We start from the raw sequence: 57671 nt of genomic DNA, 5'->3' as shown, positions 1-57671 counted from the left end.
GGAGGTTCGTTTCCGCCGTTGATGTAGGAAAGTTTTCCGCTGACAGGGTCGAGGATGCCGATGAATACCGTGGCGAACATGTTGGATTCCTCATGAGTTTCCGCCACGTAATTATTGGTCAGCGAGATCACATGCTGCAGGCGTTCCGCCGGGCTGAGGGATTTTTGTTCCTGCCCCGGGGAGAATTGATCGGAAATGGATGCCGCGTGGATGAGACTGCGGAAGAGGGTCATGAACAATGCCGCGCCGATGCCCTTTCCGCACACGTCCGCTACGAGGAAGGTCAGCGTGCCATCGGGCAGGGTGAAGGCGTCGTAGAAATCGCCTGCCACTTCCTTGGCGGCTTCGAAATACGAGGCGATCTCCCAGCCCGGCACGTCGGGAAGCTGCGCGGGCAGGAATTCCTTTTGAATATCGCGCGCGATGTTCATTTCACGTTCGAGGCTTTTGAGGTAGAGGTCCTGCATGTCGCGCAGGTGTTTCTTTTCAAGGCTCGATTGAATGCGGGCTTTCAACAGCGTCGGCTCGAACGGCTTGGGCAGGTAATCTTCCGCGCCGAGTTGGATTCCCTTGACCACGCTTTGCAGGTCATTGTTGGCTGAGATGACGATGATGGGAATGTTCCGTATGGCGGGGTCGGCCTTCACTTTTTCGAGCACGGAGAAACCATCCATGATGGGCATCATGATATCCAGCAGAACCAGGTCTGGCGATTCGCTGACTATTTTTTCCAGCGCATCCTGTCCGTTGACGGCGGTGGCGGTGATGTAATTCAGGTCTTCGAGTTCCTGTTCGAGGTAGTCCACGTTGAAGGGTTCGTCGTCAACGATCAGAATTTTGGATTGACTGTTCATGATGCTCCAGGGCTTTGGATTATTTATTCACAACGCTTTTGATCTCTTCGACAAGTTTCTCGCCATCGAAGCCTTGCTTGCGCATGACGAAAGCGACGCTTTCCTTCAATCGGGTGGATTCGTCATCGGTCAATTCTTTGGCGCTGATGACGATGATGGGGATGTCTTGCGTTGCGGGGTTGGCGCGCAGCCGTTCGATGACGCCGAAGCCATCGAGACGCGGCATCATGATATCGAGCAGAAGCACATCGGGACGGATCTGGGAGATGGCTTCGAGCCCAGCCACGCCATCTTCGGCGGAGCGCAAGTCAAATTCAGAGGCGGGCAAAATTTGTTGCAGCATGTCTGCAATGTGCGGGTCATCGTCCACAACCAGCACGTGAATGTGGGAACGGTCCACCAGTTTGGTGACGCGGCTGAGGGTGTCGAGTACTTCGCGCGGATTCAGCGGTTTGAGCAGATAGGCGGCTGCACCCAAACGGAAGCCAAGCGCCTTCTTGTCCACGATGGTTAGGAGAATGACTGGAATGTTCGTGGTTCTCTCGTCCACTTTCAGGTCATGCAGCACCTGCCAGCCGTCTTTGTCGGGGATGAGGATATCGAGCAGGATGGCGTCGGGCATGATACGGCGGGCAAGTTGATGGCCTTCAGAGCCATTGCGCGCGCCGATGACTTCGAACTCATCACTGGTGAGCGATTCTTGCAGAAGATAAACCGCATCGGGGTCATCATCAATGACGAGGACGCGTTTTTTAGTGGAGATCTCTTTCCGTGTGGATTTTGATCCTTGTGCAGAATCAGGCTGCAGGTCCGATAGGGAGGCGTTCTTTTCCTCTCCATAATGGATCGGCAGGGTCAATGTGAATGTGGAGCCCTGGCCCGGCGCGCTGACCACCGTCAGGTCGCCGCCCAGCAGACGGGCGAGGCTGCGGCTGATGGAAAGGCCGAGACCTGTGCCGCCATATTGACGGGTTGTGCTGGTGTCTGCCTGTTGGAATTCCTCGAAGATTCGGCTGAGGGCTTCCTCGTTCATGCCGATGCCGCTGTCTTTTACATCCACCATGAATGTGGATTCGGCGTGGCGCACGCTGATGGCGATGCTGCCATCGTGCGTGAATTTGGCGGCATTGCTGAGCAGGTTGAGAATGATCTGCTTGATCTTATCCTGATCGGAGTAGACCAGCGGCAGTTCGATGTCGTTGTTTTTATTAAACAAGATGTGTGGTTTGACCAGCGGCTGGGCGGTGTTGTAGCATTGGTCCACCAGCGTATTGATGTTGAAATTGGCGGCTTGCACATCCATGCGGCCCGCTTCGATCTTGGCGATATCGAGCACGGTGTTGATGAGCCCCAGCAAATGCTCAGCGCTGGAAAGCACCTTGTCGAGATTCTCGGTTTGCTTTTCAGGCAATGCGCCTTCGGCTTTTCTGCGGACGATGCGTGTGAAGCCGATGATGGCGTTGAGCGGAGTGCGCAATTCGTGGCTCATGGTGGCGAGGAAGGCGCTCTTGGCCTGGTTGGCGTTTTCAGCGGCGGCGCGGGCTTCCTGTGCTTCGGCGAAAAGCTGTGAGTTCTGAATGGCGATGACCGCCTGGCGCGCGAGATTGTTGAGGAATTCCAATTCGGATTCTATGAATTCGAGTCCTTTGCCTGTGCGCCAGACCGACATGAGTCCTTTCAATTCATCGTTGGCGAGCAGGGGCACCACGAGCATGTTTTCATCGGGTGTGTTCTCGGTGCCCACAATGGTAACGGCACGCGGATCGTTGTTGGCGTCATTGATGATCTCGCCGACCTTGGATTTGGCGACACCGCCGAGAATGCCCTGCCCGAATTGAATCGTATCGTTGCGAAGTTCGTCGGAATTTTGTCCGATGGCCGCAATGGCGCGGAAGATCTCGCCGTTGCCTTCAGGGAGGAAGAGCGCGCTGAGTTCGCCGTGCAGCAATTCCATCGCGTTTTTGACGATACTCTCCAGCACGGTGGATACTTCAAGGGAGGATGAAATGTCGCGGCCCACTTCGGTGAGTGTGGCCATTTCACGCGCGCGCCTTTGGGTTTCAGCGTGTAATTGCGCGGTGTGGATCGCGGCGCCTGCATTCGCGGCGATGGTGTTCAACAGGCGCAGCGAATCTTCATTGAAGACGCCTTCCTGTTTTGTGTTTTGCACGCTGATCACGCCGATGGTATCCCGCCCGGACTTGATCGGCACGCCCAAATAAGAGCGGGCACGCCTGCCCAGACGGTTGATTCCCATCGCGGAGCTTTGTTCATCGAGGTTTCTATTGAAGAGCAGCGGCTGTCCGTTTTGGATGATACGGCTGGTCATGCCTTCGCCCAATTTGAGGGTCGGGAGGGTATCGCCATATTGATACGGGAATTGGATGGTGTTCGTTTGCGGATCGAGCAGCGCCAGATAGGCGATATCTGCATCGAAGATATCGCGGGTCTGACTCCCGATGAGCTGGATCAGGTTATCGAGTTCAGTTTCAGCCACGATAGCTTGAGTGACCTTGCTGATGGCGCTGAGCTCGGCATTGCGCTGTTGTGTGTCGTTGAGCAGGCGCTGGGTTTCATCAAAGAGGCGCACGTTCTCGATCGCGATCACAGCCTGATCGGCGAAGGTTTTGATCAGCTCGATCTGCTTTTCGGTAAACGGCTGGACCTCCTTGCGGCGAATGGCGATGGCTCCGAGCGGCTTGCCGTCACGCAATAGCGGAGTTGCGAGCGCCGTGCGGTATCCCCAGCGTTTTTGAAGAACGGCGCTGATCGGATAATCCGCCTCGTCTATTTCCGATGCGGCATCGTGAATGTGAATGATCTGCTGGTCGATGATCGAACGCCCGATCAATGAATCGCGATTGAGCGGCAGGAATTCGCCAGCTTCCAGCCCGGGGATCGGGCCGCGATGGGTCCATTCCTTGAGCGCATCGCCTTCAATGCGATAGATGTGAGCGTCGTCTGCGCCGCACACTTTGGCGACGTTGATGGCAATGATCTCCAATAGGGTGCGCAGATCAGGTTGGATGCCGCTCATGGCGCGGAGCACTTCACTGGTTGCGGTCTGTTGTTCGAGAGTCTCAGTGATCTCGCGGTTGCGGTTTTGCACTTCATTGAAGAGACGCGCGTTCTCAAGCGCCACGCCCATATTGGAGGAGAGCGTTTGCAGAAGGCGCACATTGTTTTCGTTGAAGGCATGTTTCTTGAAGCTTTGGACGTCGATCACGCCCATCACCTTCTCGCCGACCATGATGGGCACGCCGAGATAAGACTGCACATCGGCGGTGTCGTCCGGTGCTGTGACATAAGCCTCCGCACCCGCTTCGTTGATCTCCTGGGCGGTATTGAGCTGGAGCGGCTTTCTGGAGCGGATGACCCTTGCAGTCAGTCCGCCTTCCAGTTCCCAGGCAGGTTCCTCTTCGAAATAACGCTCGAAGTAACTGTAGGCGAGGTTGACCGTATTTGATTCAGGGTTATACATCAGAATATCGACAATTTCAGCGTTGAAGATCTCGCGTACCTTGTCGCCGACGTTGTAGGTGAGGGTCTTTGTATCGAGTGTGCTGGTAAGCGCTTCGCCAATGTCGTTGAGGATGGAGAGTTCTGCGGCGCGGTCTTCTGTGATCTGAAGCAGGCGCTGGGTTTCACTGAAGAGACGCGCACTTTCGAGCGATACACCCATGCTCGCCGCCACGGTTTGCAACAAGCGCACCTGCGCATCGCTAAATGCATATTCTTTTTCGTGGTCATGTACGATGATCGTGCCGATAACGCGGTCGTTGCCGATGATGGGCGCATTGACGCTGGATTTGCTGGCTGTTGTGCCTGGTAGTAGCTGAAGCCCCAGTGTTTCGCGTTCGGCAAGCGTATTGCGCACAAAGGGCTGGCGGGTTTTCATGATTCTTTCGAATGTGCCGCCTTTTTGAATCGGTCTGGGCGGAGTGTTCAAACGCCGCCCTTTCTCGTATTCATAGACGTAATGCATGAGCCCGGTTTGCGCATCGTACAGGCGAATGCCCAGGTCTTCGGCGCGCAGAGCTTCGCGCAGTTTGTCGCCGGTCTGCTCCACAATGGCTTGCGTATCTAATTCCGCTGCCAGCCCTTGTTGAATGCTGTTGATCACGGATAGTTCGGTGGCACGATCTTCGGTGATCTTTAAGAGGCGCTGGGTTTCATCAAAGAGGCGCGCGTTTTCAAGCGCCACGCTCATGGCATTAACCACGGTTTGCAGCAGACGTACATCTGAATTGCCGAATGCGTTTTCTTTTTCGTAATTACTGATGCTGACCATGCCCAGCGCTGCGCCGCCCACCACGATGGGCACAGCCATAAAAGACTTTTCCATTTGCGTGCCGGGCACCAGCGTCGAGCCAAACTCTGCCATGCGCTCTGCCAGGTTTTCGTTGATCACAATCGTCTGACGTGTTTCATAGACTTTCTTCGCAAACCCGCGCAGAGGGGAGGGGGGGATTTCCATTCGTTCGCCGTGTTCACGCAGATAGGGGAAGAAGACCTGGTTGGTTTCCGGCGAGAAGATGCGGATATCGATATCGAGGGTATTCATCACTTCGGCTAATTTATCGCCGACCAGATCGTAAATGGCTTGCATCTCCAGTTTGGAGGCGAGCCCTTCCTGCACGCTGTTGATGATGGCAAGCTCGGCGGCGCGGTCTTCGGTGATCTTGAGCAGGCGCTGGGTCTCATCGAAGAGACGGGCGTTTTCAAGCGCAGTTCCCAACGACGCGGCGATGGTGGTTAATAGACGGATTTCAGACTCACCATAGGCGTTCTCGCGTTCATGATCTTCAATGATAATTTGCCCAACGACCTGATCGCTTGTGATGATGGGAATATGTGTGCCTGATTTCGCCATATCTGTCCCAGGAGCAGATGTGACCCCAAAATCGATTTGTTCCTTGATCGTATTGAAAATAATAGGAATTTTCCTTTTCCTAAGTGTATCGAACAATCCGCCCTCTTTTGGGGTTGCCGATGGAACGTGAATCTTTTTACCATGCTCGTATTCGTACATGGGCACAATTACATTATTTGTGCGGTCATACCAGCGAATTCCGATATCGCCCGATTTGAGCACTTCCCGCAACTTATCGCCGACCAGATCCACAATGGCTTGGAAGTCCAACTCGGCGGCGAGTCCCTGCTGAATGGAGTTGATGATCTGCAATTCAGCGACGCGTTCCTGCTCGGCTTCAAAGAGACGCGCGTTCTGAATCGCGACGCCCATGTTGGCGGAGAGGGTTTGCAGGAGGCTCAGGTCATTTTCATTGAAGGCATGTTGTTTATAACTGGTGACCATTGCCACACCCAATACTTGGTCATTGACAATGATTGGCACGAGCATCGACGATTCTGCAACTAAGTCACTACTGCTTTGCTCCATTATTTCAGGAGCCATGTATGAACCATTTGCTCTTTGTTCCAATAACGTGCCCATAAGCAACGGTTTTCGTGACTTAATAACTTTCGATGTCATGCCTATGCCAAGCGGGAAGGGTTCAATGTAATCAACAACACCCTCTTCTTCGTCGTATTCATAATGCACATGGATCATGTTGGTCTGTGTGTTCAGAAGCATGATCGATACGCCTTGAGTATGGAAAATATCGCGGACCTTATCGCCCACGATTCTTGTCACCGTTTTGACATCCAGCGTCTTCGCCATCGCTTCGCCCACGGAGTTGAGGATGGCGAGTTCGTCCACGCGGGCGTTGAGTTCTTCGGTTCGTTCTTCGACCTTGCGCTCGAGTCCTTCCAGCAGACCAGCATTATCCAAAGCGACAGCGCCTTGATTCGCCAACATGCCGAGCATGTCGCGGTCGGTGTCGTCGAAGGAGCCGTAGAGCGAGTCCATATCTACATATAAATATCCGATGACTTGGTTTTGGGCGATGAGCGGGGAAATAATTCGGTTGAGACCAGCCTTCTTAGGGAGAAGCAGTTGAACGGTCCGCGTTTGACGCGCTTGATCTAAATATTTTCCAATGCGCTTGAGCACATCCTGTGGGTCTTCGGCGGTTTCGTAGCCTTTACCTGATTGGTAGGAGGGGAGAGGCAGGATAGATTCGACGACTTCACGCGTAGTGCTGAATTCATTCGGCGTTTTGGTTTGCCGACTAAAGTCGGCACTACGTTCCAAGATCAACATCACGCGCTCGCCGCCGATCAGTTCGGTGGCTTCTTCGACGAGGAAGGTTTGGATCTCGCTGACAGTTTTCAGCGCGTTGAGGCGCAGACCCGTATCCGCGAGGCGCTGGAACGGTTCGCGCAGGTTGGATTCGATGTTGAGATGCGCGAATAATCGTTCCTTTGGTAACTTGCGTTTCGCCCCATCCTTCACCCAGAATTGCAAGATTTTGCGATTGTCTTCGACCTTGTTGAGCGCGTTGCGGCGCAAACCTGCATCGCGGATGTTGGTGATGCCTTCCAGCAAGAAGTCGTAGGCGCGGTCGAGGGCTTCGCGCGCTTCTCGCGTTTTCTTGTTGGCGTTCAGCGCCTGCGCATGCCACCACCAGATATACTGTGAAGCTAGTGGCTTCGGGTCTGGCAAAGTTTTGGGCGCGATGCAGGGCTGTGGCTTTGCTTGTGGCTTTAAGCGCGGCGGCGGGGTCGCCTGCGGCGAGATATTTAGCCGTTGCCAAGTGGTGAGGTTTGTATGCTCCGTGCCCGATCTGTGATTCTCTGGTCAGTTTTCAGCGCAGATTTTTGATGGCGAATGGCAGTCTGGATGTCGCCTGCGGCAAATGCCAGGTCTGCCCGTTGGCTGAAAAGATTTGCTTCCATGATTGGGTCGCCGAGGTCGGGGACGAGCGTTTCAAACTCCTGAAGGTGCAGATGGCGCCCGCCAAGTCACCGAAAGTTGTTTCTGATCCGATGAGACCCATCAGGTCATAGGTCACGCCAGTTTTGCGCCCATGGCGCGATCTATTTCAACCAATTCCCTTTGCAGACGGCGGCCATGCGGGTGCAAACCCAATTCGCCATACGTATTTCCCAAGTTGCCCATGACAGCGCCTTGCCGCTCGACATAGCCCGCGGTTTCAAAAGCGCTCTTTGCATGTTGATAGTGTTGGATTTGTTCGGCGATATCCACATCTGTATTTGCCAACGAAAGCAGGGCATTGCCGATCCCATACGAGTCGCCTGCCTGCCTGCATAATTCCAGCGCGGTCTGCGCGGCGCGGCGCGATTCTTCGCCGCGGTCTGAGCGAAAGAAAACACCTGCTAACACCCAATACCCGCGTCCCGTTCCTGATGTGTCGCCAAGTTCTTGATACAGGGCGAATGGCTTTTTGTGCGGTCTCGACGGCGGCGTCGAGTTGTCTTGCGCGCCATTGCGCTTCGGCAAGGCGGAAGAGGCTTTCGGCGCGTAAAGCGATTTTGATTGACGATTGACGATTTCACCTGCCTTGCCGTGGCGGATTTTGACTGCGGCATTCAAGTCACCCGTCCGCATTTGGACGAGGGCGAGTCTATTCAACGCCTGAACCTTCAAACCTGCAACCTTTGAACCCATCTTCATCATCGCCTTGGCGTCTTTCATGGCGAGGTCGAGTTTGCCGAGGGCGATGTAGGATTCCGCGCGCAGGTCGAGCAGGGACATTTGCTCGGCGGGTCGCATTCGCGTTTTCGGCGCGGCTAATGCCTGTGTCGCTGAATCAATTGCCGACGCGTGTTGACCCGTCCACGCGAGTTGGCGGATGTGGTCAATGGTCTGTCGTCCATCGTCTGCTTTAATTATTTTCTTCGCCATATAAACAAATCCTATTCGCCCAGGTATTTTTTCAGCATCTTGAAAAGCAGATCGTCGTTGACGGGTTTGGTCAGGTAATCGGTGCAGCCCGCATCTTTTGCTTTTTGTTCGTGGCCGTCCATGGCATGGGCAGAGAGGCCGATGATGGGCAGGCTCGGCAGGGTCTTGCGGATGGTGCGTGTGGCTTCGTAGCCATCGAGGATCGGCAGGGAGATATCCATGAGGATCAGGTCGGGGGTGTGTTCAGTGGCCATTGATACGCCTTCGATGCCGTCTCTGGCAACGAGCAAGTTGTAGTCATCTTCGAGAAGCTGGGTGATGAGGTCAATGTTCAATTCGGTATCTTCCACAACAAGAATGGTTTTCATGGATAACTCCTAAAAGTTTAGATTTTCCTGGGTTGATATTGAATGGGCAGGGTAAGCGTGAAAGTGGATCCTTTGCCGAGTTCGCTGATGGCAGTCAATTCGCCGCCCAGCAAGCCTGCGAGGTTGCGGCTGATGGTGAGGCCGAGACCCGTGCCGCCGTATTGGCGGGTGGTGCTGGAATCAGCTTGTTGGAATTCGCCGAACACAAATCCCAGCGCTTCTTCGCTGATGCCGATGCCCGTATCGCTGACCGAGACCTGAAAACTGGGCACGGGAACTTCTGGCGAAACATCCACTTTGTTCACTGCCAGCGTGATCTGTCCTTCGTGTGTGAATTTTGCGGCGTTGCTAAGCAAATTGAGCACGATCTGTTTGATCTTTTCCTGATCCGAGTGGATGAGGGTGAGGCGGTCACTGGTATGCCTGTCGAATTTCACGGTGGGTTTCATTAAGGGCACGGAGAGGTTGAAGCATTGATCAATCAAGGCGTTGATGCTGAAGTTCGCGGCATGCACTTCCATGCGGCCCGCTTCGATCTTGGCGATATCGAGCACAGCGTTGATCAACCCGAGCAGGTGTTCGCCGCTGGTGAGCACTTTGTCCAGATTTTCGGTTTGCTTTTCAGGCAGCACCCCTTCGGATTTTTTGCGCACGATGCGGGTGAAACCGATGATGGCATTGAGCGGGGTGCGCAGTTCATGGCTCATGTTGGCGAGGAAGGCGCTCTTGGCGGCGCTGGCGGCATCGGCGGCGGCGCGGGCCTCCTGCGCCTGTTGATACAGGCGCGCTTTTTCCAATGCCACGCTCATGCTGCTGGCGAGTGTGGTGAGCAGGCGTACATCGGTATTACTAAATGCATTTTCGCGGTCGATATTATCGAGGCCGATCACGCCGCGTACTTCGTCGCCATCCATGATGGGCACGCGCAGCAGGGATTTAGTTGGTTTGGTGCCTGGCAGGGTTTGTGATTTGATTCCAATGGCGGCCAAACGCTCTTTGAAGTTTTCGTTGATCATGATCGGACGTTTGTTTTGGATCAGGAATTGTGAGAGCGGGGGAATCGCCGCATCGGGGATCTCGTGGCGCTGTCCCTGTTCGAGGAGATAGTGATAATGGCGTGTGCCTTTTTTTAGATCAAAAGAGATGATGGAGATGGCCTGCGAATCGAACATACTGCGCAGCTGTTCGCCGATCAATTCATAAATGGCGTTGACATCCAACTGGGATGCCAGCCCCGCCTGCACGCTGTTGAGGATGGCGAGTTCATCCACGCGTGCATGAAGTTCAGCGGTTCTTTCCTGGACCTTGAGCTCGAGTCCCTGTGCCCAATTAACATTGTCCAACGCGACAGCGGCCTGATTCGCCAGCATGCCGAGCATGTCGCGGTCCACTTCGGTGAAGGTGCCGTAGAGCGAATCCATATCGGCGTAGATGTAGCCGATGATCTGGTTCTGCGCGATGAGTGGGGCGATGACTCTGTTCAAAGTGCTGACACTGTCGCTCGCAGGCAGGATCAGTTGTACGGTCCGCGTGAGGCGTGCCTGGGTGAGGTAAGGGTCAATTAAGTTGAGTACATCCTGTGCGTTTTCTCCGCGTGGGAGGATGGATTCAGCCGCTTCGCTTTTTCCATTTTTTTCAAGAATGAACAACACGCGCTCGCCGCCGCTTAATTCTGTGGCTTCTTCTACAATGAAGGTGTACATCTCGGTGGCCGTATGCAGGGCGTTGAGGCGCAAGGCTGTATCGGTCAGGCGCTTGAACGGTTCGCGCGCATTCGACTTGAGGTATTGATGTGCGAATAGATTTTTTCTCGACGGTTTCCGCTTTAAATCTTTGCGTGAGCCGTCGCTGATCCAGAATTGCAGGAGGTCGCGATTCTCCCTGACCTTGTTGAGGTAGTTGCGGCGCAAGCCTTCATCGCGCACGTTGGCAATGGCTTCAAGTAAAAATGCGTGTGCCTGTGCAAGCGCCTTGCGGGCTTCTGATTCTTTGTTATTAGAAAATAACGCCTGTGCATGTGCCCACCAAATTTCGTGGGAGGTGAAACTATCTGGCAGTTTGTAATCCTGGCTGCGGTGGATTTCAGTGGCTTTCGTTGAGGCTTCAAGTGCCGCGACAGGGTCGTTGTTTTTCAGGTGCGCCATGGCGAGGTAGGTGAGATGGACATTTTCATTTCCCAACTCGACTTCGCGGGCGATCTGCGCACCTGCTTGAAAGTAAGGGATGGCTTCCTGCGTTTTTCCTTCTGCCAGCGCCATGAGACCTTGATTCGTGCTGAAACTGGCGGTCATGCGCGGGTCGCCGAAATCGGGCACGAGCTTGCCCATTTCATTCAAATGTTCGCGGGCTGATTCAATGAGTCCCATTCTCAATTCAGTGTCGAATAGATTTTCAGACCAATATGCCATGCCGATTTTTGCGCCCATGCTTCGGTCTATGTCCAGGGCTTTGCGGGTCAGTCGGCGTGCGTGATTATACAGGCCGAGTGCGGCATAGGTGAATCCCAAATTTCCAGTGGCGGCGGATTGACGTTCCAGATATCCCGCTGTTTCAAAGGCCCGAATGGCTTGCTGGTAATGATGGATGCGTTCGGCAATATCCGGGTCAGTGGAGCTTAATCCGTTGAGGGCGTTTCCGATTCCGTATTGATCGTTGACCTGCTGACACAATTCCAGTGCAGTTTGCGCGGCGTGACGTGATTTTTTTGCATGGCCCAAAACGTTATAGGCAGGAGCCATGACCCAACTGGCCCGTCCCGCTCCGGAGAGATCTCCTTGAGCGAGAAAGATCTCCATGGCTTTCTGTGCTGTTGTGATCACCGCCTCGTAATGACTGATGTTTTTATAAGCTTCGCTTAATCGGTAGAGACTCAGTGCAAGCAAGCGTTTATCGTGTACCTCTTCCGAACTTGCGATCTCGACTGCCAAGGTGGCGGTTTTGATGGCATCCTGCACATCACCTGTCTTGATTTGTACAAAAGCTTTGCGGTTGAGCGCCTGTACTTTCAATTCCCCATGATCGGCCTCGGTCATTTCCATCATTAATTCGGCATCTTTGCTGGCAAGGCTAAATGTCCCCTGAGCAAGATAAGACTCGGCGCGCTGGTCGAGCAGGTTCAGTTTATCTTTAAGCGATTGGTTGTCTTTGGCTAATTCCTGTGTGGCGAGTTTGATCGCCTGTGTATGTTGCCCCACCCAGGCGAGGTCATGGATCTGTGAGATTGGAGATGACGGATCGGCAACAAGGAATGTTGGACGATGGCCTTGCAGCCTTTGACCTTCCTTTTTCGCCTGCGCTTTTAGGTCGCTTTTAACGGCCCTGCCTACGGGTGATGCTTTTTTTGCCATGCCCGTTGCTCCTCAGTCCTCTGATTTGATTAAATGGAAGTTTATCGGGCGGTGCACCTTAAGTCAATGGGAGAAGTTCGGCTGGATATATCTGTAATACATCTTTAATTCGATCTTAACCCGCTGACAACCCACGCTTAAGACCATGCTTCTATACTTTGATTATCATGTGGTTGAAAGAACAAGGATTAAGGCTGATGTATATTCTTTTTGTGTTTGCACAATGGATCATCTCGTCGCTGCTTCAACGGCGTGAGCATGCACAATACATGAAATACCTGTTGTTGGATTCTTTGTCGTAATCGTTTTAACTTTTGAATTGAATCATTCTTCACAAACTCGCTATAAAGCGGGCGTTTTTTGTTAACAAATCTGTTGCTTTCTATTTTTCGGGGAGTATAATGGGCGAAATCAATTCCGCACCACCTCTGCAAGTTATCCCATTTTCCAAGGATTTGCATGTGACAACCATATTTTTTGCGACAGATATACACGGTTCGGATATTTGCTGGAGCAAGTTTCTTAATGCGGGGAAATTTTACGGCGCCGACAAACTGGTACTTGGCGGCGATATGACGGGCAAGGCGGTTATCCCGTTTGTGCATCAGGGCGGCAAAAATTACCGCATCACTTTGCTGGAACAGGTGTTTGATACAACAAATGAAGAAGAGCTTGCGGATATGACCAAACGTGTCCGCAGCCGCGGCTACTATCCATACATGACCAACCCCGACGAGATCGCGGAACTGGAAAAGGATCCCGAACGAGTCAGCAGGATCTTTTTGCAGGAAGTGCTCAAGGTCGTGCAGCAATGGATGGATCTCGCCGATAAAAAGCTGGACGGCACGGACATGAAAGTCTACTGCTCGCCGGGCAACGATGATATGGATGAAGTGGACGAGATTATTCGTTCGAGCAAGCGGGTGATGCTGGTCGAAGGACTGGTCTCCCAGTTGGACGACAATCACGAGATGATCGCTTCAGGCTGGAGCAATATCACACCCTGGAAGACGCACCGTGAAGAGAACGAGGACCAGCTTGCAGTCAGGTATGAGGCGATGTACTCACAGCTCAAGAATCCGCGCAACTCCATCTTCAATATCCATGTGCCTCCTCACAAATCAGGTTTGGATGAAGCGCCGGAGTTGGACGCGGATTTGAGACCGGTGCTGGCAGGCAATTCGATGATCCCCGTCGGGTCAACCGCCCTGCGAAAGGCGATCGAAAAAGTGCAGCCACTGTTGAGTCTGCATGGTCACATTCACGAAGGCCGCGGCGCGACAAGGATCGGCAAGACGCTTTGTATTAACCCGGGTTCCATGTATGAGCAGGGAACCCTGCTTGGCACCATTGTAAAGTTAGGAAAGAACACGATCGATAATTACGTTTTGACAACAGGTTAGGTTACATGTAGGGATGCACCGCTGCGTCCCTGCTGAAAATATCATAAAGAGGAGAGAGTTATGAGCAACTTGTTTGTCCGTAAGGCGACTGGCATGGTACGTTCGTGGTCAGTCTTCGACGCATTTATTTATGCGTTCTTTTCCATCAATATCGTGACATTGGGGTTCTATAGCTTCAGCCAGATGTATTTCTTCAGTGGCGGCATGATCAACGCGCTCATCGTGAGTGCCGTATTTTTGATCTTCGAGATCATCGTATATGCCTCCCTGATTTCCGTAATGCCCCGTTCCGGCGGTGATTACGTCTGGATGACCCGCATATTTGGCGGAGGCGTTGGTTTCATCCTCGCCATTACAGGTTGGTGGTTCACGTTGTGGTTGTGGACCCCGGTGTATGGTGACATGTTCCGACAGGTTGTGATGGTGCCCATTCTCGGTGTATTTGGATTGAAGGATGCCGCCGTTTGGTTTGCGGGCACAGGCACGCCTTTATTTGTCAGCACCTTGATTGCGCTTGGCTTTGTCGCACTCGTGATCATGCTCGGTATGAAAACCTATGCGCGGATTCAAAAATTTTCCTTCTATGCCGGTATGCTTGGACTGCTGATCGTGATCGTCCTGCTTTTCACCGGTTCCCCCGATGCCTTCAAGGCTGGCTACGAAAAGAATGCAACTGCTTTGTTTGGCGCTCAGGCCGGTGCGTATGATGCCACTGTTCAAGCGGGTACAGAGGCCGGCGCTGCAACACCCTTAACCGGCGGAACCTTTAAGCTGGTTCTCCTCACGCTTCCGTGGCTTGTATTCTTTAACTTGTGGCCGAATTGGGGCGCAACCCTCTATGGTGAAGTCCGCGGCGCAACGGATTACAAACGCAACTTCTCCGGTATGGCTTGGGCTCTCGGCGCTGTGACTACGCTTGGAATTGTCTTCTTTCTCGGCGTAGCCAGAACCATTGGGTGGGATTTTTATATGCAATCCAACGGTGCCTGGTGGAATTCCGTATGGTATGGAGCTACAGTGCCTTTGCCTGTATGGCCCTACCCTGCCTTGCTTGCGCTTTTCCTGACCAGCAATCGCCTCATTCAGATCGTTGTCGTTGTTTTGATGAGCTTCTGGTGGTTTGGTTGGGCTGGCACATTGTTCCTTTCTTCCACACGCGTGATCTTTGCTGCGGCTTTTGACCGCTTGCTGCCTGAGAAGGTCGCCGAATTGAATGACAAAGGCACCCCGGTCAACGCCATGTTGTTGATGGTGGTGCCCGCCTTGCTTGTGTCATATCTATATGCCTTCAACGTGGGCGGCTTTTACTCCATCACCCTGGCTGCCACGCAGGGCATTGCCTTCATGTATTTCGGCACAGCCATCGCAGCGATTGTTCTTCCATATAAGAAGAAGGAACTCTTCGAAGCCTCTCCGATTGCCCAGATGAAAGTGTTCGGCATTCCGCTCATCACGGTCGCGGGTGTAATCTTCGCCAGCTTCCTCGGCTTCCTGCTCGTGGAATGGTTGTTCGATCCCTGGCTCAATACGGGCGGTGAAGGCGGCGGGTTGTATGGCATTAGTTTCAAGAATACGAATTCCATCATATTCCTTGTGACCTGTTATGCATTGTCCGCGGCCATTTATTATGGCTTCAAATCCTACCGCAAAAAAGGCGGCATCGATATGGATAAGGTCCAGACCGAAATTCCTGTTGAATAAATAAACTCCAATGGGTGACAGTTATCTTGTGAGAGATAACTGTCACCTTTTTCATTTCCCACGGGAGTGCGTTTTATGCCAGTAATAGACGAAGTGGTTTCCAAAATAGAGGATTGGAGCGGGAGGGATGTTTCGATCGAACATCTTTCAGGCGGGCTGACCAACACCAACTACAAAGTCCATGTGGATGGTCAGCCATTCTTTATCCGCGTGCCGGGCGAAGGTACCGAGCTCCTGGCCATTGACCGCAAAAACGAATATCACAACAGCAGGGCTGCGGCGCAGGCGGGAGTCGCGCCAAAGATTTTGCATCACTTCCCTGAACACAGCGTGATGGTTCTTGAATTCCTGAACGGCAAGACCATGTCGAAGGATGCCTTAAATGGAAAGGGTATGCCGACGCGCATGGCTCAATCCATCAAGAGACTCCACTCTGGCGAACGCTTCTTGACGGACTTCAATATGTTTCGCCTTACGGAATATTATCTGCGCCTATGCAAAGAACGCGACATCAAGATCCCCGATGGATATTCCGCCAGATTGGACACGGTCGCACAGATCGAAAAGGCCATGTCGGTCAATCCACTGGCGACTGTCCCATGCAATAACGACCTGCTTGCAGAAAACTACATCGACGATGGCGAGCAGCTCTGGTTGATCGATTATGAATACAGCGGCAATAACGACCCGACCTTTGAACTTGGCAATACCTGCCAGGAAATGCAATTCAATGACGAACAAATCATGGAAGTTTGCGCTGCGTATTTTGGAGATGCGACCCCCGAGCTGATCGCGCGCATGAAATTGAACATGATCATGTCTGATGTGGGTTGGGGATTGTGGGCCGCCATTCAACAGAAGATCTCCACCATTGAGTTTGATTTTTGGGGCTGGGCGCTGGAGCGTTGGGGCAGAGCCGAGGAGAAAATGGCCTCGGCTGATTTTGGGGTTTGGATGAAGGATGTAAGGCAGTGAAAAGGTGAACACGTAGACACACGGGTACGGAAACATGTATACTTATTTACCTGTATTCATGTTTACATTTTTCCCAAAGGATAGAATCACTTGGACATCATACAAGAAATGCATCGCCTTATCGATGCGGCGAACGCAAAAAATATTCAACTACGCGCCATTGGCGGGCTGGCGGTGCAGGCGCATAACAAAAAAAATCACCCTCTGTTCCTCAGGGAATTTGCCGATCTTGATTTTGTGGTTGCCAAAAAACAGCGCCGTGAATTCGAGGCGTTCATGCCTGAGGTGGGCTATGCTCCTCACAGGCAGTTCAATGTGTTGAATGGGGACCAGCGTCAGATCTACTATCACAATGAATCCGAGATGAAGATCGATATTTTTGTCGGTGATTTTATGATGTGTCATAAGATTCCGCTCGAAAATCGTTTGAAGGCCGACCCCATCACCATTCCACTTGCGGAGTTGTTGTTGTCGAAGGCGCAGATCGTGCACCTCAACCGCAAGGATGCGCTGGATATTGCCTCCCTGCTTTTGAACACTGAAGTCGGCATGGGTGATGATGAAGTGATCAATTTGAGTGTCATCGCTGCCTTGTGCGGCAGTGACTGGGGATTGTATAAAACCACATCCATCAATTTGGAGCGGGTCAAGGAAGTGGTTTCTGGGGATGATGTCGCACTCAATTCTGACGAACGGGCATTGATTGTTGCGCGCGTTGATCGGGTGCTGGATACATTTAATGGAATGCAGAAGTCCCTTGCCTGGCAAATGCGCGATAAAGTGGGTACGCGCGTACGTTGGTATGAGGAGGTGGAGGAGGTGGCGCGGTGAAAAAACGTCTGCGGCTTTTCCTTGCTCTTGCTATTCTTGCCTTGTCGATTTCGTTCCTGGCTTGGGGATATTTGCCTAACTCGCGCGAAACGCGTATTCAAGTCATCGCGCCGACGGAAATGCAGCTTCCATGATGAAAAATGTCCCTCGCTCATTTTATTTGTTGATCATCTTCCCTGTGTTGACGGTCTTTTTCCTGTCTCTGGCCTGTGCTGGGACGAGTGCACAACCTTCCTCTGGAGCATCGGGTAAACCGACCCCATCGGCTCCCAGCCCGACAGAATCCGCTGACAGTGAGTCTGCTCAATCTCCTGCGATCCCTGAAACCCGCCGACTCACATTGGAATTCCCGCCCAAGATGCGCGCAGGCGTGGAAGGGGATATTGTCCGCCTGACCTTGGAAGTGGACGATCTGGGGAATATCACACCGACGGCGCAGTTCGAGGGGAACGTGATCACGGGCGAAGTCATTGAAATCCCTGACCTGTATGAAACGCATAATGTCACAGCCGAAGCACGGCTTGATATCGCTGGCATGCAGATCCAGCCCTCGGGTGCGATCTATGAGCCGCTGAAACGTGGGCAATCTGCAACGTTCTTTTGGAGCATCCGCCCGCAGGAGACAGGCATCTACCGTGGTACGGTCTGGCTGCACTTGAACTTTGCGGAGATCTCAACGGGAGAACAAAGCCGAATTGCCGTATCCGCTCAGACGGTCGAAATAGAAGCGGTGGATTTTTTCGGGCTATCGGTCAATGTGGCGAGGACCTCCGGGGTAATTGGGTCCATCATCGGCGGAATTGTCGGGTTCCCGTTTTTAGAGGATATTTTCAAGTTTTTTTTGAAGTTTCGGAGAAAAAAGCAACCGTCATAGGCCAAATAAATATATGACGAAAATCACCTAAAATATTGACATGCAGTTATAGGGGCGATTTGTTCTATATGGTACAATTTCCAAAATTACAAGATTTTTTGCTATGGAGCGTACAGATGAATGAATGGCTTTACGTTGGATTGTTTTTTATTGTTGGTTTGATCATTCCCGTGGGTGCAATTGGCGTCGGCTGGCTTTTAGGACCCAAGAAGCCCAATCCCATTAAACAATCAACTTATGAGTGCGGCATTGAACCTGTCGGCGAGGGCTGGGTGCAGTTCAAGGCTCAATATTACATTTTTGCGCTGGTCTTCCTCGTCTTTGATGTAGAAGCCGTTTTTCTTTTCCCCTGGGCTGTAAAGTTGAACCAGTTGGGATTGTTTGCCGTTGTTGAAGGTATCATTTTCATTCTCATCCTTGTTGCAGGCCTGGTATATACCTGGCGCAAAGGGATGTTGGAGTGGGCGTAGTTTCCTAATACATTGTAGAGAAGGCTGATTGGATTTTTCCTTTCAGCCTTTTCTTTGTGTAATGCAGGTAAATTTTCGTAGAGCGAACTGGCACTTCGCTCTACAGATTTACAGGAGTGACTTATGAATTTTTGGAATGACCCTCTAAAAGTTGCCGCGGACTGGCTGACAGGTATTTTTGTCGGCTGGGGCATGAACGATGTGTTCGCACAGGTTCTCGTCGCCTTCCTCGGCATATTGATGCTCATCACCATTCTGATGGTGGTGGATATTTTCCTTGTGTGGATCGAACGCAAGGTGGTGGCGCGTTTTCAGGATCGCATCGGCCCGAATCGTCTTGGACCGTTCGGCCTGATCCAGCCATTTGCAGACATCATCAAGCTGATGATCAAGGAAGACACCACGCCCGATGGCGCCGACAAGGTTGTGTACAACCTTGCGCCGATGCTCTCGATGATGTCGGTGTTGATCCTGTGGGCGGTGGTGCCGCTTGCGCCTGTGATGCTCGGCGTGGATCTGAATGCGGGCGCGTTGTTCATCATCGCGGCTGGTTCGATCGGAACGCTTTCGATCATCATGGCGGGCTGGTCGTCAAACAACAAGTTCTCGGTCATCGGCGCATTTCGCCAGGTGGCTGTGATGGTTTCGTTTGAGATCCCGATGCTGGCAACCCTGCTCATCCCGACGATCTTTGCGGGTTCAATGGGTATGAATGCGATCATTCAAAGCCAGGATATTTGGTTCGTTCTGCTTTCGCCGCTGGCGGCGTTGATCTTTTTGATTGCGGCCATTGCGGAATTGGGACGTGCACCGTTCGACCTTGCTGAAGGCGAATCGGAACTGGTCTCTGGTTACAACATCGAATATTCTGGCATGAAGTTCGGCATGTTCTATGCAGGCGAACTTTTGCATGCCTTTACGTTCGGTGGTTTCTGGGCAATTTTCTTCTTTGGCGGGTATCGCTTCTTTGGTCTGGAAAAGGTCAGTCCCTTCCTTGCGATCGCGATCATCCTGTTCAAGGCGCTTGTCGGTTACTGGGTCATCATGTGGGTCAAATACACAGTGATGCGTATCCGTATCGATCAGATGCTGGCATTCAACTGGAAATTCCTCACCCCCGTTGCTTTTGTGCTGGTGATGGTGACCGCCCTGATGAACGCGCTTCTGCGCGACGCTTCGAGCTGGCTCTTCATCACAGGCATGCTCCTCTCGAATGTCATTGTCGCGTGGATTTCGCTGGAGTTTGTCCGCTCGGCGAGCAAAAAGGAGCGCGAACGGGTTGAAGGTGTAAAACAGGTGGTGGAGGCTCACCACTAAATCCTTCGCACTGAGCGTAGTTGACAAACCCTTTGGTGAACTGCGGGCAAATCCTTCGACTACGGGCTTAAAAAAACAAGGCCCTCCGCTCAGGACGAAACAGGAGATCTTATGACAGCAGAACAAATCATTTTTCTAATTGTTGCAGGTGTCACCCTGGCATCAGCTTTGCTGGTGGTGACCACGCGAAACCTCGTCCATGCGGCGTTGTGGCTGGTGGCTACGCTCTTTGGCGTGGCGATCATTTACACCATTCTCAACGCGGGTTTCATCGCAGTGGTGCAGGTGGTTGTATACATCGGCGCGATCGCCATTCTCTTCATCTTTGCGGTCATGTTGACCCGCAGGGAATTGCGCGACAATACTCCGCAATTGAACAGGAATTGGTGGTCGGGCGCGCTCGTGGCTGTGTTGACCTTTGTGGGTCTCGCCTTTTTGCTTCAGGGTTGGAGCGGCTTCTCGAAAACCGCAGCAGCCATCCCGTCAGGTTTTGATGCGGTGGCCGAGTTGGGCAATCAACTCGTCTCACCCGAAGCTTACGTCCTGCCGTTTGAAGTCGCATCCGTTCTTCTTCTCGCGGCGATGGTGGGCGCAGTTTATGTCGCGTTCACACGCAAATAGGAGGCTGAAGAGATGATCCCACTTTCCTGGTATCTCATTTTTGCGGCGGCGTTGTTCAGTGTTGGTTTGTTTGGCGCACTGTCTCGTAGAAATGCCGTTGCGATCCTGCTCGGCATCGAATTGATGTTGAATGCGATCAACGTCAACCTTGTGGCGTTTTGGCGTTACGGTGACGTGATGGTGCTGGCTGGGCAGGTTTTTGCCGTCATCGTGTTTGCGGTTGCCGCGGCGGAAGTTTCCGTGGGCCTGGCTTTGGTTATTTCCGTGTATCGCCGTCGCAATACGGTGGTCGCGGATGAACTCGATATGTTGAAGTGGTAGGGACGTATATGACACATGAATTTGTGACTAATCTGGTTTGGTTCATTCCCTTGCCACCTGTAATTGCCTTTGCGCTGATCGTGTTGTTCACGAATAAGAGCAAGGTCTTGAGCCATACGGTGGCGATCAGCGCGGCTTTCCTTTCGTGGCTGGGAGCCATGATCGTTTTTTGGAATGCGATAAAGGTCGAGCATTTTGCAGAAGAACCTTTCGCAAGCTCCATTAATTGGCTGCCGACAGGTGACACATGGTTGAAGATCGGCGTGTTGATCGATCCGCTCTCTGCGACCGTTTTGTTCTTCGTTGCGTGGACGGTGTTGATGATCTTCCTCTACAGCGTTGGCTATCATAACTTTGGCCAACCTGCGGGCGATCACGATCATGCAGGCCTGCCGCCGCATGGAGCAACCGTAACCGATGACCTCGGCCACAAGCACACTGTGCTTTCAATTGAGCCGATGTACTCGCGTTTCTTTGCATTCATCAGCTTGTTTGCATTCGGCATGTTGACACTCGTGGTTTCCGATAACATCCTGACCCTCTTTGTAGGTTGGGAGATCATGGGCTTGTGCTCGTACCTGCTCATCGGTTTCTGGTATGGAAAAGAATCCGCGCGCAATGCGGCCATCAAAGCCTTCATGACCACCCGTATCGGCGATGTCTTCATGCTGCTGGGTATTGCCTTCCTTTACAGCGTGACCGGCACATTATCCTTCCGTGAGATCTTCACCGAAGAGATTTTGCACACCCTTGCCTCTGTTCCGAGCGGAGTGTTCGGTCTTTCCGCGGCGGGCTTGATCGGCTTGCTGCTCTTCATCGGTACGGTTGGAAAATCGGCACAGTTCCCGCTGCACGTCTGGCTGCCCGACGCGATGGAAGGTCCGACCCCCGTCAGCGCCATGATCCATGCGGCGACGATGGTTTCAGCGGGTGTGTATGCGGTCATCCGCATGTTCCCGATCATCAGCCTCGACGAAAAGACAATGACCGTTGTCGCTTTCATTGGTGCGTTCACCGCACTCTTCGCGGCGACCATCGCCGTGGCGCAGAACGACATCAAGCGCGTCTTGGCTTACTCGACGATTTCACAGCTTGGTTTCATGATCGCAGCGCTCGGTATCCATGCCTACGTTGCGGCTGTCTTCCACCTCGTGACACATGCCTTCTTCAAGGCTTTGCTCTTCCTCGGTTCTGGCTCTGTCATTCACGGCATGGAGCATGGCGTACTTCATACTGGTAACCACAAAGTTGATCCGCAGGATATGTTCAACATGGGCGGCCTTCGCAAGAAGATGCCGATCACATTCTGGACCTTTCTCATCGGCGGCTTTGCCCTCTCAGGGTTCCCGATCGTAACTGCGGGTTTCTGGTCGAAGGATGAAATCCTTGCGGATGCGTTTGGTCACGGCCATACACTTATTTTTGCGACTCTCGCTTTTGCGGCCTTCCTTACCGCTTTCTACACCATGCGTCAGATCACGCTGACCTTCCTCGGTGAACCTCGCACACAGGAAGCCGAACATGCCCATGAGACACCGTGGACCATGACGGCTCCGCTCGTAGTGCTCTCGTTCTTTGCTGTGACCTATGGCTGGGTCGGCATTCCCGAGCATTTCCCACTCCTCGGCGGACTCGTGCCCAACTGGTTCCATGAATTCGTTGGCAGTACGCTGGCGGAACATCCCGAAGCGGTGGAATTCAGTCCTTGGCCATTGATAACATCTCTCGTTGTTGCCCTCGGTGGCTTGGGATTGGGCTGGCTGGTTTATCGCAACGTCAATTCTCCCGCGGAAGACAAGTTGCAATTTAGCCTACTCAAGAACAAATACTACTTCGATGAGATTTACGACGTCATTTTCGTCAAGCCTGCCTACTGGCTCGCGGAAAACGTCATCTACAAGTTCATGGATCAAGGCGTGATTGACGGTATCCTGCACGCTTTTGGTCCCACTACTGGTGGAATTGGTTCGGCCATCCGCAATTACTTTGATGTGCCCTTCATCAACCAATTCATCGGTGACGGTTCCGCTGACGCAACTTACTGGATCGGTAAGAACCTTCGTCCCATTCAAACAGGGCGTATTCAGCAATATCTCATCCTTTCGCTGATACTCCTCTTCGTAGTAGGCGGTTTGGTCTACTACATTCTCACGCTGGCATAGGAGCGCAAGATGGACTTTCTCAATTCTCATCTCCTTAGCCTGATCTTGTTCCTCCCGACCGTTGCGGCAGTACTTATGCTTTTCCTGCCGAGTGAAGAAGCCAAACTTCATCGCTGGTTTGCGTTCGCTGCCAGCCTCGTCCCGTTTGGTCTCACCCTTTATTTATGGAACGTGTTTGATCCCAACAGAACAGGCTTCCAATTTCAGGAACAATATCAATGGTACGAAGCTATCAATTCCACCTTCCATATCGGAGTGGATGGTATCTCCATCACCATGGTTTTGCTCACTACACTTCTTACGCCGCTTGCCATCCTTGCCTCTTTCAACATCAGCGACAAGGTCAAGGCGTATTTCATGCTCTTCCTCTTCCTTGAGACAGGCATGCTCGGCGTCTTCATGGCGCTCGACTTGTTGATCTTCTTTGTCTTTTGGGAGATCGGCCTCGTTCCGATGTACTTCCTCATCAATCAGTGGGGGAGTGCCAATCGGAATTACGCCTCGCTCAAGTTCATGATCTACACCATGGCGGGGTCGCTTGGTCTGCTCCTCGCTGTGCAGATGCTCGGCGTTCTCTTCGGGACCTACGATCTGGTGGCTCTTTACGAGCGTTGGAACTCGCTGGATCCTGGTTCCATTTTGCTTGGTATGCCAGTGCATACCGTCAAGAGCATTGCCTTCTGGGCCTTTGTCATTGCCTTTGCGATCAAAGTTCCCGTCTGGCCTTTCCATACCTGGCTGCCCGATGCGCACACTGAAGCCCCAACCGCTGGCTCGATGATTTTGGCGGGCGTGCTGCTCAAACTCGGCGCATATGGATTTATCCGCCTCGTGCTTCCGTTCTATCCGCTTGAAGCGAAGATATTTGCGGGTGCGCTGGCTTTCCTTGCTGTGGCGGCCATCGTCTTTGGCGCGTTTTCATCCTACGCTCAAACAGATTTCAAACGCCTTGTTGCATATTCCTCTGTCAATCACATGGGGTTTGTAATGCTCGGTATCGCCGCAGCAGGTTTGGCGTCAGGCACGAAAGATGCGCATATCGCCATGAGCGGCGCGGTCTTGCAGATGTTCAATCATGGACTTTCGGCGGCGGGCATGTTCTTCCTCGTCGGTGTCATTTACGAGCGTACGCACACCCGTAATCTCAATGATTTTGGTGGATTGTTCCCGCTTGTGCCAGTATATGGCGGCATCCTGATCTTCACCAGTATGGCCTCGCTTGGCCTGCCCGGACTCAATGGTTTCGTTTCCGAGTTCATGGTGGTTCGAGGCGCGTACCCTGTGTTGACCATCTACACCGCCATTTCCATGCTCGGCCTGCTCTTCACAGGCGCCTACATTCTCAAGGGAATCAAGAGCGTTCTGCACGGCCCCTTGAATGAACACTGGGCGCATGGAGAGCACAAACTGACTGAAATCAATACCCGCGAAATCCTTGTCATGCTTCCGTTGATGGTCCTCATTTTGGTCATCGGCGTCTGGCCTGCCTGGATCCTCGACGTCATCAACAAAGCCGTCATGGCTCTGTTCTAAGAGGTGGATGATGAATTTTCCCATCCTAAGTGTTATTACCTTCCTTCCGATGTTTGCGGCAGCCATCATGCTGATGATGCCCGCAAATCGGAAGAATGAAACGCGTGCGGTAGCGCTTGCTGCTGCGTCGCTCGATCTGTTGCTTTCGGGCTGGCTGTACCTGCAGTACCTGCTTGGCGACATGACAGGCTATCAATTCATTGAACAATACAACTGGCTTCCCGCGCTGGGTATCAATTTGAAATTCGGCGTGGACGGCATGAGCACTCCGCTGGTGCTGCTCACAGGTATTGTAATGTTCACAGGCGTGCTCATCTCCTGGGGTGATGAAGATCCGCATGTCAAAGCTGGCATTCAAGACAGGCCGCGCGAATTCTTTGCCTTCCTCTTCCTGCTCGCAGGCGGTGTGTTCGGCGTATTCGTTTCACTTGACCTGTTCATGCTGTTCTTCTTCTATGAGATCGCCGTGTTCCCGATGTACCTGCTCATCGCCATTTGGGGCTGGGTAAAGACTCGCGAATACGCCGCCATGAAACTGACCTTATACCTGTTCATCGGCTCCGTCGTTGCCCTCGTCGGTGCACTCGCCATGTACTGGACCCAGTATCAGAACACGGGTGTGCTTTCCTTCGATATGATCCAGATGGAGAGTGCGGGATTTTCCGCTACATTCCAATATATCTGGTTCCTACCTGTCTTCCTCGGTTTTGCGGTCTTGGGCGGTATCTGGCCCTTCCACAACTGGTCGCCTGACGGTCACGTTGCGGCGCCGACAGCCGTTTCCATGTTCCACGCAGGTGTGTTGATGAAACTCGGCGCGTTCGCTGCGTTGCGCGTGGGTGTGATGCTCCTGCCTGAAGGCGCGAAGCAATGGGCGTGGCTCCTGATGATTTTTGCAGCCGTTGCGGTGGTTTACGGCGCATTCATCGCCTTCGTCCAAACAGACATGAAATACATGATCGGCTTCTCGTCCGTTTCACATATGGGTCTGGTGGTGCTGGGCGTTTCCACGCTCAACCATGACGGTCTCGTGGGGGCGGGTGTGCAAATGTTCTCCCACGGTGTGATGACGGCTCTCTTCTTTGCTGTTACAGGCATGATCTATGACCGTGCCCATACCCGCATGATCCCCGAACTCGGCGGCATCGCCAAGGTGATGCCTTTTGCCACGATTGGTTTTATCATCGGTGGTTTGGTTTCGATGGGCATGCCTGGTTTCTCTGGTTTCGTCGCGGAATTTCCCATCTTCATGGGCGTGTGGGGACGCCAATGGCTGGTGGCTGTCATCGCCAGCATTTCAATTGTCATTACTGCGGCCTATATCATGATGAACATTCGCAAGGTGTTCTTTAGTGAGATGCCTGAGAATCTTCGCGGTCACATCGGCGATATCACCATCCTGGATAAAGTTGCGATCACAACGCTTTGCCTCTTCATGATCGTTATCGGTATGTTCCCCGCTGTCATGGTTCCCATGGTGGAAAAAGGCGTTGAGAATGTGCTTCGCCTGTTGGGAGGTGCATAATGTTTACTTCAACCGTTTTCGCTTCCATCCTCCCCGAAATTTTGATCCTTGTCCTCGGTATCATCCTGCTCATTGTTGAGCCGTTCTGGAAAACAGAACAGCGCCGCAACGTGGGCTGGCTTACCGCGGGTGGTCTTTTTGTCGCCATGATCGTGAGCTTGCTTATCGGTCAGCCTGGCGAGCCGACAGCCGTCCTCGGCGGCATGATCCGCTTTGACTGGCTGGGTTTCTTCTTCAAGATGCTGTTCATGTTCGCAGGCGCGGCAACAGCCCTCCTGTTGATGGATCATGACAAGGCAGGTCAGCGTGGCGAGGCTTATCTCATGCTGCTCGCCTCCATCATTGGTATGAATTTGATGGCCGTTTCCGCCGATTTGGTCATGCTTTACCTCGCCATTGAAACCGCATCCATTCCGCTCTATATTCTCTCTGGCTTCCTCCTGAGTGACGACCGCTCCACTGAAGCAGGCTTCAAATATTTGTTATTTGGAACACTTGCCTCCACCGTCCTGCTCTATGGATTTAGCCTGATCTTTGGATTTTCCGGCACGACCAACATTTACAAACTCTCTGAAATGCTCGCCGCTGGACAGCTTCCGCTCTATGTTTCCTTTGGCTTGATCGGCCTTCTGGTGGTGGGTCTTGGCTTCAAGATTGCGGCTGTCCCAGTCCACTTCTGGGCCCCCGATGTCTATCAGGGTGCGCCGACTCCTGTGGCGGGTTTCCTTTCCACGGCTTCCAAGGCGGCGGGCTTTGCGGTGATCATCCGCCTGTTCTTCGTGGCGCTCCCCGACATTGCCTCCTCCTGGACGACCATCCTCGCAGTTCTCGCAGCGGTGACGATGACCGCAGGTAATTTGCTGGCTATTTCCCAAACCAATATCAAACGCCTGCTTGCTTATTCTTCGATCGGGCATGCGGGATACGCGTTGATCGGTGTGGTGGCATTTAGTCAGCTTGGCGCGGCGAGTGTGGTCTTCTACCTTGCGGCCTACATCGCGACAAATCTTCTCGCCTTCGGTCTTGTCATGGCTTTTAGCCGAGTTACTGGCTTGGAAGACATCACAGATTACGCTGGTTTGAGCCGCCGCAATCCCTTGATGGGTTTGATGATGCTGGCCGCTTTCCTTTCGCTGGCGGGGATGCCTCCGTTCGGCGGTTTCGTGGCGAAAGTCTTTGTCTTCGCCGCGGGTGTTCAGGCGAATTACACCTGGCTGGTTGTGGTGGGTATTCTCAACTCCATCATCGGCGTGTACTACTACTTGAACGTGTTGAAGTATGTGTATCTCTACCGTATGCCGAACGAGGACGAGGAGAACCACCCCATACCGTTGACTCGTCCATACACCATTGCGCTTGTGGTATTGGTGGTCGGTGTGATTTTGGTCGGTACGGTCTTTGCTCCGTGGTTCAGCTGGTCTGACGCGGCGGCGTTGAATTTGTTCTAGTAATCAGACTGTGGACGATGGCTGAAAGGCCATTGTCCACGGCCTTTTTCGGTGTTGATGATCTTTTCGAAACAGAAGCAGACCAATGGTCCAGACAGGTGCGTTGAAGAGGGGCGACGCAGCTGAATGGCAGGGAGTTGCTCATGCGTTGAAAATGCGCTTCGGGCGGGAAATCCCAATTTGGATTTCTGTTTGACATCCTTTTGACCTGTCAGTTATAATCGTGCGGCATGACACAAACCAAACAGACCAATCGTCAGAACATGGTATACACTTTGCTCGTGGTAATGATCGGGCAGGTGGGTTGTATTACCATAGCTATTATTCTGGCTTCTGTGTTTGGCGGGGTGTGGCTTGATAAAACGTTCGGAACGAAACCGGTGTTTACACTGGTGTTGTTATTTGCTGGAATCCCTCTTTCGGTCTTCCTGATGATGTATGCGGCGCGAAAAACGCTGGCGCGTCTGAGGGAAAAATACGAAGCCGAAGAGAAACAAACTACTGCTTAGGAGGCGGGCTTGGAGACCCAAAAACGTACCCCCTGGCGGCGCTGGATTGTTCTAGTGCTTATGATCGCTGGTTTTATTCTGGGCGGGATTTATGTCCCTGTTCAGCCTGAGATCACGGTTGCCGCCGAAAAATTGATCGAGGAGCCACTGACTGAGAATTTTCTCGGTTTTGCTGGCCCCTTCTATTTGGTAAATACTCTCCCCACTTTGGCAGTGACGATTGTCCTGCTATTGGTGATTGGATTTGCCGCGAACCGTTCACTAAAGAAGAGCCAACAGACTGATCTCGTGCCGACTGGTATTGGTAACGTGATGGAAGCCATTTTGGAAATGTTGTATAACATGACCGAAGGTTCTGCTGGCACGAAGTGGGCGAAGGCGATCTTCCCCTGGTTTGCAACGATCATGATCTATGTGTTGTTTGCGAACCTGCTCAAGTTGATCCCTGGTTTTGAGTCGATCGGTGTGATCCACCACGCTCATGGCGAAGGTCATGCCATTGCTGAGTTGGGCGGTGGTTGGGCGAATATTCTTCCCTGAGAAGGTTGAAGAAGGCGGCTATATTCTGGCTCCGTTCTTCCGCGGTATCTCTGTGGATTTGAATTTCACCCTTTCATTGGCTTTGATCTCGTTCTTCTCCATTCAGGTGATGGGCGTCCGCGCACAGGGACTTGGCTACTTCAGCAAGTTCTTCAACACGAAGCGCATGTTCAAAGTGCCGTTCTTCGGCGCGATGGATTTCCTCGTTGGTTTGTTGGAAATCATCTCTGAATTCGCGAAGATCCTTTCATTCACATTCCGTCTTTTCGGTAATATGTTCGCGGGTGTGGTGTTGGTGGCTGTGGTTGCTTCATTGCTTGGCAAGATCAGTATTTTGCCTTCAATGATCATGATGTTCGAATTGTTCGTGGGTGTCATTCAAGCCTTCGTGTTCGGTATGTTGACCATGGTATTCATGGCAATGGCCACGCAGGGTCATGGCGACGAAGAACACGCTGAACATTAATTTTTTGAAAAATAATTCATAAATAATTAGGATAAACCTAAGGAGGCTTGTAACATGGATGGAAATATTTTAGATGCGATGCGCTATGTGGGCGCAGGTTTGGCTATGATCGGCGCCGCGGGCGCTGGTGTAGGTATCGGTTTGAGCGTGCAGGGCGCCCTCGGCGGCATGGCCCGCAACCCTGATACATACGGTAACTTGTTGACCAACATGATCCTTGGCGTGGCGTTCTCTGAATCAATCGCTATTTACTGTCTGGTCATCGCGTTCCTCATGCTCTTCAAAGTCGTGTAATTCAAGGAGCATAGAAACATGGAAGCTCTTGGTATTAATCTCGGATTGCTCATTGTCCAATTGATTGCGTTCGCAATTGTGTTCCTCACATTGAACGCCTGGGTCTACAAGCCCATGTTGGATATGATGGAATCCCGCAAAACAAAAATCTCACAGGGCCTCGAAGATGCCCGTGTAGCAGCCGAAGCCCGCGCTAACGCGGAAAAAGAAGCTGCCAAGGTTCTCGCTGAAGCACAGGCCGAAGCCGGCAAAGTCGTGCGTGAAGCCACTGACCGAGCTGCCACCGCAGGCAAGGACGTCAAAGCCGCTGCCGAAGCTGAAGCCGCCAAGGCCCGCGAAGCCGCCATGGCCGAAGCCGAAATGGAACGCAATCGCATCCTCGGTGATCTCCGTGGACAGGTTGCCGCCCTCGCCATTGCCGCTGCGAACAAACTCGTCGGCGAAGCTCTGGATGAGAAGAAACAGCACGCGCTTATTGATGAATTCTTCTCCGGCGTGAAAGCTGGCAAAGTGGTTGTCGTCGAAGGTGAATTCAAGGGCGAATCCGCCGAAGTCACCAGCGCTCTGCCGCTCAGCAGCCAGGAACAGGAAACTGTCAAGAAGAGCTTCAGCGCCAAGGAAGTTTCCTTCAAGGTTGATCCCGGCATCCTTGGCGGCTTGGTCGTCAAGATCGGCGACAAAGTCCTCGATGGTTCCGTCGCTGGCAAGCTCGAAGGCCTGCGCCAGACGTTGAAGTAATCGTAACACCTCAGTCGTTTATAAAAAGGGTTTTGGTAAAATTACCAGAACCCTTTTTGTTTTAAACCATCACGAACGGAGATAAACAAAGATCAATGTTATTGAAAAATTTGTTTGTTGATTTTCCTCTTTCCCAGCCTGAACATATTCCTGATGCCGAAATTACCGGCATTGCCATTGATAGCCGCGCTGTGAAGCCTGGTTATCTTTTTGTCGCCATGAAAGGCGGATTCGCCGATGGGCATAACTATATCCAGAAAGCCTTCGAGAATGGTGCATCTGCGGTCGTAGGGGAGTTGGGACGGGTTGTCGCCCCGACCTATCCTTACGTTGGATTGGAAAACCCGCGTCAAGCCCTGACCTGGTTGGCTGCTGCGTTTTACAACTGGCCTGCCCGCAAGCTGACGGTGATCGGCGTAACCGGCACGGATGGCAAAACGACGACGAGCAATCTGCTCCACAAGATATTGGTCGCGGCAGGGATCAAAGCTGGCATGATCTCCACTGTCAATGCCGTGATCGGGGATGAAGTGCTGGATACAGGTTTTCACGTCACCACACCCGATGCGCATGATGTGCAAGCGTATCTTGCAAAGATGGTGGATGCAGGCTTGACTCATGTAGTGCTGGAGACCACATCGCATGGATGGGCGCAGCATCGCGTGGACGCTTCTGAGTTTGATATCGGTGTTGTCACCAATATTACGCATGAGCATATGGATGAACATGGCAGCTACGAAAATTATCGCGCCGCGAAAGCCAGACTTTTTACCAGCCTTGAATGGACACATGCGAAGCCGCTGGGCAACCCGCGGCTGGCTGTCATCAATCGTGATGATGCCAAATCATTTGACTTCTTGAACAAATTCGTCAAAGTAAACAAGATCAATTACGGGCTGGGCGAGGATGCGAATGTCCGTGCTGTGGATATCGAATACGCTCCTTCGGGCATTCACTTTAATGCTGTATCAGAAAGTCTTCGCGTAGGCATTTCGAGCAAATTAGTTGGATCCTATAATGTCTCGAATTGTCTTGCGGCTTTTACTGCGGCTGTCCATGGTTTGGGTATCGAACCCGAGGTTGCCGCGCAGGGAATCGCCTCATTGGATGGAATCCCCGGGCGTATGGAACGCATTGATATGGGACAGAATTTCACTGCCATCGTGGATTTTGCTCACACACCCAATGCGCTCAAAGTTACCTTGGAAGCGGGCAGGACCATGACGAAGAAGCGCGTCATTTCCATTTTTGGGTCTGCTGGGTTGCGCGACAAGGAAAAGCGGCGCATGATGGCAGAGACCTCGGCAGAACTGGCGGACCTCACCATATTGACCGCCGAAGACCCGCGCACCGAATCGCTGGATGGAATCCTCGAAGAGATGGCTGCAGGCGCACGGTCAAAGGGTGGGCGCGAAGGGGAGACATTCTGGCGAATCCCTGACCGGGGCGAGGCGATCAAATTTGCTCTGCAGCTTGCTCAAGAGGGCGATATTGTATTGTCCTGTGGCAAGGGCCATGAACAATCCATGTGCTTTGGAAAAACGGAATATCTGTGGGATGACCGCACTGCCATGCGCGCCGCACTTGCGCAATTCATAGGTGTGGAAGGCCCAAAGATTCCCTACCTGCCTTCACAGGATAAGAGAGAAGAGGATTGGTTGAAGGGATAATTCCTGGAAACTGGTCGGGTATTCATGGATATTTTGACTGCTTGAAAAGGGCCCGGTCGAGACTAACAATGATCAACTATCTTCACCGCGAGCAAATTCTCCCTGCGCCCATTGAAAAAGTCTGGGCTTATTTTTGTGATCCAAAGAACCTGAATGAGATCACCCCACCTGATATGAAATTCGAGATCGTTTCAGGCGGTGACGTGAAAATGTACGAAGGTCAGGTCGTTGAATACCGTGTGGAATTTGTTCGCGGATTGCGTTCGTTGTGGCTGACCGAGATCGCGCATGTCCGCGAGAATGAATATTTCGTGGATGAACAGCGCGTGGGGCCGTATCGTTTTTGGTATCACGAACACAGCTTCGAATCCGTGCCTGCTGGCGTGAAAATGACCGATCATGTCACTTATGCCGCGCCGTTTGGTCTCATTGGAGATGTTGTAAATGCAGTTTGGATACGCCAAAGATTGAATGGCATCTTTGACTTTCGATATCAAAAGATCGTGGAATTGTTTGGGAGTGTGAAATGACAATGCCGTGGATAACCCCAGTCACTTTACAAGGTAAACACGTTCGGCTTGAGCCTTTGAGCGAAGCGCATATAAAAGGACTCGCTGAAATTGGTGTGGGGCAGGATTTTTGGGATTATATGCTTTATGGCCGCATGGAAACCGAAGAAGATATGCGGAATTGGGTGTTGGATATTATGGGGCGCGGTGAAAAAGGGACAGACCTGCCTTTCACGGTCATCCACCTGGGCTCAGGCCGCGTGGCAGGTGCAACCCGTTATCTGAACATCATGCCCAAGGACCGCGGACTTGAAGTGGGCGGCACATGGTATGGCCTTGATTTTCAGCGCACCCCTGTGAATACGGAATGTAAATACCTGTTGCTGACGCATGCCTTCGAGACCTTGAAGTGCATCCGAGTGCAGATCAAAACCGATTCGCGAAATGTCCGCTCGCAGAAAGCCATTGAGCGGATTGGCGCTGTAAAGGAAGGTGTTTTGCGAAATCACATGATCCTGCCCAGCGGACATTACCGTCACTCGGTGTTTTATTCCATCATCGATAGCGAATGGGAACAGGTAAAGAAGAATTTGGAAGCAATGCTGGGTGGATAGTTTCGGAAAATTGATAACAAAAATCCCCGTGAATTTTTATGATTCACGGGGATTTGCATTTTGTATATTGAAAATTCTAGGCGGTTGCAGGACCTGCGTTCATGAATGGGCCAAGTAGATATCGGATGACATCTTCAGCGGAGTAGCTGGTCTTGCCTTCCTTGAGGAACTGCCCAACTGCCACCAGATCATCGCCGGAGGTGATGATGGGCTCTTCTACATAGCCATCCTTGCGGACCTGGGGAAAGCCCGCCGTGGCGGTCAGGTTATTGCACAGACAGGAACGATTGACGGTATCTTCGATGACGCCGCCTTTTTTGACGAAGGCGTCCACGGGTTCGGATGCACAGCGATAGCCTACCGAGCCGTCTTCGCGCTTGTAAAGAATGCGCAGAAAACCGAGATCGCAAATTCGGTTGCGGGCGCCGTATGCATCGGGGTCGGATAATGTGCCTTCGAGCTGTGCCACTTTGAATGGGAAGCCGGTCGGCGAAACCAGCGGACTGGTGAACACCTGTGCCTCTTCGGCCCGCACTTTATCGATCAGGCGTTGTTTCAAGTCGGCGCGCATGCCGGATTCGTTGCACAATGAAAAAGCTGTTCCCACTTGTACGCCTGCCGCGCCAGCTTCCAAAGCGGATTGAACCTGTTTCGGGTTTCCATAGCCGCCAGCGAGCCAGAAGGGCAGGCCGAGGAGTTTCATCTTATCAAGGTCGACCACATCCTTTTCACCGTAGACGGGTTCGCCTTTTTCATTCAAATTGACCGTACCGCGCGGAGGGGCATTGTGCCCGCCTGCCGTGGGGCCTTCGATCACAAATCCGTCCACTTCGCCTTCGCTGCGTTTGATCAATGCCTGGGCCAGAACCACCGACGAAATGATGGGCAGGAACTTGGGGCGCTTGAGTTTGCCGACCAATTTGGCAATGCCGGGGAATACGCTCTCAGGGTCGAAATGGATGCGATGATCGTCATCCTTGTCTGCGCCGTGGACATCGAGGCGGTAGGAGACAGGTTCGTGGTTGGACAATTTGTCGAGGATGCCAGCGATTTGCGTGGGAATGCCAGCGCCCATGAGAACCACGTCTACGCCTGCGAGCATTGCACCGTAGAGGGAGGCCAGGTTTGGCATCTGCACTTTTTCGAGCAGGTTGATTCCAACGATGCCGGAATGGCCTTCCTTGGCGAGGAAGACTTCTACGTAGTTGGCGATTGCAGTGACCTGATCGAGAAATTTTGGCGGTTTGATGGTATAGGCCGCCGGTGTTTTGTAGGGTGTTGTCGCGGATTTTCCGCCGGGCGTGTAGTACCGATCAATGATCTGCTGTACGGGTTCCGGAAGTGAAAAATTTGCCAAAGCACGGCGCACATTTCCGCTGATGTCGCCGTCCATGAGGCGGCTGGCGAGTACGCGGCTGATGCCTGTGCCGGAGACCACTCCCAACTGCCCGAGCTTCGAAACTGTTTTGGCGAGCCTCCAGTCGGAGATGGCGACGCCCATGCCGCCCTGGATCAATTTAGGTAGATTCATGCATTACTCCAGTTCATTAAAATTAAAATCGCAACCAGTATGGGTGGCGGGTAGTGCTAAGTTAATAACCCCTTTTGCCTGCTATCGTTCCTCTTTTCACAGAGGCATTCAGCGAAATTTCTAGCCTTCGGCCTCGTCATCGAATGGGTTGGCGGTGAGGATTTCATCGAATTCCCTTTGCTTTCTCTCCGCCCAGATTGGGTTTGCCTTGTTGAGGAATTCGATATTTTTAGCGAATAGCTGGCGGCGAAAACTTTCGCCCTTGATTCTGTGTTTGAATTCGTATGCCATCGCTCTGCCCCATGCGATGTCGTCAACCAGCCAGTAGAGTAACTCTTCCTTGTCCTCGGTCGTCTTTTGGCTGAGGATGAGTCCGCGCTCGGTGGCGATGTAGTGATAGGCATTGTCACTGACCTCAAGATGAGAGGTGCCGTCATCGCCTCTTGAGGTTTGAATGGTTGCGTGGGCAAGGGCTGGATCAATGCGGCGGCAGTAACCGCGGAATTCCTGCTGAATTTTTTCGATCGATAATTCGGTCATGGTGTTTTCCTTTCGTGCTGTGAATCTTTCAGGAGGCAGAATCAGCTTTAGGCTGGGTGCGAAGCGCTGATCTAGCCAGGGTGATGTTGTTAAGTGCGATCAATCCAAACGTGCTGGTCAGGCCGATGAGCAGACCTCCAATCCAAATGGCCTGTGGGGCGATTCTGTCGTTGATGAACCCGCCGATGAGCGGGGAGAGTGTGCGGGCGAGGCCCCAACCCAGCCAATAAATTGACATGTATCTTCCGCGCAGGTCGGCGGGGGCGGTGTCGGCTACGTATTTGCTGGCGGTTGGCACGACGATCAGTTCGCCGAACGTAAGCAGAACCATGCTGAGCCAGAAGCCCCAGAAGCCTGTCATGAGCGCCACACTGCCGACGCTAAGCGCGTAAATGAGCATGCCTGTTGCGGCAACTGGGAGGGTTCTGTGCCGTCGTGTGATCTGCGTGACCGAAAATTGAACGAAGACACACATGATGGCATTGGTGGTGGGGATCCAGCCATAGAGGGCTTCGGGCAGGCCGAAATTTGTTTTGGCATATACGGGCATGAGGATCCAGACCATGGTGGGCGCGATGAGACCGATTGCCATCAGTGCGACGAAGGCCATGTAGCCTTTATCTCGAAAAACGCGGACGTATCCATCTGCGCCTTTAGGCTGTGGGGCTAAAGAATTAACAGTACCTGCGCTGAGGGTTTTATCGAGCGTCTCGTGCGCGAGGAAGAATAACAGCAAACTGTAGGAGAGGAAGCCCGCAGCGGCTCCGTAGAAGGCGAGGTTGTATGAATTGGATGCGAGGAATCCGCCGATGGCTGGGCCAAGCGCAAAGGCTGAGTTGCTGGCGATGCGGTTAATGGCAAAGGCGTCGGTGCGTTTTTCAGAGGGGATCAGATCTGCCAGCATGGCATCTGCGCCCACCTGATACAGCGGGTTGGACAGGCCGATGAAGATCATCAGTGTAACAAATTGCGGGTAGGTTTCGGCGCGCATGAGAAAAAGATATGCGATTCCGTTCATGGCGAGGCTGAAGACCATCACGGCTTTGCGCCCGACCTTGTCTGCCAGTGTGCCAGCAAGGAACGATGCGAACAGGCCTGTACCCGCGTTGATCGAAATGAGGGTGGCGACGGTGCTGAGCGGCAGATTCAATTTTCCACTCGCATAAATGAGCAGGAACGGCCAGATCATGCTTCCGCCAGCGGTACTGATGACGATGCCTGTGACCATCAACCAGAACTGGCGCGGATATTGATCGTAGAGGAATTTGAATTTGGAATTCATCGGAGCATGAGTCTAACATAGATGGAGGCTCAGCGCTTTGGCCTGTGACTGAAAAAAGCGCGGACTCGAATCCGCGCTTTCTATTTTGCAATATATTTCTCTGCCATTTTGTTGATCGTATTGATGCCGCGCAGGGTCGTTTTTAGCCCAAGTGCCTTTTCGAGCACGACATTGGATATCTTTGATTCACTTTGCTTTTTGCGGCACAGCCAATACAACTCTCGCCCGTGGATGTGAAAGTCGTCAATATCGGTTTTCAATGAAATCAGCTTTTGTTTTGTGACGGCCTCGGGGGTGTCTGCCAGGAAGCCGATATTGAGAGCGGCTGCTGAATCCAGCAGGGATTGCGGGAAGGGTTTGTATGCAGCGATTGCTGTAAATTCGGCGTCCGTTCGGACAAAGGTGGCGACTTCGTAGTCCAAGAGCCTCTTTGAGTGCCTTCTCGATCTTCTTCTCAAGGGATTTGCCGTCTGCTGTTTTTGCTTCAAAGATGACATTTCCGCTGGCGATGAATGTCTCGACGTTGGAAAACCCCAGCGACTCGAATAACTGGCGAAGAACGTCCATTTTGACGGTATGCCCGCCGACATTAATTGCTCGAAGAAATGTGAAGTAACGCGTCATGTATTTTTCCTGTTTGGAGTGGATTACTGACTGACGATCGGTGTTGCGAGGTAATCTTTCATCTTGCGCGTTTCGTAGATTTCGCGCCAGACTTTGTTGATGGTCTCATCTATAACCTGATGATTTAAGCTGTCTTTCCGAATGGCAAGGCCAAAATCAAATGCTCCGGGGTAATAGTCGTATTGCTCCCAAAACTCCTGTGAGTCGATGATTTCCGTTATGATCTTTGTGTAGTCGTAATGTGGGAACCAGATCAGGTCAGGTTTGCGCTTGAGAAATTCGTCGACGGAGAATCCGTTATGGGCGAAGTAGGGATCGTGCAAGCCAACGATGTCAATAATTTGAATGTTTGGTGCTTCCGCACCGACAAATCCATATTCAGATTGGGCGAAGGTTGTGCCCTGTGGCAGAGACTTCGAGATCTTCGCCACAGCGAGTACCATGGGCCAGGTTCCGCGCTCGGGGAGCTCTTTTGCGGCTGGGGTGATGTATTGAGTCGATGGAGAGTAGCGTGTAGCCGAGGAAACCAACATATTTTTGTAGGTGTTACCGGCGATCATTTTCAGGGTGGATTTGGAAAGAAGCGAAACGAATAGCAATATGACTGCGAGGCGAATCAGCTTGTTGCTGGGTGATTCTTCGCTGCTATAGGATGCGAGTTGTCGGTCAAGCATCAGGAAGCTGGCGACGATCAGATAGGGGGCCGCTGGGAAGTAGTATCTGGCCTCAAATCCCATGATCTGGATGACCGTAAAATAATACGCAAATGTCAAAATGACGGGTGCGGTAAAAGCAGCAAAGAGCTTCGCTGTTTTTGTCGTGAACGAAAAGATGATCACGACCAGGAACGGCAGGGCAAAGGTTCCGAACTCAAACAAGTATTCGATTGGATTCCATGTGCCTGTTCCCATGTAGCCTTCGTAATATCCACTCGATTTGGCGTAAAAAGGCAGTGGCAGTGGATCGCGGAAAATTGCGAACTTGATCAATGTGTCGAATGTGAGTATGGCGAACAGCCATCCAAAGAAATGGATGATCCGCTGTTTTTTGTCGTCACCAGCCAGGAGAAGGATAGCCAGTAGTGGAAAAAAGAATACATAAAGGAGATTGTCAGGGCGGGCTAAAAAGGCGAGGTAGCCTGCAGAGACAGTCAACGCGAGGAAGAGTTTGTATTTGCCTCCATTGTAGACCCAACCCAGAGTGGCAAATATCAGGAGCGTATTGCAAAGCAGTGACAGGGTTGTGTCCATTCCGCTTGCCATGTGAAATAAATATACAGGGGCTATGACGAAAAACGCAGTGAGGATCACTGCCACCCATAAAAAGGAGTTCTTTAGAAGTTTTGACTCCGCGTACCAACTGCAAGTGTAGGCGATCATTAAAATCGCAAGCAGGCCAAGCCCTGCAGATAGGAGTGTGAGCAGTCCGCCTGAACTCATGCTTTGGAAAACGGTCCGCGCAACGACGACAAGCGCAAGGTATAGAATGCTTGTCGCGCCATAAGTCTGGACACCGTCGGGATTCCATGCAACTCCGTGGCCGTTCAGGAAATTATCGGCATAACGGATAAACATGTAGGCATCGTCAAATTTGGTCGGTCCAGCGAGTTTAACCAGGCTGATATGGTAAATGATCAGTGCTGAAAGTAGCACAAATAAAAGGGTGTTGCGCCATTTTCCCGAAAATAAAAAATCGGAAAATGTATTTCTTGTTGTGAACACAGCTTAATGCTCCAATTGTTTTTTTTGTAGTCTAAATCGTTGTGTCGAAATTATAGCACTGCTCATTAAAACAAAAGACGAACGAAGGTATCCTCGCTCGTCTTAAGAACATCCTGCCTTGTATGCTATCTTGCCGTTAAATGGATTCCTGCAATCATACAGCGGACAGATCCGCCCGCGAGTTCGATGGTGGGGATATGCAAAGGCAGAAGACGGGCGCTTTTTTCGATGACCGCAATTTGATCTTTTCGTAATGCCGATGCGGCGCGCTGGGAGATTGCCAGGATTCTGCCATCTCTACCCGTCATTTCCAGTGCGTTCCCTGCAAATTCAGAAATTTGATTGCGGTCAAGTTCGATGACTGTGCGGCCGCTGTTTGTCAGGCGGTCTGCGATCTCTTTTTTACGCAGCGGATCAGGGATCATGTCGAGGCAGATCAGCGCGAACTCGGTTGCAATTGTGAGGATCACATTGGTGTGATAAATTGATTCGCCATTGTTGTCGGCGGTGACAAAAGTGAGCGGCTCATAACCGAACGTGGTGCAGAATCTTTCCAAAATAATCGGATCGGCGCGGTTGGATTGGCCCACATAAGCGATGCGTTCGATATGGTCGAAGACCATTGCTCCAGTCCCTTCGAGAAACAGTTTGTCATTTTCAAAGCCTGAGTAATCAATGACTTCTTTTACGCGGTAGGTGGCCTTGAGCATTTCAATGATGTCAGAGCGCCGTTCGCGCCGCCTGCTTGGCGAGTACATCGGGAAGATGGCGATGCGCCCGCCATGATGGGTCGAGAACCAGTTGTTCGGGAAGACCGAATCGGGAGTTTCCCTTTCGCCGTAGTCATCAAACACATGAATGTGTATCCCTTCGGCGGTTAGTTGTTCAACAGCCTGATCGAACTCCCTGGTGGCTTGCGTCGCGATGATTTCTGGTTCGGCATCGGGAATAATGTATTGAAAAGCGTTGTCGGCCACGGTCTCGGGGTTTGAAAGGAAGCGATGCGGGCGGATCATTACGCCCGCAGAGGGAGATTGAATAAGATGAAAGTTCATTTGGACTCCAAAAAATAAAAAACGGGTGAAATTGAATTCTTTCACCCGTTTGCTTGTTCTTTTTTTCGTGAACGATTATCTGCGTCCGCCGCGATCCCCGCCGCCGCTGCGGCCACCACGATCTCCGCCGCGTCCACCGTTGCGGTCGCCGCCCCTACCACCGCGGTCTCCGCCACGTCCACCGCCGCCACCGCGTCCGCCCTTATCTTTCTCACGGGCTTCCTCGGCAGACCAACCTTCGAGCACGGCCTGGCGGGAAAGACGGATCTTGCCTTGCGGGTCGATATCTGTGACCATCACGGTCAATTCGTCGCCCATCGCGCAAACATCTTCAACAGAATTCACGCGTTCGCTTGCCAATTGTGAGATGTGAACCAATCCGTCTACGCCGGGCAGCAGGTTGATGAATGCGCCGAAGGCTTCAATGCGGACAACCTTGCCGGTGTAAATATTTCCGACCACCACCGACTCGCTCAGTCCTTCCACGCGCTCCTTGGCGATTTTCGCACCGACGCTGTCAGTGGATGCGATGTAAACTGTGCCGTCTTCCTGAATGTCGATCTTGGTATTGGTTTCTTCCTGCAAAGCGCGGATGTTCTTGCCACCCGGGCCGATGAGCGCACCGATCTTGTCGATCGGGATCTTCACAGTAATGATGCGCGGGGCGTGCGGTTTCAATTCCGCGCGCGGGGCATCCAGTGCTTCAAGCATCTTTTCCATGATGGACATGCGCGCGGTGTTTGCCTGCGCGAGCGCTTCCTTCATCATTTGGGTGCTCAAACCGCTGATCTTGATGTCCATTTGCAGGGCGGTAATGCCAGCGGCAGTACCCGCAACTTTGAAATCCATATCGCCGAGATGGTCTTCGGTTCCCTGAATGTCAGTCAAAATTTGATAGCGGCCTGTTTCATCGGTGATGAGCCCCATGGCTACGCCGGATACGGGAGCCTTGATCGGCACGCCTGCATCCATCAAAGCCAAAGTCGAGCCGCAGACTGAACCCATCGAGGTTGAGCCGTTGGAAGACAACGCTTCGGATACAACGCGGATGGCGTACGGGAAGGATTCTTCTGCTGGTAAAACTGGCTCAAGCGCACGCTCGGCCAACGCGCCGTGGCCGACCTCGCGCCTGCTCTGTCCACGAAGCATCTTGACCTCGCCGGTGGAGAACGGCGGGAAGCTGTAGTGGTGCATGTAGCGTTTATTTTTCTCTGGGGATAAGTTGTCGAGCTCCTGTGCTTCACCCAACGTGCCGAGTGTCGCAAAGGATAATACTTGTGTTTCGCCGCGTGTGAACAAACCAGTTCCGTGTGCGCGGGGGGAAAGACCCACTTCGCACCAGATCGGGCGGATATCGGTGGGGGTGCGCCCATCGGGACGCTTGCCCATGCCTAAAATTCTTTCACGCACGATCTTGTGTTCGGCTTCGCTAAAAGCGGATTTGACATCTTTTGCGGCAGGAGCGGTTGCGTCACCTTCGACGCATAATTCGGCAACGACTGCGGCTTGTAATTCGTCCATGCCGCCGTAGAATTCAACTTTGCTCAAGGGCTTGTCAAGCAATTCATTCATCTTGGCGTTGACTGATTCGAACACTTTCTTCTGTAATTCTTCGTTCGCAGTGGTGATGATGGCTTCGCGCTTGGGCTTGCCAATTTCAGCCTGCATTTGGAGTTGAAGATCGATGATCGGCTGAATCGACTGGTGTCCCAATTCCAACGCGGCGACCATTACATCTTCCGGGATTTCGTTGGCGCCACATTCAACCATAAGAATCGCTTCTTTAGTGCCGGCAATTCTCAGGTCCAGATCGGAGGCGTTCATTTCTTCGAAAGTCGGGTTGAGCACGAACTCACCGTTCACGCGTCCAACTCTTACAGCGCCAACCGGTCCGCCCCACGGAATATCCGAGATCATGATCGCGGCGGAAGCGGCGTTGATCGCGAGGATATCCAGAGGATTGACTCCATCGGCTGAAAAGGTGTACATGATGACTTGCACTTCATTGCGCATGCCATGTGCGAAAAGCGGACGCAGAGGGCGATCCGTCAGGCGCGCCACGAGAATGGAATCTGTGGAGGCGCGGCCTTCGCGTCGGAAGAACGAACCGGGGATCTTGCCACCGGCGTACATGCGTTCTTCAAAGTCGACTGAGAGGGGGAAGAAATCGATACCTTCGCGAACGCCGCCCATGGTGGCTGCGGCAAACACGATGGAATCTTCCACGCCGAAGGTGACCGCGCCGCCAGCTTGAGCGGCCAGTGTGCCGGTCTCAAAGGTGAATGTGCGCGTGCCAACAACGGCTGAATAGCGTTTTAATTCGGGTTTCATATTATATTGTCTCCTGTTGCGCGAGATCATATCTCGCTTTACTAATTTTCCGCCAAGGGTCAGGGACTGAAGAGTGGGAACAACCACGGTTGTTCGCGCTATTCAATTCCTGACGGCGGATGCCTTTATACAGTGTAGGGACACAGCGTCGCTGTGTCCCTACGGGGTAACCACGTTATATTTATTTGCGGCGGAGTGACAATCGTTCGGTTACGTTCAGATAGTGCTGGTAATTGCTTGAGCGCAAGTACGTGAGCAATCGGCGACGTTGACCGACCAATTTGAGCAAACCACGGCGGCAGGATTGATCCTGCTTGTTGCTTCGCAAGTGCTCGGTGAGCTGAGTGATGCGATTGGTCAGGATGGCGATTTGCACTTCAGGCGAACCGGTATCCTTGTCGTGGCGATGAAAATCTTCAATCGCCTTTGTCTTGACTTCTTTTGCAAGCGGCATGACGTATGCTTCCTTTCTTTTTTAGATTACGCAGGTCTCCGTGCTCACAGCTTTTGACCGTAGAGCAGGACCAGTCACGGGCGAGATTATACCAGAGAATTAACGCTTCAATTGCCTGCTATGCGCCTCAAAATGTCCCTTCACATACCGAAAAAGACGCTCAATAGTGACCTCACCCGCCAATTCCGCCGACAATTCGACAGGATACACCACCGATTTTTGGAAATCACCCTCGCGGGTCCGCCTCAAACGGGACCTGATTCCTGCGTGCCCTGCCTCATAAGCCTTGATCAGCCTCTGACGGCTGATTCGGGGTCCCCTGCGAGCAAGCCGCGCATTGGCTTGGTTGAAGAGGCGAAAAGGCAGAATTTTCAGCCCAAACTGAAACAGCCCGCGCGCGTGGGCAATCATCCAAACCTCGAAAGCGAGCGCACGTGGACCCAGTGTGATATGAAAGAGCATGTCGCCGACTGTCCAAGCGGGGTTGTCGGTGGGGAGAGAGTAATCTGATTCTGGAATGGAATTGACCAGCGTAAGAAAGTCCCCGTGCGTTTCCTGTAATTCCTGAGCGAGGGTTTGTTTGAGATTCATCTGGTTACACTTCGATCTGTATCGCACTTCCACTTTCGTAGCGGCGCAGCCCCATGCGGAAGGTGAAGATTGCCAATGTGAGAAACCCGATTGCGCCCAGCAGTAATTCGCCAAGCGTCTGCCATGTAAATGCGCGGATAAATTCGGCTGGGATGGCACCCATCAATGCGGCGGGAATCAGTGTGAAGAGGATTAGTTTGGCATAGCTGTCGAAGAGGGTGATCGGGTAGATGCCGAAGGTCAGCATGGCGTTGAGCACCAGGTTGCTGAAATTGGTCATCATGCCGAACCAGAACGCCAGACTCTGCGTCAGAATCAGGAATGCCGCGAAAACAGTAGCAGCTAACAGCGTGGCAAGAACGTAGCGGGCAAGTCCATCCCAGGTGAAATATCCGGAGAGTCCATAGCTGACGAATCCGTAGAGAAAATCTCCCATTCCACTGGCGATGGTGCGGCTGGCAATGGTGTGCAGTAATACCGGGCGCGGCAGGGAGAGATAGTAATCGAGGCGGCCCTTGGCGATGATGTCGCTGAGGTTGAAGGCGTTGCCGAAGAGCAGACTTACCAGGCCGAATGCGCTGGCCAGTACGCCGAAGGTGACGTACATATCGTTGACGCCCCAGCCGCGTACATCTTTGAAGCGGTCGAAGAAGATGATCCAGATCGCGAAGTAGATAAAATTGTTGACCATCATGCCGATGGCTTGCGTAAGAAATGCGGCGCGATATTCCATGGCAGATTGCAGGTTGGTTTTCCAGATGGCGAAGAGGAATTTGAACTCTTTCATATCAGCCGCCATTCACCGTCAATTGCGCCAGCCCGCGACGATAAACGATCGCAAGTGCAAAGGTGAGCGCGATGATCCATGTGATTTGCAAGGACATGACACTGATGAAAAGCTCAAGCGTCGGCGTAACGAACAGACGCGCGGGTCCATAGATCGCGCTGGAGAAAGGCAAGAGCTTTGCAATGTTTTGCAGCCATTGCGGATAAAAATCCAGAGGAATCAACATGCCGCCGAAAATGAAGGCGAGTTTTTGATAGATCCATGTGAAGGCGGAGACATCTTCCACCACGAAGGCAGAGAGACCGATCATGGCGTTGATGGAAAAGTGCAAAATCCACGCGCCGAAGATCGCAGGCAGCGCGATCAAAAATCCTTCGGGGTGATTGGGCGTGCCGACCAGCCACCAAACGGTCAGCCCGCCAAAGACGGCATTGAGCATGGCGCGGAAGATGGTTTCGCCCATGGCGGTGCTGAACTGATACAGCAGAAAATCATAAGGTTTGTTGAGAATATACGCGATGGAACCGTCTTTGACATTTTCGGACATGGTGCGTGCGATTGGCGGGCGTCCCAATTCGATGGTTTCGGCCAGCATGAGATACCAGAGCGTATCCCGCAGGGTCAACCCGTTGATCATGCCATCTGCCGCACCAGCCGCGCTGAAGGTGACCTTCCACAGTTGGTAGAAAATCCACATGAAAGGGATGATCATCAGGCTGCGCCCGACCAACTCACCGGGATAAGCCAGTGAGTTGATGAGCGTAATCTGAAAGATGGACCAGTATTTCGAGATGGATTTCATGGGAAAGGACGAAAGAAGAAAGAAGGAGGGATCTAAAACGGACGCATGGATGTCATGGCATCGAGGATGAGAGCGGATAGTTCTTCTTTGCGCGGTAAATCCTTTACTGACAATGTGCGTATGTGAATGGCGCGCAGAAGATTGCGTGTGTTGAAATAGGCGCGTGTTTGACCTTCATCAGTCCATGCGTTTTTCCAGCCTGCTGAAAAAACTTCGAGCCAGTTTTTGATCTGGTCAAGTGTGAGGGTCTCGCGCGCAAATGCAGTTACCACTGCGCGGGCGAGGCGGTCATCTTCGCCGTGGACATAGATCCAACCCGTGGCAGCCTGCATCTTTTCGTAGATCGCCTTCAAGATGCGAATTAAACCCGCTTCGTCGAGGTGCGGACTGCGGGCGAAGACCATCAGCGTATCTGCGGTGTGGGCGAGAGCGTGTGCCCAGCCTTTGACGGGAACATATCCGCGCGGGTCACGCTCTGCTGTAAGATAGGCGAGAACACGCTCGAGAGTTTCTGTCACTTCGTGCGGATCAAGATAAGGCTGTTGGTTGTCCCGATGGATCACTTCTGCCAGAAACAGCACAGAGAAGGCTCGCCCAAAAACAGAGTCGCTGTCGGTTTCACCGAGACCTACTTGCAGATTTTCGAGCAGGCGTTTGAGGTAACCGCGCAACTGGTCAGCCTGGTAGGGTTCGGTTTCGATCCAATTGGCAAATATCTCGTAGGCGATCCCATCGCGCAGGTCGGGGTCGGTGCTTGGAATGTAAGAGAACAGTTCATCGGTCAGAGCTGTGAGATCTTGACCTTCTGGAAAGGCGTATTTATTTTCACGGATGGTGACCCAAAATTGTTTGTCCATAAGTTTTGAAACGTTAAGCGTTTTCTGCCTCCTGATAAATTTTTGCGATCACTTCTTCCAACGGCGGATCGGAGATGGTGATATCTACAATATCACCCGCGCCCGAAAGATGGGAGATGACTGAATCAACGGCTGTTTTGGTCGTGTCGAATTTCAACTTTACGCCGTAATGGCCGACCTTTAATATTTCCACGCCTTGGATGGCGAAGTCTTTGGAGACCTCCATCGCGTAGCGTACCTCCACAAGTTTTGTGGTGAGGAATTTGCGTTTCAGGTTCGAGACCTTGTCTTCGTACACGATCTGTCCGTGATTGACGATGATGACGCGTTTGCATAAGGCTTCGAGATCGCCTGCGTCATGCGAGGTGAGCAAAACGCCCACACCTTCCTCCTGATTCATGCGTTTGATCGCATCACGGATGTGTTGTTTGGCGACCACGTCGAGGCCGATGGATGGCTCATCGAGCAGGAGCAGTTTCGGGCGATGCAGGAGCGAGGCGGCCACTTCACAGCGCATCCGCTGGCCGAGGGAAAGTTTCCGCACGGGCACATCCAGCAAGTCCTTTATTTCAAAGGCTTCGGTGAGAAAGTCGATGCGCTTTTTGGTTTCGACATCGTCGAGTTCGTAAATTTTTCCGAATAAAATAAAGGTGTCCATGGCGGGCAGGTGATACCAAAGCTGCGGCCGCTGCCCGAAGACTGTGCCGATGTGATAGGCAAGTTTCTGGCGGTCGATCCACGGTGTGAAACCGAGCACCTTTGCCTCGCCTCCGCTTGGATGCAGAATGCCCGTGAGTATTTTGATGGTGGTGGATTTTCCCGCGCCGTTCGGACCGATAAAACCGAGCAACTCCCCCGAGTTCATCTGGAAGGACAGGTTACGCACGGCCTCGACTGAACTGTAATCGGGCTTGAAAAGCGAGCGAATGGAACCGCCCAAGCCCGCGGCTTTGCGTTTGGTTTGAAATGTTTTTTGCAGGTTGGTTACATCAATTGAGACCATGTTATTATAATTGGCAGTAGAATCTGATTGATAATTATAGCGTGAAAGAGGTATTTTAATGCGAAGGCTATCCCTTGTGATGATATTGACGATTTTCCTGCAGGCGTGTTCGCTCGCGACCCCGACTGCGGAACCGCCGACCATCACACCCACGCCAACCATCACGTCCACACCTACCATTACACCGACGATCACCATTACGCCCACGCGTACCGCCCTGCCGACGATCGTGCGCATCCCAACCTGGGACCCGAATGGACCGACGGCTACGTTTCAATTGATTCCCATTTATATTGGCAGTGTCACCGCCACCCCGATCCTTTCGCCGACCCCAACCCGCCCCGGACTTGGTTTTGTCTCGGTGGATGTTTCAGAGGAGAAGATCTTTTGGGGCAGCTGCAAACATAACAAGGCGAAGATCATTGCGAAGGTTCAAAATCCCGATGATGTGTACAGTGTGGTCATCTTTGTGCGTGTGAAAGCGTTGTTGAAGGAAGACTACACTCCCTGGACTCAGGGTGATGTGATGGAAAAACATGGCGATGGAACGTTTTCATACACACTGGTTGGCAGTGAGATCGAGGGGCATAACCACTACAGGGATTCCTGGGTTTACTATCAATTGGTGGCGACCGATGAGTTGGGAGAGATCATTGGCCGTACGATGATCTACACAAACTCACTTTCGCTTTCTCCGTGCAAATAAATTAAAAGGATTCGGCGATGAAAAAAATATATGCCATTACGCTATTTTCCATTATGCTTTTATCCTGCTCCCTGAATATGCTTTTGCCGGGGGGGAATTCCACGCCTGTGCCCACAGACACAAATACCCCGACAGAACTGCCTTCTTTAACGCCCACCGTACCCACACTTACATTTACACCCACCCCTCCGCTCGTGGGTGTGCGGACTCACACGCTCACTCCTACCATTACGCCCACCTCCACACAGCCAACGGAAACATCCATCTTTTTGGTCACACCGGATACGCCCACTCCTGGCGTGGAAATGAAAGGTTTTGTCTCTGTCAATATTTCGTCAAAGGAATTTTTCAAAGGCGCGGAATGCCAGCCGACTTCTGTTAAATTTGTCGCGCAAGTTGCAGATTCAGCAGGCACGGCCTTTGTTGTGCTTTTTGTCCGTTTCAAAAGCAAGCAGACTGGCACAAATAGTGAGTGGACAAGCATCGGCATGTCTACGATCGGCGCGGGCACATTCACCTATGAATTGACTCCCGAGGAAATGATAGGTGTTGATTCGTTCGAGAACCCGTGGGTGCAATATCAATTCGTGGCCACCAATGCCGATGCGAACGAGATCGGTCGCACGGGAATTTTTAGCGAAAGACTATCTTTGCTGGAATGTGTCCCGACGCCGAGCCCGAGTCCATCTCCCGAACCGACAGTGCTACGCCCATGATGGAATTCCCTGTTGAGTTGATCAGCTATTTGACGAAAGCCACTCGAGTCGCTGTCTTAACGGGAGCTGGTGCTTCACAAGAAAGCGGACTACGCACTTTTAGAGATGCGCAGTCCGGACTTTGGGCACAGTACAAGCCTCAGGATCTGGCCTCCCCCGAAGCCTTTGCCCGTGACCCCAAACTCGTGTGGGACTGGTATGCCTGGCGGCGTGAGGCCATTAAAGGCGTGCGCCCCAACGCGGGTCATTACGCCTTGGCAGAAATGGAGAAGAGGATCGAGACCTTTACTCTGATCACCCAAAATGTGGATGGGCTGCATCGCATGGCGGGTAATTCGAATGTCCTTGAGTTACATGGCAACATCCTGAAAGTGCGCTGTTCCGAGTGTGGGACTTTCACTGAAGTGTGGGGCGATGATTCTGAGTCTGTGCCGCGCTGCGAGAGGTGTGATGGTATGCTGCGACCAGATGTGGTCTGGTTCGGGGAATCCCTTCCACGCGAGGAACTTGAATCTGCGGTGAATGCCGCGCGGACTTGTCAGGTTTTCTTTTCGATCGGGACTTCGGGCGTGGTTCAACCAGCGGCGGCCCTGGCACATGCGGCACGTAATAAAGGGTCTGTTGTGGTGGAGGTCAACGCTGAGCCGACTCCGCTGACGCCCAAGGTGGATTTTGCATTTCACGGTAAATCCGGGGAGATTCTGCCTGAGTTGGTCAAAGCAGTTTGGGGGTAGTTTGAAGCGTTCTTATTTTCCAATCACTCTGTTTTAAATAAATCCAGCTGCCAATCATTACAGCGCATAAAACTGCCGGGTGGGTATTCGAAAGTCACTTCTTTTAGAAATGCGAACCCTGCTTTGCGGCAAATGGCGTTCGATGCGGGGTTTTCAATTGAGGGGAAAGCATGAATGAATTGACGCGTTGCTTCTGAGCGGGCGCGATTTATGATGAGAATGGCCGCTCTTGTAGCGATGCCATGACCTTGAAATTGGGGAAGGATGCTCCATCCCGTTTCCCAAACATGCTGGCCATTCCATTCTTTTTCCCAATATCCAATCGAGCCGACAGCAGTATCTTCAGGACCGAATATGATTGCGAACATCAAGTCTTTGCCGGTTCTGCTGCTTTGACAATAACGCTTGTGGCGCCTAAGAATCTTCTCTGGGGCCGGCCCGTGGTCGCCGCGCATGTGTTCGAGAAGGGGTAGGTCAGCCTCAGACCAAAGGCGAAGTTCAATCAGATTTTTCTCATTCATGTCGAATTAGGGATCGATCCAGACTGTGAAGGTAAGAAGGCGGTCTGCTGCTTTTGCAGTGACTTCCCAGCAGCCTTCTGTTGGGAAGATCAGGCCTGTAGCCTGGAAGCGGGTTGGGTAACAACAGGGAATTTCGGATTGGAGCGGGGAAGCTTGTCCATCCAAGCGCCGGCCTGTAATTTCCAACTCGGCACCCTCAGGTCGAAACCAGCCGACTTTGATATCATCACCGCTCGCGCGCAGGTGATCTTGATCTGGTTGTGTCCACCATGCAGACGCCCAGATTGAACGGTCTGAGTTTACAAAATAGTATCCATCGGCAGGTGCATCGTTAACGGCAGGATCCTCGGGTGGCTTGAGCCACTCCGCCTCAGTGACCGTGCAGGCGATTTCCGCGGGAGATATGACGGATGTTGGCATGGATACTTCTGTCGTCATTGTTTCGGCCGTGGTGCAGCCAGCCAGGAAAATGCAAGTCATTATGAGCAACGGCAAAAATCTTTTGACCCAATCAGAATATGTTTTCATTTCTTCGCTCCGCAATTGAATGAATTTTTGATAACCATTCTATAGGAGGGAATCGGTTTTATAGTTTGGAGGGAGTCTGTTTCCTTTTGCCTTTCGCTGCGGCTCTTTCCAAATTTTCCTGCACTCGAAACTTGACGATTTTCGTGATCAGGGCATAAGGTATCGGTTTATCGAGCGGAAATTTTACAGAGCCCTTGGCTCCTTCGTACACAGATAATTCTTCTTTGAATTTCTCGATTCCCGATGGAGTGGGATAGAAGCCGATATGGTTTTTGAAGGCCGCGAAATGCACCAAATTCCCTTGCAGGGTAAAGGTTGGGATTTGATAATTAATGGTCTCTTCCGCTTTTGGTGCAGCTTTTCTGATTGTTGCTCTCAGTTTTTTCAGGACTGTTTGCGTGCCTTTCGGAAAAGTTGCAATATAGTCATCTATATTTTTGACGGACATGCTGCTTCCTTTGGCTTGGATTCTTACCATTCGCCCGCATAACTGACATCATATGGTTCCGCCAGCCTTACGATCCTGGCCTGACGTAATTCCACCAGTTGACGTATGTGCAGGTTGTCATGATCTACCCAGGCGGAGAACATTTCGCCCGCCTTGATCGAACCGTATTGATCGGTATGTTCGGATTCCCAGTTTGGTGCTGACAGGTTCTTTAGCCAGGCCAGCGACTTATTCCGCTCTTCCAGAAAACTGTTGAGGGTTTCGGTGAAGTTGCGCTTGTTGTATTCTCGCGATTCGACCCAGGTCCCGGGGTCGAAAATTGTCCACTCTTCGGTGGGAGAGTGCAGGATGGAGTCGAGGCGTTGACGGAAGTCTTCGCGTTCGATATCGTGGAGGTGGCACAGCACTTCGAGAATGGACCACGACTCGGGATCTGGCTTGATCTGCGCCTCTGCCTGTGTCCATCCCATTGCAAGGGCATGGATAATTTCTGCGCCGTGAACAAGTTCTTGATAGAGGATTTCAAATTGCATTTTCTGTCTCCTTTGATGAAGGATAGGATTATGTTGATATCGGAATAAGTGCGTTTGTCGCTATTCCGTAGTCCCAGCCATCAATATCTGGCGGAGTCACTCCAAGAGAACTCAACATGCTTTTTATCTGCTCGCGGTGTTCAGTTGCATGGTTAATGATCTGAACCATGAGCACCCAGGGATCCGCGAGATGACCATCCCTTGTTTGGAGTTGAGGCGTCAGAGGTTTTTGCTCGCCTCTGGCCAGTGCCAGCAGTCCATCTCCGCTTTTCTGTGCGGACTCTTGTAATTCGTTGAATTCCACGGTAAAGGCTTCGCGCCTCAATTCGAGCGGTAGTGTGAGAGTCCTCAAGTAACTATGTTGCGCAGCCACGAGGTGCTGTAAAGTGAGGCGAATGCTCCCCTTCATGGCAGATTGAGGCTCGGCGTCGAGTTGCTCATCGCTTAAGGCCAGGCAAACCTGAATGATCTGGAGGTTTGCCCAGTTGTTGTGTTCAAATATCTTCTCAAGAAAATTCTCTTCCATAATGAAACTCCTTTTTGGTGCAACCTGTAAATTCTGATTTTATTTTTACATATGTGCAATACCCATTGTACTAAACCTGATCCATGATGCGTACATCTGGGAAGTAGACGGTGGGAAATGAAAAGTTTACCTGCGCAAACTTCCACTTCCCTGCTTCGCGCACGACGACAGCGGTTAAACGCAGTGCCCAGACAAAATTTTCCCCGCGGCGGAGTTCGTAGACGGTATTTGTCCCACCGCGCAGGATGAAATGAAGTTTTTGCTCTGGAGGCAGACTGGATGTGCTGATGAAATTCTGGACGAATTCCAGATATGAAGCATAGTTTTCCGCGCCAATGGTCTTTGAAACGGTGGCGGATGCGGCGATCCAGCCCACATCGCCGTTGACTTGGATTGAGGCTGAATCTACATCGAGGCGCAGATCGCCCCATGACTCCCAGTCGCCTGCTACTAATTCACGGGCAGAATCGCGGCTGGTGTACCATTCGTCCACGCCGGGTTTGACGCCGTTCGTGCCGATGACTTCGGCATCGGACGTGAACAGATCCATGAAAGCATCCACCTGGGTGAGGTCACGGCGAGTGTAGCCATCCTGAAATGTTCTTAATAGCAAGCGGATTTCCTGTTGAGGGTTCATTGAATTCTCCAATGTGTTTTTGTTGTGGGCGCAAACACTATCAAAGGTTATGGAAAGTTATTTTTTGGGGAGCAGTTTGGCAGTGAGTGTTATTCGCCGGTGGTTGAGTATGGATCAAGTATATTGTACAGGAAAATGCGGAGGCTTGAATCTTTTCACTTTGGCCGAAGAATCCCCACCAGTTTCCAAATGGTTTGTGTATTAACGAATTTCGAGCTGTATAGTCACATTGTCACCTTCTTCAAGGTTTTCTGCTTTTCGGACGCTGGCCCTGATGGGGACAATATAATTTCCATCTTTGGGGAACAAGGATGTTGTCCACTCGGTTTTGCCGATCCGAACATGTACTGGGATCACTCCCCAACCATAAGTCACCAATCCTGATATTGCTTTCAGGTCGCGACTCTGCTTCGCTGGAATGGTCACGAAGAACCATGGGGCGGGTCCCTTCCAGAACCAAATTTTGCCGTTAAATTCGATGTTCATTGTTACAGTATATCAAAGCATTACCCTGCTCCCAAGTTTGGACATTGGGAGTTCGGCTTCCTGTTTTCATCCAGATATACCGATGGGATTATCTTGATTGATGTTTGAAAAGAACACTTCCCTGCTAGCTTTTGGGTCGCCAATATTTCAAGTCGTTGAATTGCTGCTTAATTTGTTCAAGGTGGGTGAGGAGGGTCTCTTTTTCACTGCCACGATTAACATATTCGATAATGTTCAACAGGGCAAAACGGAAAAACTCATTAACATTTTCCTCCCTGTTGTAAGCTTTTTGTATTTCCTCCTCAGCCAGTTGTTGCTCGATAAATTGTTTCTTGATCAGCGCGTCTGCCCGACTGATAAGGAGGAATAGGATGATATACAAAAGAGCTAAAATCAAGGTCACTCCGATGGCGATGTTCCTCTGCGCGATTGAAATATTTTCCAGCAAAGGAGTCACATCCTCGTAAATTTCGAATACCCCTTCTACAGCAGAGTTGTCATTTCGAATGGGAACGTAACTTGAGATCACGTCACGGTCTTCAATCTCGCCTTCAAAAGCACTGAAGGTGTCCCGATGAGTTAACTCGCTGGCTAAGCCTCCATTGAGTGCCGTAAGAAAACCAGCATTTTCACTTTTATCTTCACCAATCTGGCTTTCTTGAGTGGAAAAGATCGTCGTTCCTTCCAGGTTGTATATCTTGACTTTTATCACTGATAGCCCCTGCATTTGCTCAAGGACTGCTTGTCGAAGTCGAGCTGTCTCAGGGTGGGCGCGGATATCGTCTGCACTCAGATCAGATGTTGTGCCGAGAAAATTTGAAAACTCAGGCCAGATGACGTTTGAAAAAGTTTGGGTTAATGCTGCGTTCTTGGATTCCCCAATTTCGATCAGCTCTTTGACAGCCAGCCGACGATAGAATGTGACTAATGATACGGCCACCAACACAAAGGCGATTAGACTCGTTATAGTGAAGTAGCGTAATAATTGAAACGGCTTCTTTTTGATTGTCCCCTGGCTTTCTTCCGATCTTGTGCTGTTATTCACTGTATGCCTCGTTCGTTCGACCGCTAATGTGTTATGGAGTGGGTTTTGAAAGTGAGTAAGCCTAAATTATCCAAGTTTGCTTTTTAGGCGCTGAAAGAAATGAAGAATTGCTCGCTTTATAATGGTACTTTACCAGATTTTATGATAATTATGCCTGATTCATGGGTTTTGCAAGCGTCATGCTATATTTCCTGTGCATGCTTTGTTAGCCGCCGTATTTTATAGGTGAGCCTGCTTTGAAAAATACCTTTGTGTCTTTTTCTTGTATTCGGAGGCCAGTATTATGTTGGCAACTGTGTCAAACAGGTAGATGAAATTGGGAATACCAAAAGGAGGTTGTTTTCCTTTCGGTTGCAGGGGAGAATCTGAAAGTGTTACTTCGCTTATCGCAAAACCTTCTGTATCAGGCTCGACAGATTGTAAAATTGCCCCTGAGCTTTCGGCTATATAGGTTTCGTTAAAATAACCGGCTTCCATATGAGCATGGTTAAATTGGGCTCTGTATTTCCGTAATGGGGGGTAGATTAGTGAGAGCACGGCTAAAGATAACCTGGGTTTAGGAATTAATGAGGTGAAAGTTCCTGTGCTTGTTGCGTGCGCTACTGGAACTCCCAAATAACTGGCTTGCCTTCGTAAATATTCTCCAAAAGTCTTGTCGGACGTACTCTTTATTCGTTGGACATGCGATCCCGCATTTTTACTCATAATTCGTTCCCCGTTTGGAAAAACTAATGCCAGATCAAGGGCCTTTGGAGGACAACTGCTCACTATTATTAGTTCTACTTTGCCTGAGTATTTTTGCCACAAATTTGGATGAGCAACATCCCAGCAGATAAGAAATCCAATTTTCCCCAATTCTGTATCCGCAACGGTCGTATTTGTTCCCTTTTGGAAATATGCTCGTTCCCAAATCCAGGGATAATTTTTATCGTAGTGCCATTGATGACCACTTGGGGAAACAAGAAGCATGGTGTTAAATATGTTATCTTGCTCTCTGCGAAGGAATGACCCTGCCAGGTGAACATGATAATAAGAAGCGATTTTTTTCATCCAGGTAGTCGTTAGACCATCAAAGGTCTCTGCTTGTAAATAGTTTTTATCGCTGTATTCATACCCTGTATTAAAAACTTCTGGTAAGACGACGAGTTGTGCGCCATTTTGAACGCACTGAACAACAAAATTTTCAGCCCGCATCAATCTTTCCTCGATAGATGAGGGTGATGCATTCATTTGTATAACCGCGATTTTAATGGATTTTGGCATGTTTTTTTTCTCGTTTTGCACAGGCTGCTAATAGTTTGTTAGCGATGGGACGGGCGGCGGGCATGGATTCTGCTCAAGAGCAGAAAAACACTTGAGATGACAGCATGATCCCCGTAGTTCAATGCATGCCTTGTTAGGCGCGCTTGACCTCGAAGACTCGTTTGCTGTAAGAATGCTCAAGTAAACCGAGGGAGAATTAAAGCGCAGTTAAGATTATACCGACAATTGCCGTAACGATTCCGATGCCTTGAAGTTTGGTGACTTTGTCTTTCAAGAAAATAATAGCCAGTGTTATGGTCACTATTGATAATGCGGAGGCGATAGGTGTGATCAATATTGCGTCTCCGATTGTCAATCCATAATTAACAAGTGCTACTGCACCAGTTTCAATAACGCCCATCAATAAAATGATGTATTTTGTTTTTGCGGAAATTTTAGTCAAGCCAATTCCTTGTTTTACAAGAAGCGAGAAGATTAACAAGAACAAGATGATTCCAAATTTTATAAACAGAGTTGTTGATAACCAACCGACTTTTTCGGAAATGATCTCGCTAACATTCCAAAAGATACCAAAGAAGAAGGCCCCGAATACTGATTCTTTGACACCTGCTGAAAGTTGGAATCTTTGGTTTCCAATTTCGCTCCAATTTAAGGATGCTAAAGTAGCGCCAAAGATGATCATTGAGACGCCTAAAGTTTGTAAAACAGAAAGCCGTTGCCCCATAAACATAAACGCAAACAACATGGTAAACACAGCCCACAGATTCATGGTCGCTGCAATAATTGATACATTGCCCATCTCAAAGCCTTTGAAGAAAAACAAATACCCGGCAGAATAAAGTATCGCCGCGATTAAGGATAAAATAGTCGTCAAAACAGGGATGTTGGTGCTTGATTTGAAGGCAATGGCAAGTAGAAAGATAGAACCTAAACCAGCCAATTGTGACCAAAACAAAGACTTAAAAGACCCAATCTGTTTAGCAAAAACGCCGCCTAGAAAGTCGTATATTCCCCATCCAAACATGCCGCCTATTCCCAGTAATATGCTTATGATGGTTGTGCTCATGGATGTCATGAACCTTCTTTGTCTCAATTGATTTATTTATGATGAAATGAGGCGTCCGATGGCCCTGGGGCGGGGACGGCGAAGCCGTCCGTCTGGAAAAATGATAAGGCGTGGAAAACTGCCTGAGATTTGCGCACGCTCATCGGGCAGTCCCCAGCGTCGGTGCACGCTGTGTTAGCCCGCTTTTCATTTTTATTTCTTATAATGTAACGCAATAACGCCCGAACGAAACGTTTTTGATCCAGCAAGATTTAATGTAAGGTTCTTGACCGATTCGAACAAGCGGGGACCTTTTCCCGCAATAATCGGGTGAACGACAAAGTGATACTCGTCGATGAGATTCCATTCTGCAACTTGCGATGCGATGTTCAATCCACCAATGAAAATATTTTTTCCTGGCTGTTGTTTCAGCTTCATAATTTCTTCTCGAAGATTTGCGTGGAGGAGCGTTGTGTTATTCCACTCCACGCTCTTCAACGTCGTTGAAAAGACAATCTTTGGTATGGAATCGAATGTGCGTGCGAATTCGTTGATCGTTTTCGTTCCCGATTGATTCACTGCGACATCGTGCCAGTATGGATACATCAAGTGATACGTGTTGCGTCCGAGAATTTCAATGCCTGAATCACGCAAGAGCCCAGTGAAGTACTCGTGCAATTCGTCGTCGACGATCCCCATTTCATGGCCGCAGTAGCCGTCTATTGTGATGTTGATGGCAAAAATAACTTTTCTCATTTGTTGTTCTTCTGACATTATTTTAATCCTTTATCAACTGAGGGAAAGAGTGTCAACACAAATATGAAGATTTCAAATGCAATGACTCTGTTCTGCGGGCTAACGGATTGCGTTACCTGCGCTGGGGCGGGGACGGCGAAGCCGTCCAACCAGAAAAATGATAAGGCGTAGGAAACTGCCTGAGATTTGCGCAGACTCTCTAGCGTCAAGTGCACGCTTTGTTAGGTGGCGGTTATATAGGCGAATTGCTTGTCATTAAAAATGTTTCTTCCTCAAAATTGCTTACTTTTGTGAAGGAGTGTTCCCATTTTGTGCCTTTGATATCCTCTACTATTTTTGAACTTACTAAAACCATAGTCTTTCCAGATACGGCTAGCAGCGATCTTTGATAAGCCAAAGATGCTGCGATGGTTATATCATCCCCAAACACATGTGAACGAAGTAAGCTTACATCCCCTTTATGGATGCCAACATATAGGCTGCAATCAATGGTGCTCCGTTGCATAAATTCCACCCAATGTTCCGCAAGGTTTGTAATACCTGTTAATGCAAAACTAACTTCTGGAAAAGTAAGGAAATAACTGTCGCCCATAATGAAGTGAATGATACCGCTATTCTTTTCGCAAATACTCTTGATAATATCATCAAGGTGGATGAGTAAATTTTCCGAATCTTCTAAGGGATGAGTGTCCCAAAACCTTGCAATGCCACTAAGATCTATAAAAACAATGATTCGGTTTTTGAGAATGCGGGTTTTTTGCTGCTGTTCTATTTTATATACAAAAACAGGCTCCTTTATACCTTTCAAAACAAACTCACCTACAAATGATGTTGATACTTCTGCTTTATTCAATGCTAACCATGCAGTCTGTGATAGGTAAATTTCATCTGGAGGGGTAATAGATTCAATTCTAGCTACTAAGTTGACATTGTCGCCAAAAATATCTCCATCCTGATGCAACACATCTCCTAGTCCAATAACAACTCGAATCGCGAGCCTCTCATCATCATTCTTCCCTATTTGTGCTACTCGCAGTTCTTTCTGCATATCCACAGCCGCGCTGGTTGCAGCGTTCACGCTGGGAAATGTAATCCAAAAAGAATCCCCTTCTCCTTTGATAATTGTTCCACCATTTTGGGCAACAACCTCAGAAACAAAGATTTTATGTTGACTTAAAAGATTACCGAGTTCTGATTCGGGCAAAGTTCCAACCTTTGCCGTAAATCCTTTGATATCAGTCTTTACAATTACTGTGGATTGGATAGTTGCCATATATCATCACCTCGA

Annotated in this window: 56 protein-coding genes (1 of these 56 running past the window's edge); 25 read left to right on the top strand and 31 right to left on the bottom strand. The window is 51.2% G+C overall.

Translation table 11 applies throughout. The features are described 5' to 3' along the window. The 6 genes from IPI86_RS05745 to IPI86_RS05720 all read right to left on the bottom strand — a co-directional run. Positions 1–854: the 5' portion of a SpoIIE family protein phosphatase gene (locus tag IPI86_RS05745; RefSeq protein ID WP_345297038.1), read on the bottom strand. 328 nt of this gene lie to the left of the window's left edge; only the first 854 of its 1182 coding nucleotides appear in the window; it begins with the start codon at positions 852–854; its stop codon lies off the left edge, out of view. 19 nt (positions 855–873) lie between these two features. Beyond that, a complete protein-coding gene (locus tag IPI86_RS05740) occupies positions 874–7422 on the bottom strand; it encodes a GAF domain-containing protein (protein WP_345297037.1) in 6549 nt (2182 codons plus the stop codon). Between the two features lie 77 nt (positions 7423–7499). Beyond that, entirely contained in the window at positions 7500–7655 is a 156-nt protein-coding gene (locus tag IPI86_RS05735; protein WP_345297036.1) for a hypothetical protein, read from the bottom strand. A 112-nt stretch (positions 7656–7767) separates the two neighbouring features. Next, a complete protein-coding gene (locus IPI86_RS05730; RefSeq protein ID WP_345297035.1) occupies positions 7768–8625 on the bottom strand; it encodes a hypothetical protein in 858 nt (285 codons plus the stop codon). 11 nt (positions 8626–8636) lie between these two features. Continuing rightward, positions 8637–8993, bottom strand: a complete 357-nt coding sequence (locus tag IPI86_RS05725) for a response regulator (protein ID WP_345297034.1) — start codon at positions 8991–8993, stop codon at positions 8637–8639. A 17-nt stretch (positions 8994–9010) separates the two neighbouring features. Further along, the gene (locus tag IPI86_RS05720; RefSeq protein ID WP_345297033.1) at positions 9011–12340 is read right to left on the bottom strand and encodes an ATP-binding protein; all 3330 of its coding nucleotides are present in this window, start codon (positions 12338–12340) and stop codon (positions 9011–9013) included. Positions 12341–12801: 461 nt separating this feature from the next. Here IPI86_RS05720 and IPI86_RS05715 point away from each other — a divergent pair, with 461 nt between their 5' ends. From IPI86_RS05715 to IPI86_RS05610, 22 genes are all read left to right on the top strand, one after another. Then, on the top strand, positions 12802–13743 hold the full coding sequence (locus IPI86_RS05715; RefSeq protein ID WP_345297032.1) for a metallophosphoesterase: 942 nt from the start codon (positions 12802–12804) through the stop codon (positions 13741–13743). A gap of 60 nt (positions 13744–13803) precedes the next feature. Continuing rightward, on the top strand, positions 13804–15444 hold the full coding sequence (locus IPI86_RS05710; protein ID WP_345297031.1) for an APC family permease: 1641 nt from the start codon (positions 13804–13806) through the stop codon (positions 15442–15444). Between the two features lie 75 nt (positions 15445–15519). Further along, complete coding sequence (locus IPI86_RS05705) at positions 15520–16419, top strand: choline/ethanolamine kinase family protein (protein ID WP_345297030.1); 900 nt, start codon at positions 15520–15522, stop codon at positions 16417–16419. A gap of 90 nt (positions 16420–16509) precedes the next feature. Further along, positions 16510–17250 carry a nucleotidyltransferase family protein gene (locus IPI86_RS05700; RefSeq protein WP_345297029.1) on the top strand — a complete coding sequence of 247 codons (741 nt, stop codon included), beginning with the start codon at positions 16510–16512 and terminating at the stop codon, positions 17248–17250. Further along, positions 17247–17384, top strand: coding sequence for a hypothetical protein (locus IPI86_RS05695; protein ID WP_345297028.1), 138 nt, complete (start codon positions 17247–17249; stop codon positions 17382–17384). The genes IPI86_RS05700 and IPI86_RS05695 overlap by 4 nt, the downstream gene beginning before the upstream one ends. Next, positions 17381–18124: a hypothetical protein gene (locus IPI86_RS05690; RefSeq protein ID WP_345297027.1), complete on the top strand. Its 744-nt coding sequence runs from the start codon at positions 17381–17383 to the stop codon at positions 18122–18124. Before IPI86_RS05695 ends, IPI86_RS05690 begins: the two co-directional genes overlap by 4 nt. 116 nt (positions 18125–18240) lie before the next feature. After that, positions 18241–18594 (top strand): NADH-quinone oxidoreductase subunit A, encoded by a 354-nt coding sequence (gene ndhC, locus IPI86_RS05685; RefSeq protein WP_345297026.1) that lies wholly within the window; start codon positions 18241–18243, stop codon positions 18592–18594. A gap of 123 nt (positions 18595–18717) precedes the next feature. Continuing rightward, positions 18718–19911 (top strand): complex I subunit 1 family protein, encoded by a 1194-nt coding sequence (locus IPI86_RS05680; protein WP_345297025.1) that lies wholly within the window; start codon positions 18718–18720, stop codon positions 19909–19911. Positions 19912–20022: 111 nt separating this feature from the next. Then, a complete protein-coding gene (locus IPI86_RS05675) occupies positions 20023–20532 on the top strand; it encodes an NADH-quinone oxidoreductase subunit J (protein WP_345297024.1) in 510 nt (169 codons plus the stop codon). A 12-nt stretch (positions 20533–20544) separates the two neighbouring features. Next, positions 20545–20853: an NADH-quinone oxidoreductase subunit NuoK gene (gene nuoK, locus IPI86_RS05670; RefSeq protein WP_345297023.1), complete on the top strand. Its 309-nt coding sequence runs from the start codon at positions 20545–20547 to the stop codon at positions 20851–20853. Positions 20854–20861: 8 nt separating this feature from the next. After that, positions 20862–23015, top strand: a complete 2154-nt coding sequence (gene nuoL, locus IPI86_RS05665; RefSeq protein ID WP_345297022.1) for an NADH-quinone oxidoreductase subunit L — start codon at positions 20862–20864, stop codon at positions 23013–23015. Between the two features lie 9 nt (positions 23016–23024). Then, positions 23025–24548 (top strand): NADH-quinone oxidoreductase subunit M, encoded by a 1524-nt coding sequence (locus IPI86_RS05660; protein ID WP_345297021.1) that lies wholly within the window; start codon positions 23025–23027, stop codon positions 24546–24548. Positions 24549–24555: 7 nt separating this feature from the next. Beyond that, on the top strand, positions 24556–26073 hold the full coding sequence (locus tag IPI86_RS05655) for an NADH-quinone oxidoreductase subunit M (protein ID WP_345297020.1): 1518 nt from the start codon (positions 24556–24558) through the stop codon (positions 26071–26073). Further along, the gene (locus IPI86_RS05650) at positions 26073–27521 is read left to right on the top strand and encodes an NADH-quinone oxidoreductase subunit N (RefSeq protein WP_345297019.1); all 1449 of its coding nucleotides are present in this window, start codon (positions 26073–26075) and stop codon (positions 27519–27521) included. Before IPI86_RS05655 ends, IPI86_RS05650 begins: the two co-directional genes overlap by 1 nt. Before the next feature lie 230 nt (positions 27522–27751). After that, a complete protein-coding gene (locus IPI86_RS05645) occupies positions 27752–28030 on the top strand; it encodes an AtpZ/AtpI family protein (RefSeq protein ID WP_345297018.1) in 279 nt (92 codons plus the stop codon). Positions 28031–28039: 9 nt separating this feature from the next. Continuing rightward, positions 28040–28570, top strand: coding sequence for a F0F1 ATP synthase subunit A (locus IPI86_RS05640; RefSeq protein WP_345297017.1), 531 nt, complete (start codon positions 28040–28042; stop codon positions 28568–28570). After that, positions 28524–29036: a F0F1 ATP synthase subunit A gene (locus IPI86_RS05635; RefSeq protein WP_345297016.1), complete on the top strand. Its 513-nt coding sequence runs from the start codon at positions 28524–28526 to the stop codon at positions 29034–29036. Before IPI86_RS05640 ends, IPI86_RS05635 begins: the two co-directional genes overlap by 47 nt. Before the next feature lie 54 nt (positions 29037–29090). Continuing rightward, positions 29091–29330 carry an ATP synthase F0 subunit C gene (gene atpE / locus IPI86_RS05630; protein ID WP_345297015.1) on the top strand — a complete coding sequence of 80 codons (240 nt, stop codon included), beginning with the start codon at positions 29091–29093 and terminating at the stop codon, positions 29328–29330. Positions 29331–29348: 18 nt separating this feature from the next. Next, complete coding sequence (atpF, locus tag IPI86_RS05625; RefSeq protein WP_345297014.1) at positions 29349–30068, top strand: F0F1 ATP synthase subunit B; 720 nt, start codon at positions 29349–29351, stop codon at positions 30066–30068. 95 nt (positions 30069–30163) lie between these two features. Then, positions 30164–31738, top strand: coding sequence for a UDP-N-acetylmuramoyl-L-alanyl-D-glutamate--2,6-diaminopimelate ligase (locus IPI86_RS05620; protein ID WP_345297013.1), 1575 nt, complete (start codon positions 30164–30166; stop codon positions 31736–31738). A 68-nt stretch (positions 31739–31806) separates the two neighbouring features. Further along, on the top strand, positions 31807–32268 hold the full coding sequence (locus tag IPI86_RS05615) for an SRPBCC family protein (protein ID WP_345297012.1): 462 nt from the start codon (positions 31807–31809) through the stop codon (positions 32266–32268). 2 nt (positions 32269–32270) lie between these two features. Further along, positions 32271–32861 carry a GNAT family protein gene (locus tag IPI86_RS05610; protein WP_345297011.1) on the top strand — a complete coding sequence of 197 codons (591 nt, stop codon included), beginning with the start codon at positions 32271–32273 and terminating at the stop codon, positions 32859–32861. Between the two features lie 76 nt (positions 32862–32937). On the opposite strand, the gene IPI86_RS05605 is transcribed toward IPI86_RS05610, so the two are convergent. From IPI86_RS05605 to IPI86_RS05545, 13 genes are all read right to left on the bottom strand, one after another. Next, complete coding sequence (locus IPI86_RS05605) at positions 32938–34392, bottom strand: nitronate monooxygenase (RefSeq protein WP_345297010.1); 1455 nt, start codon at positions 34390–34392, stop codon at positions 32938–32940. 120 nt (positions 34393–34512) lie between these two features. Next, complete coding sequence (locus IPI86_RS05600) at positions 34513–34932, bottom strand: Imm63 family immunity protein (RefSeq protein ID WP_345297009.1); 420 nt, start codon at positions 34930–34932, stop codon at positions 34513–34515. 28 nt (positions 34933–34960) lie between these two features. Continuing rightward, positions 34961–36214, bottom strand: a complete 1254-nt coding sequence (locus IPI86_RS05595) for an MFS transporter (RefSeq protein WP_345297008.1) — start codon at positions 36212–36214, stop codon at positions 34961–34963. Positions 36215–36294: 80 nt separating this feature from the next. Continuing rightward, complete coding sequence (locus tag IPI86_RS05590) at positions 36295–36711, bottom strand: DUF1697 domain-containing protein (protein ID WP_345297007.1); 417 nt, start codon at positions 36709–36711, stop codon at positions 36295–36297. Between the two features lie 150 nt (positions 36712–36861). Continuing rightward, complete coding sequence (locus IPI86_RS05585; RefSeq protein ID WP_345297006.1) at positions 36862–38559, bottom strand: hypothetical protein; 1698 nt, start codon at positions 38557–38559, stop codon at positions 36862–36864. 125 nt (positions 38560–38684) lie between these two features. Continuing rightward, complete coding sequence (locus IPI86_RS05580) at positions 38685–39614, bottom strand: arginine deiminase-related protein (RefSeq protein ID WP_345297005.1); 930 nt, start codon at positions 39612–39614, stop codon at positions 38685–38687. 75 nt (positions 39615–39689) lie between these two features. Continuing rightward, positions 39690–41945 (bottom strand): polyribonucleotide nucleotidyltransferase, encoded by a 2256-nt coding sequence (locus tag IPI86_RS05575; RefSeq protein WP_345297004.1) that lies wholly within the window; start codon positions 41943–41945, stop codon positions 39690–39692. Between the two features lie 181 nt (positions 41946–42126). Then, positions 42127–42399: a 30S ribosomal protein S15 gene (rpsO, locus tag IPI86_RS05570; RefSeq protein ID WP_345297003.1), complete on the bottom strand. Its 273-nt coding sequence runs from the start codon at positions 42397–42399 to the stop codon at positions 42127–42129. A 99-nt stretch (positions 42400–42498) separates the two neighbouring features. Next, positions 42499–42990 (bottom strand): DinB family protein, encoded by a 492-nt coding sequence (locus IPI86_RS05565; protein WP_345297002.1) that lies wholly within the window; start codon positions 42988–42990, stop codon positions 42499–42501. A gap of 4 nt (positions 42991–42994) precedes the next feature. Next, entirely contained in the window at positions 42995–43777 is a 783-nt protein-coding gene (locus IPI86_RS05560) for an ABC-2 family transporter protein (RefSeq protein WP_345297001.1), read from the bottom strand. A 1-nt stretch (position 43778) separates the two neighbouring features. Further along, entirely contained in the window at positions 43779–44579 is an 801-nt protein-coding gene (locus IPI86_RS05555) for an ABC-2 family transporter protein (protein ID WP_345297000.1), read from the bottom strand. Between the two features lie 32 nt (positions 44580–44611). Continuing rightward, on the bottom strand, positions 44612–45436 hold the full coding sequence (locus IPI86_RS05550; RefSeq protein ID WP_345296999.1) for a DUF2785 domain-containing protein: 825 nt from the start codon (positions 45434–45436) through the stop codon (positions 44612–44614). A 13-nt stretch (positions 45437–45449) separates the two neighbouring features. Further along, complete coding sequence (locus IPI86_RS05545) at positions 45450–46439, bottom strand: ATP-binding cassette domain-containing protein (protein WP_345296998.1); 990 nt, start codon at positions 46437–46439, stop codon at positions 45450–45452. Between the two features lie 58 nt (positions 46440–46497). Between IPI86_RS05545 and IPI86_RS05540 the strand changes: the two genes are divergently transcribed. Genes IPI86_RS05540 through IPI86_RS05530 form a run of 3 tightly spaced genes read left to right on the top strand, consistent with a single transcriptional unit; the run spans position 46498 to position 48595 of the window. Next, positions 46498–47145, top strand: a complete 648-nt coding sequence (locus IPI86_RS05540; RefSeq protein ID WP_345296997.1) for a hypothetical protein — start codon at positions 46498–46500, stop codon at positions 47143–47145. Positions 47146–47162: 17 nt separating this feature from the next. After that, the gene (locus tag IPI86_RS05535) at positions 47163–47861 is read left to right on the top strand and encodes a hypothetical protein (protein ID WP_345296996.1); all 699 of its coding nucleotides are present in this window, start codon (positions 47163–47165) and stop codon (positions 47859–47861) included. After that, positions 47858–48595 (top strand): NAD-dependent deacylase, encoded by a 738-nt coding sequence (locus tag IPI86_RS05530; protein WP_345296995.1) that lies wholly within the window; start codon positions 47858–47860, stop codon positions 48593–48595. The genes IPI86_RS05535 and IPI86_RS05530 overlap by 4 nt, the downstream gene beginning before the upstream one ends. A 23-nt stretch (positions 48596–48618) precedes the next feature. Here the strand turns inward: IPI86_RS05530 and IPI86_RS05525 are convergent, their stop codons facing one another. The 12 genes from IPI86_RS05525 to IPI86_RS05470 form a co-directional block, all read right to left on the bottom strand. Further along, positions 48619–49116, bottom strand: coding sequence for a GNAT family N-acetyltransferase (locus IPI86_RS05525; protein WP_345296994.1), 498 nt, complete (start codon positions 49114–49116; stop codon positions 48619–48621). A gap of 6 nt (positions 49117–49122) precedes the next feature. After that, positions 49123–49644, bottom strand: coding sequence for a hypothetical protein (locus IPI86_RS05520; RefSeq protein WP_345296993.1), 522 nt, complete (start codon positions 49642–49644; stop codon positions 49123–49125). A 58-nt stretch (positions 49645–49702) separates the two neighbouring features. Beyond that, complete coding sequence (locus IPI86_RS05515; protein ID WP_345296992.1) at positions 49703–50092, bottom strand: DUF1801 domain-containing protein; 390 nt, start codon at positions 50090–50092, stop codon at positions 49703–49705. A 23-nt stretch (positions 50093–50115) separates the two neighbouring features. Next, on the bottom strand, positions 50116–50625 hold the full coding sequence (locus tag IPI86_RS05510) for a DinB family protein (RefSeq protein ID WP_345296991.1): 510 nt from the start codon (positions 50623–50625) through the stop codon (positions 50116–50118). Between the two features lie 28 nt (positions 50626–50653). Then, positions 50654–51151, bottom strand: coding sequence for a DinB family protein (locus IPI86_RS05505; RefSeq protein ID WP_345296990.1), 498 nt, complete (start codon positions 51149–51151; stop codon positions 50654–50656). A 70-nt stretch (positions 51152–51221) separates the two neighbouring features. Continuing rightward, complete coding sequence (locus IPI86_RS05500; RefSeq protein ID WP_345296989.1) at positions 51222–51788, bottom strand: nuclear transport factor 2 family protein; 567 nt, start codon at positions 51786–51788, stop codon at positions 51222–51224. A 201-nt stretch (positions 51789–51989) separates the two neighbouring features. Next, the gene (locus tag IPI86_RS05495; protein ID WP_345296988.1) at positions 51990–52274 is read right to left on the bottom strand and encodes a DUF1905 domain-containing protein; all 285 of its coding nucleotides are present in this window, start codon (positions 52272–52274) and stop codon (positions 51990–51992) included. A gap of 124 nt (positions 52275–52398) precedes the next feature. After that, entirely contained in the window at positions 52399–53319 is a 921-nt protein-coding gene (locus IPI86_RS05490) for a hypothetical protein (RefSeq protein WP_345296987.1), read from the bottom strand. Between the two features lie 219 nt (positions 53320–53538). Next, on the bottom strand, positions 53539–54582 hold the full coding sequence (locus IPI86_RS05485) for a carbon-nitrogen hydrolase family protein (protein WP_345296986.1): 1044 nt from the start codon (positions 54580–54582) through the stop codon (positions 53539–53541). Positions 54583–54778: 196 nt separating this feature from the next. Further along, positions 54779–55648, bottom strand: a complete 870-nt coding sequence (locus IPI86_RS05480) for a DMT family transporter (protein WP_345296985.1) — start codon at positions 55646–55648, stop codon at positions 54779–54781. Between the two features lie 192 nt (positions 55649–55840). Continuing rightward, positions 55841–56383, bottom strand: coding sequence for a dihydrofolate reductase family protein (locus IPI86_RS05475; RefSeq protein ID WP_345296984.1), 543 nt, complete (start codon positions 56381–56383; stop codon positions 55841–55843). Positions 56384–56615: 232 nt separating this feature from the next. Further along, positions 56616–57656, bottom strand: coding sequence for an adenylate/guanylate cyclase domain-containing protein (locus tag IPI86_RS05470; RefSeq protein WP_345296983.1), 1041 nt, complete (start codon positions 57654–57656; stop codon positions 56616–56618). Positions 57657–57671: the final 15 nt, after the last annotated feature.

The organism is Candidatus Villigracilis affinis, assembly GCF_016705895.1.
GTDB classification, from domain to species: domain Bacteria; phylum Chloroflexota; class Anaerolineae; order Anaerolineales; family Villigracilaceae; genus Villigracilis; species Villigracilis affinis.
This window is presented reverse-complemented; position numbering and strand designations above follow the sequence as displayed.

Bases quoted from the DNA above. Each gene is read 5' to 3' on its own strand.
- IPI86_RS05735 (WP_345297036.1), bottom strand. From the start codon at position 7,655: ATGGAAGCAAATCTTTTCAGCCAACGGGCAGACCTGGCATTTGCCGCA.
- IPI86_RS05730 (WP_345297035.1), bottom strand. From the start codon at position 8,625: ATGGCGAAGAAAATAATTAAAGCAGACGATGGACGACAGACCATTGAC.
- IPI86_RS05725 (WP_345297034.1), bottom strand. From the start codon at position 8,993: ATGAAAACCATTCTTGTTGTGGAAGATACCGAATTGAACATTGACCTC.
- IPI86_RS05720 (WP_345297033.1), bottom strand. From the start codon at position 12,340: ATGGCAAAAAAAGCATCACCCGTAGGCAGGGCCGTTAAAAGCGACCTA.
- IPI86_RS05710 (WP_345297031.1), top strand. From the start codon at position 13,804: ATGAGCAACTTGTTTGTCCGTAAGGCGACTGGCATGGTACGTTCGTGG.
- IPI86_RS05705 (WP_345297030.1), top strand. From the start codon at position 15,520: ATGCCAGTAATAGACGAAGTGGTTTCCAAAATAGAGGATTGGAGCGGG.
- IPI86_RS05690 (WP_345297027.1), top strand. From the start codon at position 17,381: ATGATGAAAAATGTCCCTCGCTCATTTTATTTGTTGATCATCTTCCCT.
- ndhC (WP_345297026.1), top strand. From the start codon at position 18,241: ATGAATGAATGGCTTTACGTTGGATTGTTTTTTATTGTTGGTTTGATC.
- IPI86_RS05680 (WP_345297025.1), top strand. From the start codon at position 18,718: ATGAATTTTTGGAATGACCCTCTAAAAGTTGCCGCGGACTGGCTGACA.
- IPI86_RS05675 (WP_345297024.1), top strand. From the start codon at position 20,023: ATGACAGCAGAACAAATCATTTTTCTAATTGTTGCAGGTGTCACCCTG.
- nuoK (WP_345297023.1), top strand. From the start codon at position 20,545: ATGATCCCACTTTCCTGGTATCTCATTTTTGCGGCGGCGTTGTTCAGT.
- nuoL (WP_345297022.1), top strand. From the start codon at position 20,862: ATGACACATGAATTTGTGACTAATCTGGTTTGGTTCATTCCCTTGCCA.
- IPI86_RS05660 (WP_345297021.1), top strand. From the start codon at position 23,025: ATGGACTTTCTCAATTCTCATCTCCTTAGCCTGATCTTGTTCCTCCCG.
- IPI86_RS05655 (WP_345297020.1), top strand. From the start codon at position 24,556: ATGATGAATTTTCCCATCCTAAGTGTTATTACCTTCCTTCCGATGTTT.
- IPI86_RS05650 (WP_345297019.1), top strand. From the start codon at position 26,073: ATGTTTACTTCAACCGTTTTCGCTTCCATCCTCCCCGAAATTTTGATC.
- IPI86_RS05645 (WP_345297018.1), top strand. From the start codon at position 27,752: ATGACACAAACCAAACAGACCAATCGTCAGAACATGGTATACACTTTG.
- IPI86_RS05635 (WP_345297016.1), top strand. From the start codon at position 28,524: ATGCCATTGCTGAGTTGGGCGGTGGTTGGGCGAATATTCTTCCCTGAG.
- atpE (WP_345297015.1), top strand. From the start codon at position 29,091: ATGGATGGAAATATTTTAGATGCGATGCGCTATGTGGGCGCAGGTTTG.
- atpF (WP_345297014.1), top strand. From the start codon at position 29,349: ATGGAAGCTCTTGGTATTAATCTCGGATTGCTCATTGTCCAATTGATT.
- IPI86_RS05620 (WP_345297013.1), top strand. From the start codon at position 30,164: ATGTTATTGAAAAATTTGTTTGTTGATTTTCCTCTTTCCCAGCCTGAA.
- IPI86_RS05615 (WP_345297012.1), top strand. From the start codon at position 31,807: ATGATCAACTATCTTCACCGCGAGCAAATTCTCCCTGCGCCCATTGAA.
- IPI86_RS05610 (WP_345297011.1), top strand. From the start codon at position 32,271: ATGCCGTGGATAACCCCAGTCACTTTACAAGGTAAACACGTTCGGCTT.
- IPI86_RS05605 (WP_345297010.1), bottom strand. From the start codon at position 34,392: ATGAATCTACCTAAATTGATCCAGGGCGGCATGGGCGTCGCCATCTCC.
- IPI86_RS05600 (WP_345297009.1), bottom strand. From the start codon at position 34,932: ATGACCGAATTATCGATCGAAAAAATTCAGCAGGAATTCCGCGGTTAC.
- IPI86_RS05595 (WP_345297008.1), bottom strand. From the start codon at position 36,214: ATGAATTCCAAATTCAAATTCCTCTACGATCAATATCCGCGCCAGTTC.
- IPI86_RS05590 (WP_345297007.1), bottom strand. From the start codon at position 36,711: ATGTCATCTTTGAAGCAAAAACAGCAGACGGCAAATCCCTTGAGAAGA.
- IPI86_RS05580 (WP_345297005.1), bottom strand. From the start codon at position 39,614: ATGAACTTTCATCTTATTCAATCTCCCTCTGCGGGCGTAATGATCCGC.
- IPI86_RS05575 (WP_345297004.1), bottom strand. From the start codon at position 41,945: ATGAAACCCGAATTAAAACGCTATTCAGCCGTTGTTGGCACGCGCACA.
- rpsO (WP_345297003.1), bottom strand. From the start codon at position 42,399: ATGCCGCTTGCAAAAGAAGTCAAGACAAAGGCGATTGAAGATTTTCAT.
- IPI86_RS05565 (WP_345297002.1), bottom strand. From the start codon at position 42,990: ATGAATCTCAAACAAACCCTCGCTCAGGAATTACAGGAAACGCACGGG.
- IPI86_RS05560 (WP_345297001.1), bottom strand. From the start codon at position 43,777: ATGAAAGAGTTCAAATTCCTCTTCGCCATCTGGAAAACCAACCTGCAA.
- IPI86_RS05555 (WP_345297000.1), bottom strand. From the start codon at position 44,579: ATGAAATCCATCTCGAAATACTGGTCCATCTTTCAGATTACGCTCATC.
- IPI86_RS05550 (WP_345296999.1), bottom strand. From the start codon at position 45,436: ATGGACAAACAATTTTGGGTCACCATCCGTGAAAATAAATACGCCTTT.
- IPI86_RS05545 (WP_345296998.1), bottom strand. From the start codon at position 46,439: ATGGTCTCAATTGATGTAACCAACCTGCAAAAAACATTTCAAACCAAA.
- IPI86_RS05540 (WP_345296997.1), top strand. From the start codon at position 46,498: ATGCGAAGGCTATCCCTTGTGATGATATTGACGATTTTCCTGCAGGCG.
- IPI86_RS05535 (WP_345296996.1), top strand. From the start codon at position 47,163: ATGAAAAAAATATATGCCATTACGCTATTTTCCATTATGCTTTTATCC.
- IPI86_RS05530 (WP_345296995.1), top strand. From the start codon at position 47,858: ATGATGGAATTCCCTGTTGAGTTGATCAGCTATTTGACGAAAGCCACT.
- IPI86_RS05525 (WP_345296994.1), bottom strand. From the start codon at position 49,116: ATGAATGAGAAAAATCTGATTGAACTTCGCCTTTGGTCTGAGGCTGAC.
- IPI86_RS05520 (WP_345296993.1), bottom strand. From the start codon at position 49,644: ATGAAAACATATTCTGATTGGGTCAAAAGATTTTTGCCGTTGCTCATA.
- IPI86_RS05515 (WP_345296992.1), bottom strand. From the start codon at position 50,092: ATGTCCGTCAAAAATATAGATGACTATATTGCAACTTTTCCGAAAGGC.
- IPI86_RS05510 (WP_345296991.1), bottom strand. From the start codon at position 50,625: ATGCAATTTGAAATCCTCTATCAAGAACTTGTTCACGGCGCAGAAATT.
- IPI86_RS05505 (WP_345296990.1), bottom strand. From the start codon at position 51,151: ATGGAAGAGAATTTTCTTGAGAAGATATTTGAACACAACAACTGGGCA.
- IPI86_RS05500 (WP_345296989.1), bottom strand. From the start codon at position 51,788: ATGAACCCTCAACAGGAAATCCGCTTGCTATTAAGAACATTTCAGGAT.
- IPI86_RS05495 (WP_345296988.1), bottom strand. From the start codon at position 52,274: ATGAACATCGAATTTAACGGCAAAATTTGGTTCTGGAAGGGACCCGCC.
- IPI86_RS05485 (WP_345296986.1), bottom strand. From the start codon at position 54,582: ATGCCAAAATCCATTAAAATCGCGGTTATACAAATGAATGCATCACCC.
- IPI86_RS05480 (WP_345296985.1), bottom strand. From the start codon at position 55,648: ATGAGCACAACCATCATAAGCATATTACTGGGAATAGGCGGCATGTTT.
- IPI86_RS05475 (WP_345296984.1), bottom strand. From the start codon at position 56,383: ATGAGAAAAGTTATTTTTGCCATCAACATCACAATAGACGGCTACTGC.
- IPI86_RS05470 (WP_345296983.1), bottom strand. From the start codon at position 57,656: ATGGCAACTATCCAATCCACAGTAATTGTAAAGACTGATATCAAAGGA.